The sequence below is a fragment of the Psychroflexus maritimus genome (assembly GCF_011089875.1).
GTDB lineage: Bacteria > Bacteroidota > Bacteroidia > Flavobacteriales > Flavobacteriaceae > Psychroflexus > Psychroflexus maritimus.
In genome coordinates this window covers 1-57,671 of the sequence record NZ_JAANAS010000001.1, presented here as the reverse complement: position 1 = coordinate 57,671, position 57,671 = coordinate 1, and the positions used below count along the sequence as shown (strand labels likewise).

General features: G+C 34.4%; 48 protein-coding genes, 4 tRNA genes and 1 pseudogene (1 of these 53 running past the window's edge). 27 read left to right on the top strand and 26 right to left on the bottom strand.

Translation table 11 applies throughout. The features are described from left to right. The 4 genes from G7034_RS00260 to G7034_RS00245 all read left to right on the top strand — a co-directional run. On the top strand, positions 1-1,066 hold the end of the coding sequence (locus G7034_RS00260) for a T9SS type A sorting domain-containing protein (protein WP_166398956.1). It extends 1,430 nt beyond the left edge of the window; the window shows 1,066 of its 2,496 coding nt (coding positions 1,431-2,496); its start codon lies beyond the left edge, outside the window; the stop codon is at positions 1,064-1,066. Further along, the gene (gene recR / locus G7034_RS00255) at positions 1,067-1,684 is read left to right on the top strand and encodes a recombination mediator RecR (protein WP_166398955.1); all 618 of its coding nucleotides are present in this window, start codon (positions 1,067-1,069) and stop codon (positions 1,682-1,684) included. It begins immediately after the preceding gene. 2 nt (positions 1,685-1,686) lie between these two features. Beyond that, positions 1,687-2,820: a glycosyltransferase family 2 protein gene (locus tag G7034_RS00250; RefSeq protein ID WP_166398954.1), complete on the top strand. Its 1,134-nt coding sequence runs from the start codon at positions 1,687-1,689 to the stop codon at positions 2,818-2,820. Positions 2,821-2,903: 83 nt separating this feature from the next. Further along, on the top strand, positions 2,904-4,235 hold the full coding sequence (locus G7034_RS00245; protein WP_166398953.1) for a dihydrolipoamide acetyltransferase family protein: 1,332 nt from the start codon (positions 2,904-2,906) through the stop codon (positions 4,233-4,235). A gap of 87 nt (positions 4,236-4,322) precedes the next feature. Here the strand turns inward: G7034_RS00245 and G7034_RS00240 are convergent, their stop codons facing one another. From G7034_RS00240 to proS, 5 genes are all read right to left on the bottom strand, one after another. Beyond that, on the bottom strand, positions 4,323-5,402 hold the full coding sequence (locus G7034_RS00240) for a porin (RefSeq protein ID WP_166398952.1): 1,080 nt from the start codon (positions 5,400-5,402) through the stop codon (positions 4,323-4,325). A gap of 271 nt (positions 5,403-5,673) precedes the next feature. After that, positions 5,674-5,925: a 30S ribosomal protein S20 gene (gene rpsT / locus G7034_RS00235; RefSeq protein WP_166398951.1), complete on the bottom strand. Its 252-nt coding sequence runs from the start codon at positions 5,923-5,925 to the stop codon at positions 5,674-5,676. Positions 5,926-5,944: 19 nt separating this feature from the next. After that, a tRNA-Glu gene (locus G7034_RS00230) sits at positions 5,945-6,016 on the bottom strand. 21 nt (positions 6,017-6,037) lie between these two features. Beyond that, a tRNA-Glu gene (locus G7034_RS00225) sits at positions 6,038-6,109 on the bottom strand. A 77-nt stretch (positions 6,110-6,186) separates the two neighbouring features. Next, positions 6,187-7,665, bottom strand: coding sequence for a proline--tRNA ligase (gene proS, locus G7034_RS00220; protein ID WP_166398950.1), 1,479 nt, complete (start codon positions 7,663-7,665; stop codon positions 6,187-6,189). A 154-nt stretch (positions 7,666-7,819) separates the two neighbouring features. Here proS and G7034_RS00215 point away from each other — a divergent pair, with 154 nt between their 5' ends. From G7034_RS00215 to G7034_RS00185, 7 genes are all read left to right on the top strand, one after another. Beyond that, the gene (locus G7034_RS00215; protein ID WP_187349841.1) at positions 7,820-9,004 is read left to right on the top strand and encodes a hypothetical protein; all 1,185 of its coding nucleotides are present in this window, start codon (positions 7,820-7,822) and stop codon (positions 9,002-9,004) included. Between the two features lie 112 nt (positions 9,005-9,116). Further along, on the top strand, positions 9,117-10,640 hold the full coding sequence (locus tag G7034_RS00210) for an OmpP1/FadL family transporter (protein WP_166398948.1): 1,524 nt from the start codon (positions 9,117-9,119) through the stop codon (positions 10,638-10,640). A 126-nt stretch (positions 10,641-10,766) separates the two neighbouring features. Next, positions 10,767-11,090, top strand: a complete 324-nt coding sequence (locus G7034_RS00205) for an ArsR/SmtB family transcription factor (RefSeq protein ID WP_166398947.1) — start codon at positions 10,767-10,769, stop codon at positions 11,088-11,090. A 16-nt stretch (positions 11,091-11,106) separates the two neighbouring features. Further along, positions 11,107-11,592 (top strand): DUF6428 family protein, encoded by a 486-nt coding sequence (locus tag G7034_RS00200; RefSeq protein ID WP_166398946.1) that lies wholly within the window; start codon positions 11,107-11,109, stop codon positions 11,590-11,592. Positions 11,593-11,613: 21 nt separating this feature from the next. Next, the gene (gene arsB / locus G7034_RS00195) at positions 11,614-12,624 is read left to right on the top strand and encodes an ACR3 family arsenite efflux transporter (protein ID WP_166398945.1); all 1,011 of its coding nucleotides are present in this window, start codon (positions 11,614-11,616) and stop codon (positions 12,622-12,624) included. Positions 12,625-12,631: 7 nt separating this feature from the next. Next, a complete protein-coding gene (locus G7034_RS00190) occupies positions 12,632-13,243 on the top strand; it encodes an arsenate reductase/protein-tyrosine-phosphatase family protein (protein ID WP_166398944.1) in 612 nt (203 codons plus the stop codon). Between the two features lie 67 nt (positions 13,244-13,310). Next, positions 13,311-13,874: a thioredoxin family protein gene (locus tag G7034_RS00185; protein ID WP_166398943.1), complete on the top strand. Its 564-nt coding sequence runs from the start codon at positions 13,311-13,313 to the stop codon at positions 13,872-13,874. Positions 13,875-14,089: 215 nt separating this feature from the next. Here the strand turns inward: G7034_RS00185 and G7034_RS00180 are convergent, their stop codons facing one another. Continuing rightward, the gene (locus tag G7034_RS00180; protein ID WP_166398942.1) at positions 14,090-15,466 is read right to left on the bottom strand and encodes a pyridoxal phosphate-dependent decarboxylase family protein; all 1,377 of its coding nucleotides are present in this window, start codon (positions 15,464-15,466) and stop codon (positions 14,090-14,092) included. A gap of 95 nt (positions 15,467-15,561) precedes the next feature. Between G7034_RS00180 and G7034_RS00175 the strand changes: the two genes are divergently transcribed. The 5 genes from G7034_RS00175 (at position 15,562) to G7034_RS11960 (ending at position 19,080) form a co-directional block, all read left to right on the top strand. Beyond that, the gene (locus tag G7034_RS00175) at positions 15,562-16,089 is read left to right on the top strand and encodes a cysteine dioxygenase (protein ID WP_166398941.1); all 528 of its coding nucleotides are present in this window, start codon (positions 15,562-15,564) and stop codon (positions 16,087-16,089) included. A 502-nt stretch (positions 16,090-16,591) separates the two neighbouring features. Beyond that, positions 16,592-17,425, top strand: a complete 834-nt coding sequence (locus tag G7034_RS00170) for a 1,4-dihydroxy-2-naphthoyl-CoA synthase (protein ID WP_166398940.1) — start codon at positions 16,592-16,594, stop codon at positions 17,423-17,425. Next, positions 17,425-18,153 (top strand): hypothetical protein, encoded by a 729-nt coding sequence (locus G7034_RS00165; protein WP_166398939.1) that lies wholly within the window; start codon positions 17,425-17,427, stop codon positions 18,151-18,153. Before G7034_RS00170 ends, G7034_RS00165 begins: the two co-directional genes overlap by 1 nt. Before the next feature lie 116 nt (positions 18,154-18,269). Continuing rightward, on the top strand, positions 18,270-18,863 hold the full coding sequence (locus G7034_RS00160; RefSeq protein WP_166398938.1) for an SPOR domain-containing protein: 594 nt from the start codon (positions 18,270-18,272) through the stop codon (positions 18,861-18,863). Between the two features lie 88 nt (positions 18,864-18,951). Then, on the top strand, positions 18,952-19,080 hold the full coding sequence (locus G7034_RS11960) for a hypothetical protein (protein WP_262886457.1): 129 nt from the start codon (positions 18,952-18,954) through the stop codon (positions 19,078-19,080). Between the two features lie 39 nt (positions 19,081-19,119). Here the strand turns inward: G7034_RS11960 and G7034_RS00155 are convergent. Then, positions 19,120-19,193: transfer RNA gene (locus tag G7034_RS00155), tRNA-Met, on the bottom strand. Between the two features lie 129 nt (positions 19,194-19,322). Here G7034_RS00155 and G7034_RS00150 point away from each other — a divergent pair. From G7034_RS00150 to G7034_RS00130, 5 genes are all read left to right on the top strand, one after another. Further along, entirely contained in the window at positions 19,323-19,712 is a 390-nt protein-coding gene (locus tag G7034_RS00150; protein ID WP_166398937.1) for an START-like domain-containing protein, read from the top strand. A gap of 10 nt (positions 19,713-19,722) precedes the next feature. Next, positions 19,723-20,568, top strand: a complete 846-nt coding sequence (locus G7034_RS00145; RefSeq protein WP_166398936.1) for an aminotransferase class IV — start codon at positions 19,723-19,725, stop codon at positions 20,566-20,568. A 90-nt stretch (positions 20,569-20,658) separates the two neighbouring features. Beyond that, positions 20,659-21,429 carry an XRE family transcriptional regulator gene (locus G7034_RS00140; RefSeq protein ID WP_166398935.1) on the top strand — a complete coding sequence of 257 codons (771 nt, stop codon included), beginning with the start codon at positions 20,659-20,661 and terminating at the stop codon, positions 21,427-21,429. A 69-nt stretch (positions 21,430-21,498) separates the two neighbouring features. After that, positions 21,499-22,152, top strand: coding sequence for a DUF2461 domain-containing protein (locus G7034_RS00135; protein WP_166398934.1), 654 nt, complete (start codon positions 21,499-21,501; stop codon positions 22,150-22,152). 8 nt (positions 22,153-22,160) lie between these two features. Then, the gene (locus G7034_RS00130) at positions 22,161-22,493 is read left to right on the top strand and encodes a DUF202 domain-containing protein (protein WP_166398933.1); all 333 of its coding nucleotides are present in this window, start codon (positions 22,161-22,163) and stop codon (positions 22,491-22,493) included. 10 nt (positions 22,494-22,503) lie between these two features. Here the strand turns inward: G7034_RS00130 and G7034_RS00125 are convergent, their stop codons facing one another. After that, positions 22,504-23,397 (bottom strand): hypothetical protein, encoded by an 894-nt coding sequence (locus G7034_RS00125; RefSeq protein WP_166398932.1) that lies wholly within the window; start codon positions 23,395-23,397, stop codon positions 22,504-22,506. A 143-nt stretch (positions 23,398-23,540) separates the two neighbouring features. On the opposite strand from G7034_RS00125, the gene G7034_RS00120 reads away from it, so the two are divergent. Further along, on the top strand, positions 23,541-24,809 hold the full coding sequence (locus G7034_RS00120) for an acetyl-CoA hydrolase/transferase family protein (RefSeq protein WP_166398931.1): 1,269 nt from the start codon (positions 23,541-23,543) through the stop codon (positions 24,807-24,809). A gap of 99 nt (positions 24,810-24,908) precedes the next feature. On the opposite strand, the gene gap is transcribed toward G7034_RS00120, so the two are convergent. From gap to mtaB, 6 genes are all read right to left on the bottom strand, one after another. After that, the gene (gene gap, locus G7034_RS00115; protein ID WP_166398930.1) at positions 24,909-25,913 is read right to left on the bottom strand and encodes a type I glyceraldehyde-3-phosphate dehydrogenase; all 1,005 of its coding nucleotides are present in this window, start codon (positions 25,911-25,913) and stop codon (positions 24,909-24,911) included. Between the two features lie 24 nt (positions 25,914-25,937). Further along, positions 25,938-26,831, bottom strand: coding sequence for a lipoyl synthase (gene lipA, locus G7034_RS00110; protein WP_166398929.1), 894 nt, complete (start codon positions 26,829-26,831; stop codon positions 25,938-25,940). Between the two features lie 123 nt (positions 26,832-26,954). Then, positions 26,955-28,208: an aminotransferase class I/II-fold pyridoxal phosphate-dependent enzyme gene (locus G7034_RS00105; RefSeq protein WP_166398928.1), complete on the bottom strand. Its 1,254-nt coding sequence runs from the start codon at positions 28,206-28,208 to the stop codon at positions 26,955-26,957. 71 nt (positions 28,209-28,279) lie between these two features. Next, positions 28,280-29,341 carry a PLP-dependent cysteine synthase family protein gene (locus G7034_RS00100; protein WP_166398927.1) on the bottom strand — a complete coding sequence of 354 codons (1,062 nt, stop codon included), beginning with the start codon at positions 29,339-29,341 and terminating at the stop codon, positions 28,280-28,282. A gap of 144 nt (positions 29,342-29,485) precedes the next feature. Beyond that, on the bottom strand, positions 29,486-31,621 hold the full coding sequence (locus G7034_RS00095) for a S9 family peptidase (protein WP_166398926.1): 2,136 nt from the start codon (positions 31,619-31,621) through the stop codon (positions 29,486-29,488). A 246-nt stretch (positions 31,622-31,867) separates the two neighbouring features. After that, positions 31,868-33,196, bottom strand: a complete 1,329-nt coding sequence (gene mtaB / locus G7034_RS00090; protein ID WP_166398925.1) for a tRNA (N(6)-L-threonylcarbamoyladenosine(37)-C(2))-methylthiotransferase MtaB — start codon at positions 33,194-33,196, stop codon at positions 31,868-31,870. An 89-nt stretch (positions 33,197-33,285) separates the two neighbouring features. Between mtaB and G7034_RS00085 the strand changes: the two genes are divergently transcribed. Then, a complete protein-coding gene (locus tag G7034_RS00085; protein ID WP_166398924.1) occupies positions 33,286-34,899 on the top strand; it encodes an ABC transporter substrate-binding protein in 1,614 nt (537 codons plus the stop codon). Here the strand turns inward: G7034_RS00085 and G7034_RS00080 are convergent. From G7034_RS00080 to G7034_RS00065, 4 genes are read right to left on the bottom strand one after another with little or no spacing between them, the layout of a single operon-like run. Then, positions 34,886-35,839 carry an AAA family ATPase gene (locus G7034_RS00080; protein ID WP_166398923.1) on the bottom strand — a complete coding sequence of 318 codons (954 nt, stop codon included), beginning with the start codon at positions 35,837-35,839 and terminating at the stop codon, positions 34,886-34,888. The two genes, G7034_RS00085 and G7034_RS00080, sit on opposite strands and share 14 nt — an antisense overlap. 6 nt (positions 35,840-35,845) lie before the next feature. After that, positions 35,846-37,288 carry a peptidylprolyl isomerase gene (locus tag G7034_RS00075; RefSeq protein WP_246166690.1) on the bottom strand — a complete coding sequence of 481 codons (1,443 nt, stop codon included), beginning with the start codon at positions 37,286-37,288 and terminating at the stop codon, positions 35,846-35,848. Further along, complete coding sequence (locus tag G7034_RS00070; RefSeq protein ID WP_166398921.1) at positions 37,266-38,120, bottom strand: peptidyl-prolyl cis-trans isomerase; 855 nt, start codon at positions 38,118-38,120, stop codon at positions 37,266-37,268. Before G7034_RS00070 ends, G7034_RS00075 begins: the two co-directional genes overlap by 23 nt. Continuing rightward, the gene (locus tag G7034_RS00065) at positions 38,113-40,059 is read right to left on the bottom strand and encodes a peptidylprolyl isomerase (RefSeq protein WP_166398920.1); all 1,947 of its coding nucleotides are present in this window, start codon (positions 40,057-40,059) and stop codon (positions 38,113-38,115) included. Before G7034_RS00065 ends, G7034_RS00070 begins: the two co-directional genes overlap by 8 nt. 112 nt (positions 40,060-40,171) lie before the next feature. Between G7034_RS00065 and G7034_RS00060 the strand changes: the two genes are divergently transcribed. Both G7034_RS00060 and G7034_RS00055 read left to right on the top strand, forming a co-directional pair. Then, on the top strand, positions 40,172-40,624 hold the full coding sequence (locus tag G7034_RS00060) for an SRPBCC family protein (protein ID WP_166398919.1): 453 nt from the start codon (positions 40,172-40,174) through the stop codon (positions 40,622-40,624). Positions 40,625-40,687: 63 nt separating this feature from the next. Next, positions 40,688-41,206: an OmpH family outer membrane protein gene (locus G7034_RS00055; protein ID WP_223177598.1), complete on the top strand. Its 519-nt coding sequence runs from the start codon at positions 40,688-40,690 to the stop codon at positions 41,204-41,206. Positions 41,207-41,292: 86 nt separating this feature from the next. Here G7034_RS00055 and G7034_RS00050 read toward each other — a convergent pair whose 3' ends face one another. The 6 genes from G7034_RS00050 to G7034_RS00025 form a co-directional block, all read right to left on the bottom strand. Further along, positions 41,293-41,895, bottom strand: coding sequence for a class I SAM-dependent methyltransferase (locus G7034_RS00050; RefSeq protein WP_166398917.1), 603 nt, complete (start codon positions 41,893-41,895; stop codon positions 41,293-41,295). A 546-nt stretch (positions 41,896-42,441) separates the two neighbouring features. Next, positions 42,442-42,514 (bottom strand) — tRNA-Lys (locus G7034_RS00045). 304 nt (positions 42,515-42,818) lie between these two features. After that, positions 42,819-45,653, bottom strand: coding sequence for an alpha-amylase family glycosyl hydrolase (locus G7034_RS00040; protein WP_166398916.1), 2,835 nt, complete (start codon positions 45,651-45,653; stop codon positions 42,819-42,821). 62 nt (positions 45,654-45,715) lie between these two features. Then, on the bottom strand, positions 45,716-46,984 hold the full coding sequence (locus tag G7034_RS00035; RefSeq protein WP_166398915.1) for a SusE domain-containing protein: 1,269 nt from the start codon (positions 46,982-46,984) through the stop codon (positions 45,716-45,718). Positions 46,985-46,997: 13 nt separating this feature from the next. Then, positions 46,998-48,626 carry a RagB/SusD family nutrient uptake outer membrane protein gene (locus G7034_RS00030; protein ID WP_246166689.1) on the bottom strand — a complete coding sequence of 543 codons (1,629 nt, stop codon included), beginning with the start codon at positions 48,624-48,626 and terminating at the stop codon, positions 46,998-47,000. Positions 48,627-48,629: 3 nt separating this feature from the next. Next, positions 48,630-51,569 carry a SusC/RagA family TonB-linked outer membrane protein gene (locus G7034_RS00025; RefSeq protein ID WP_166398914.1) on the bottom strand — a complete coding sequence of 980 codons (2,940 nt, stop codon included), beginning with the start codon at positions 51,567-51,569 and terminating at the stop codon, positions 48,630-48,632. 207 nt (positions 51,570-51,776) lie between these two features. Between G7034_RS00025 and G7034_RS00020 the strand changes: the two genes are divergently transcribed. After that, positions 51,777-52,829: a LacI family DNA-binding transcriptional regulator gene (locus tag G7034_RS00020; protein WP_166398913.1), complete on the top strand. Its 1,053-nt coding sequence runs from the start codon at positions 51,777-51,779 to the stop codon at positions 52,827-52,829. A 941-nt stretch (positions 52,830-53,770) separates the two neighbouring features. Here the strand turns inward: G7034_RS00020 and G7034_RS00015 are convergent. After that, positions 53,771-53,992 (bottom strand): annotated as a pseudogene (locus G7034_RS00015) (T9SS type A sorting domain-containing protein); the annotation flags it as partial. A 15-nt stretch (positions 53,993-54,007) separates the two neighbouring features. After that, positions 54,008-55,354 (bottom strand): tail fiber domain-containing protein, encoded by a 1,347-nt coding sequence (locus tag G7034_RS00010; protein WP_166398912.1) that lies wholly within the window; start codon positions 55,352-55,354, stop codon positions 54,008-54,010. Positions 55,355-55,488: 134 nt separating this feature from the next. Between G7034_RS00010 and G7034_RS00005 the strand changes: the two genes are divergently transcribed. Then, positions 55,489-57,671, top strand: a 2,183-nt coding sequence (locus G7034_RS00005; RefSeq protein WP_166398911.1) for a type II toxin-antitoxin system TacA family antitoxin, incomplete at its 3' end; no start/stop codon positions are given.

The following is a 57,671-nucleotide window of genomic DNA, read 5'->3' as shown; positions in this document are numbered from 1 at the left end:
AGATAATGGCACATCTATTTATAATGCAGTAACTGAAGAATGGATTGATTGGATAGGTGGCGATGGAATGGAAAGCTTTTATGATAAAGATAATCCAGAGATTGTTTATGGTACGGTACAATTTGGGGGGTTGCATAAATCAGAAAATAATGGACAAAGCCTTGCTCAAATAAATTCGCCAACTGGTTCTGGAAATTGGGTAACTCCATTTACACAACACCCCACCGAGGAAAATACAATCTTTGTAGGTTATAATCAAATTTTTAAATCCGAAAATGGAGGTTTAAGTTGGGATACTTACTCGCCTCCATTTGCTTCTAATCTTGATCATATAGAAATTGCTCAATCAAATCCAAATGTTGTTTTTGCATCATATGGAAATACGCTTGTTAAAACAACGGTTAATGGTCTTGGTTGGCTAACAGTAACCAATAGCCTTGGTTTTATTAATTCTATAGCTGTTCACCCGCAAAATCAGAATCAAGTGGCAGTTGCTACAAACGATAATTCAAAAGTTTTTGTTACTGAGGATGGAGGAGCTAACTGGGAGTCATTTCAATTCAATTTGCCTGATTTTCAGGCCCTGGATTTAACTTGGGATAATACAGATAAAAACGGATTGTACTTAGGAATGAATTATGGAGTGTACTACATAAATGACGAATTGAATGAATGGATTCCTTACAACACTAACTTACCCAATGTGATTATTAACGAATTAGAAATTAATTTTGAACAAAATAAAATATATGCAGGAACTTACGGACGAGGCTTATGGGTTAGTGATTTGTATGAAACTACTTTCTCTTCAGAAGAATTTGCCAAATTAGAGGAGTTTAAAATGTATCCTAATCCCACAACAAATAAAGTAAGCTTTTCTTTAGATTATGAGGGATTGTCTTATCTACAGGTTTATTCACAAACAGGAAAGCTTATTATAGATAAAAAATCATTAGACCTAACTACTGAATTTACTTTAGACGTAAGCAGCTTTAAATCGGGAGTATATTTTGTTAAGATTGATAATGCTGTAGGCACTAGTACCAAAAAACTAATTATAAATTAAGTGAATTTTTCTTCTAAAATTTTAGAAAATGCAGTTCAAGAAGTAGCTCTGCTGCCTGGAATAGGTAAGCGTACAGCTCTTCGTTTAGTTCTTCATTTATTAGATCAACCTTCAGAGCGAACTACAAATTTAGCGAGTGCTTTGGTAGATTTAAAAATGAAAATTAAATTTTGTAAGGAATGTCACAATATAAGTGATCAACCTATCTGCGAAATTTGTGCAGATGCTAAAAGAGACCAAAGCTTAATATGCATTGTAGAGGATGTAAGAGACGTTATGGCTATAGAAAATACGCAACAATTTTCTGGAGTTTATCATGTGCTTGGTGGAAAAATAAATCCGATGGAAGGAATAGGACCTTCAGACTTAACTATCGATTCATTGATTCATAAAGTGAATTCATCAGAGATAACAGAATTAATTTTTGCACTTAGTAGCACCATGGAAGGAGATACAACAAACTACTATATTTTTAAGCAGATAGAAAAATCATCAATTAAGGTTTCTACAATTGCCCGAGGTATAGCTGTAGGCGATGAGCTTGAATATGCAGATCAAATTAGTTTAGGCCGAAGTATTTTACAACGTGTTCCTTTTGAAAACTCATTAAAAAATTAATAGTGGAGCTATCTATAATCATATTAACTTTCAAAGTTCCGCACTATTTAAACTTATGTTTAGGCTCTGTAAGAGAATCAATAGAAGCAATAGATGCAGAAGTTATTGTGGTCAATAATGCAAAAGATAAAGCAACCTCTCAATTAGTTCAAAATGAATTTCCAGAATTTATATACTTACAAAATGATTCTAATTTAGGATTTTCTGCGGGTAATAACGTAGGTGTTAAGCGTGCTAAAGGCAGTTATATTTGCCTTTTAAATCCAGATACAATAGTAGGTAAAAATACATTTAAAAATTTGTTAGCTAAAGCAAAATCACTCACTAACCTTGGCGCATTAGGCCCCTATTTAATGAATGGAACAGGGCATTTCTTGCCAGAAAGTAAAAGAAATATTCCTACTCCACAAGTTGTTTTTTCTAAATTACTGGGAAAAAATAAAAGTTATTATCCAGAACATATAAAAACAAAAGATTTTAGTGAAGTTGAAATACTAGTTGGTGCCTTTATGTTGATGAGAAAAGATAGGTATTGGCAAGTTGGTGGACTAGATGAAACCTATTTTATGTATGGTGAAGATATTGATTTAAGCTATTCTTTTCTAAAACACAATTATAAAAACTACTATCTAGGAAGTGAAAAAGTAATTCATTTTAAAGGAGAAAGTACGGTTAAGAATAAGGTTTACGTTAATCGGTTTTATAATGCAATGTTGATTTTTTACAATAAACATTTCAATCAATCCCTGCTATTATCTAATTTAGCGAAAATGATGCTGATTTTCATTAAATTAGTAGCCATTTCTAGAGTAAATAAACATGTTGTTAAGCGGAAGCTAAAAATCAAAAATTTAGTATTTGTTAATTGTAACAAAGATATAATCAACGCATTTTCTACACATGTAAAATTTGAAAGCGCAAAAAAACACCAACTAAAGGCCGCTGCAGCACAACAATTCAAAGAAAAAGAAAGCCTTTTTATTCTTGATGCCAATCAACTTTCTTATCAGCAAATAATTAATTTAATAGTTGAAAATCATGATATTGGCTTATACTACAGAATACGTCCAAAAGGAGCTAATTACATTATTGGAAGCGATTCAAGTTATATACAAGGGGAAGTACTTGAGTTTTAACTTTTAAATATAATTAAGTAAAAGTAGGCTTAAATTTATTAAATTCGCAATCTGAATTAAAAAATAACCGCTAAGGTAAAGATATGGCAAAATTCGAATTAAAACTACCCAAAATGGGTGAGAGCGTTGCAGAAGCAACAATCACTAACTGGTTAAAGGAGGTTGGTGATGAAATTGAAGCTGATGAGCCAGTTTTAGAAATTGCTACTGATAAAGTTGATTCTGAAGTTCCTAGTGAAGTTGATGGAAAGCTTATTGAAAGGTTTTTTAATGTGGATGATGTAGTTAAAGTTGGTGAAGTCATTGCAATTATTGAAACCGACGCAGAGACCACTCAAGAGGAGAGTCAAAGTCAAACTGATTCTGATGCTGCAAATGAAGAGGTATTAGCTACTGCTGAAAAAGCCGCTGAATTTTTAGATCAGGCTAAATCAACTACAAAAAGCCAAGATTTTTCTGAAGCTAAACGTTTTTACTCACCTTTAGTTAAGAATATTGCAAAAGAAGAAGGCGTTACACTTCAAGAGTTAGAAAGCATTCAAGGCAGTGGTCTTGAAGGAAGAGTAACAAAAGATGATATGTTGTCTTATTTAGAAAATAGAGCTTCTGGAAAAATCTCATCAAGTGTAACTGATAAAGCTCAACCTGAGCAAGAAACTGCTACAAGTAAGCCTGTTGTTCCAACAACTCCTGTAAATGTGAATGCTGAAGATGAGATTATTGAAATGTCAAGAATGGGTAAATTGATTTCTCATCACATGGTGCAAAGTGTACAAACATCTGCTCATGTTCAATCTTTTATAGAAGCAGACGTTACAAAAATTTGGAATTGGAGAAAGAAAAATAAAGCTGCTTTTGAAAAGCGAGAGGGAGAAAAGCTAACATTTACTCCTATATTTATGGAAGCTGTGGCTAAAGCGATTAAAGATTTTCCAATGATTAATATTTCAGTAGATGGAGATCGAGTAATAAAGCGCAAACACATCAATTTAGGAATGGCGGCAGCTCTTCCTGACGGAAACCTCATTGTTCCTGTTATTAAAGATGCCGATCAGCTGAACTTACTTGGAATGGCAAAAAAAGTTAATGACTTAGCTGGACGTTCAAGAATAGGAAAACTTAAACCCGACGAAACTCAAGGAGGAACTTATACAGTAACCAATGTAGGTACTTTTGGAAGCATAATGGGAACACCAATTATCAACCAACCACAAGTAGCTATTTTAGCACTAGGCGCTATAAGAAAAGTTCCAGCAGTAATTGAAACTTCAGAAGGAGATTTCATAGGAATTAGATACAAAATGTTTTTATCACATTCTTATGACCACCGAGTGGTTAATGGTGCACTGGGCGGACAATTTGTTCAACGTGTAGCGCAATACTTAGAATCTTTTGACAATGAAAGGTCTATTTAAAAAACTATAGTACAGGTTGCTAGAGTTTAGTAATCAATTTAATTTAAAGGCTGTCTTAAGAAGGCAGCCTTTTTATATTGTTTCAATTTAAAGTTTAATCGCTAATGAGCTAGTTATAAAAAAGGAATCTTTAACCAATTCATTGTTTTGTTGAAAAAGTTCATTGTTACCTAGAAAATGTCTTGCTTCAATTCGCCATAAAATCAAGCTTGTGATTTGATAATCGAATGTAAGTGAGTACGAAGAAACTTGAAACCCAAAATTGTTTACTAAATCAGAAGCTATAATAACATTGTCTTGGTCATCAAAATATTCAACTCTTCCTGCAAGTTTACTTTTTTCATTTAATTGGTATTGGGCAATCAGGTTAGGGGAAAACCAATTGCTGTATTGGCTACTACCTTTTTCTTTCTGTTGCCAGCCTGAGTCTAAGCCAAATATAAATTTCCAATGCATATTGGGTTGGTAAATTGTATAAAAGTTATGGAAATATCTGTTTTTTTTGAATTCATCAGGAAAATCATTACCCACAAACGAGCTTGAATTAAAAGTCCATTGCTTATTTGGTTGATAGGTGATTTGATGACCAAAAGCTGGCGAAGAATTGCCTTCTACTCGTTGTATGCGTTGCCACCCATTAAGGTAGGACAAAGAGAAATCCCATAGTTTATTTGAAGAAGTATAACTTAATTTAACTCCAGCTAGATAATAAGGCGAATTTTCGGCCATAATGCTGCGTGATAATGTCAGGTTATTTGCACCAATAGCGCTCTCAAATCCAATATGAGAATCAAATATACCCGCATCTAACCACAATTGATGATTTTTTGTAAGTTTTACACCAGCGTTTGCTCTAAATATATTTTTCATAACATCAGGTTCGTCGGCTAAATTTACATTAGCATAGGTTCCTGTCATTAAAGCTAGATTTGCTCTTACCTCATCGCTAATATAACTGGCTTGTATAAATCCAATGTTTAAATTAACTTCATTATGACGATTAAAATTGTACAGAAAACCGGGTATCTCGTTAGATTTAGGTTGGTTAAAATCATAGTTATAGTAACTTTCTATATAGGTTGACAATTCAATCTTTTCAATCCAAGCTTGTCCTTGAACATAATTTGCTAAAAGAAGCGCATATAGGGTGTATATAATTTTCCTCATGTTTTCAAAAATAGAAAAATAAATTAAAATTAATCATTTTTTTATCAGCTTCAGTTTTCAAAATCCAAGGCAATTTAGAATTTTAAGTTTTTAAAATAACTTTTGGATAATTTGTTATTGGCAAACAAAAAAAAGCTATCCGAAGATAGCTTTAATTATTAACCAAAAAAACTTTAACTATGAAACACAAACTTTTCTACTAAGATTGTTTTATGGAAAAAAAATCCGCTTAGAATTTCATCCAAGCGGATAAATTATAAAATTTTTACAACTATAAACTAGCTACATGTTTAGCTAACTGCGATTTTAAATTGGCGGCTTTATTGTTGTGAATAATATTTTTTTTAGCCAACTTATCAACCATAGAAACCACCTTAGGAAGTTCGTTTGATGCTTCTTCTTTAGAAGCAATAGATTTTAACTTCTTGATAGCGTTTCTTGTAGTTTTGTGTTGATATTTGTTACGAAGTCTTTTTGCTTCGTTACTTCTAATTCTTTTTAATGCTGACTTATGATTTGCCATTTCAATTTTCTTTTTTTTGTAGTCCGTAGGGGAATCGAACCCCTGTTACCAGGATGAAAACCTGGCGTCCTAACCACTAGACGAACGGACCCTTGATTTTCTTCAATATTTGTAGTCCGTAGGGGAATCGAACCCCTGTTACCAGGATGAAAACCTGGCGTCCTAACCACTAGACGAACGGACCGTCTGCTTATTTGCGGTTGCAAAAATAGTTTATTTTGTCATTTATCCAAAATATTTGAATAAAAAAAAACAAAAAAATTAATAGGCTTTAGCAAAAAGCACTCTTCCTTCTGATTTTGAGTTAGTTAATACGCATTTTCCAGCTTCTTTCTCTTGCTTGTCTGGAATGCATCTTATGGTGGCTTTGGTAAGTTCTTTTATTTTTTGTTCGGTTTCTTCTGTACCGTCCCAATGAGCTGCTATAAAACCTCCTTTTTTTTCTAGAACTTCCTTAAATTCTTCAAAGGTATCTACTTTTGTAGTGTGTGATTCTTGGAAATCTAATGCTTTATTGTACAACGAATCTTGAATTTCATCCATTAAAGCAACAACACGGTCAACTACTTCGTTTCTTTGTATAAATTCTTTCGATAGATTGTCTCTTCTAGCTAGTTCTACTGTTCCTTTTTCTAAGTCTTTAGGTCCAATAGCAATTCTTGTGGGTACACCTTGTAATTCATATTGCGCAAATTTCCAACCCGGCTTATGTGTATCTCTATGGTCAAACTTTACGCGAATTCCTTTGTCTCTAAATTCTTTCATTAATTCTTCAGCTACCTCAGTGATTTGGTCAAGTTGTTCTTGTTTTCTGTAAATAGGTACAATAACAACTTGGTAAGGAGCAAGTTTTGGAGGTAAGACCAAGCCCTGGTCATCACTGTGGCTCATAATTAATGCACCCATTAAACGAGTAGATACCCCCCAACTTGTGGCCCAGACATATTCTTGTTTTCCTTCTTTAGAAGTATATTTAACATCAAATGCTTTAGCAAAGTTTTGCCCTAAAAAGTGCGAGGTTCCAGCTTGAAGTGCTTTTCCATCTTGCATTAAGGCTTCAATGCAATAGGTTTCAACAGCACCAGCAAAACGTTCACTTGGACTTTTCCTTCCTTTAATAACGGGTATGGCTAATACTTCTCTTGCAAATTCGGCATAAACTTCGTTCATTTTTTCGGCTTCTTCAATAGCTTCTGCTTTTGTAGCGTGAGCGGTATGCCCTTCTTGCCATAAAAATTCAGCCGTTCTTAAAAATAAGCGAGTGCGCATCTCCCAACGAACTACATTAGCCCACTGATTAACTAAAATAGGTAAATCTCTATAGGATTGAATCCAGTTCTTGTACGTGCTCCATATAATAGCTTCAGAAGTAGGCCTAACAATTAATTCTTCTTCTAACTTAGCCTCAGGATCAACAATTAATTTACCTTGGTTGTCTGGGTCATTTTTTAACCGATAATGGGTAACCACCGCACATTCTTTCGCAAAGCCTTCAGCATTTTTTTCTTCTGCTTCAAAAAGGTGCTTCGGAACAAATAATGGAAAATAAGCGTTTTCATGTCCGGTTTCTTTAAATCGTCTATCTAAATCGCTTTGCATTTTTTCCCATATAGCATAACCATAAGGTTTTATTACCATACTGCCTCGAACAGCAGAATTTTCAGCTAAATCGGCTTCCACTACTAGCTGATTATACCATTTTGAATAATCTTGAGATCTCGGCGTTAACTTTTTACTCATATTAGTTAATTTCTTATTTTGGCACAAAAATTGCTCTATATTAATTGATAATTAATTAGTTCGCAAAACTAAGTAAAATAACAATAAGTAAAACAATTTAAAACCACAAGTTATGTTATTCAACAATCTTAAAACAAATTTAAAAGCGCTCGGTATGGGCGTCGTTACCGTGGTTTTTATGTCTTCTTGTGGTTCTTATCACAATGTAGGAGCCAATGATGGTATATACGGTAGCAGGTCAACCCCTGCCAACGAACAGCAAATGGCTTCGAGTCAGCCAAGAGTTCAGCAATCTTCAGGTAGCACAACTACCAACACAGATTATTCTAATTATTTTGGTGAGCAAAGTCAGCAAATTTCTCAAGCTAGAGGGGTTGACAACGGCAACAATAACGTACAAGGAAGACCTGCGCAACAACAAGATGATTATTATTATGAAGATGAAGTATATTATGACGACTTAGGTGGTCAGGCTGCAGCTAATCCTGGTTGGGGGAGTGCTGGTTCTAACGTTACCGTCAATGTGATGGGTGGCGGCTTCTATGATCCATTTTGGGGTCCTGGTTGGGGTTACGGTGGTTTCTATGGCCCTAGATGGGGCTGGGGCGGTTTTTACGGTCCTGGTTGGGGCTGGGGCGGAGGCTTTGGTTTTGGCTGGGGCGGTGGCTTCTATGGCCCTGGTTGGGGCTGGGGAGGTGGTTACTACGGTCCTGGTTGGGGTGGTTACTATGGAGGAGGCTATTATGCTGGAGTTTATCATAGAACCTATAGAAATGGAAGAGCAGGTTTATCTGGACAACGTTACCGAAGTTCTGTTGCTTCTAATGGATATCGATCTGATGTTCGCTCAAATCAAGGCAGAAACGGAAGTCGTTCTCAAGGTGTGAGAAGTAATCAAAGTGTCCGTTCTAATAATAATGCAACACGTTCAAATAGAAATATACGAGGTACATCAACTACACGTCAAGCTGGGGTTAGAGGAACTTCTAGAAGTAGAAACCTAAGAGGAAATACTAGAGGCTCTACTGTAAGAGGAAATACACGTGGTTCTAATGTAAGAGGAGCTAATACAAGAGCAACACGAGGAAATGTTAGTCGTGTAAGAAACCCTAGAAGTGTAAATGCTAGAGCAACTTCGCGTGGCAATATAAATAGAAGCTCTGTCCGATCTACCAATAGAAGTAATGTTAGAAAGACAAATAAAAGTACACGTACTAGATCATCAATTAAAACTAGTTCACCGAGTAGAAGCTCAGGAAGTATGCGCTCTTCTGGAGGCGGTATGAGAAGTTCTGGAGGAATGCGCTCTGGTGGAGGTAGATCTGGAGGTAGAAGATAAATCTAATTTTAAAAAGGAAAACTAATGAAACACTTAGGTATAAAACTCTTCTTTATCTCACAAGATGACGAAAGTGTTACATTTGAAATTAATAAAAAATAGCTTGGAACAAATGAAAAATATAGCAATAAGTTTAAGTCTTGTGTTGGTAAGCTTTACGCTTACCGCACAAGATATTTTTGATGGACTAAGGTACTCTACGCAAGAATTATCTGGCACAGCTCGATTTGTTGGAATGGGAGGAGCTTTTGGCGCTTTAGGAAATGACCTATCTTCAATTAAAGTTAACCCTGCAGGCTCTGCCGTTTTTAATTCTAATGCAGCGTCATTTACTTTTGATTATAGAAGGAATAATGTAGATACGCAATTTGGAAATCCAAACTTAGAAGTAGGCGAAGCTTCTCGTTCAAGAAGTAGATTGGGAATGCCTCAAGTAGGGGGGGTCTTTGTTTTTGAAAGCAATGATCCTAATGCTGCAGTTCAAAAATTTACTTTTGGAATTAATTACGAGAGAACAGGTAACTTTAATCGAAACTTCAGAGCTTTTGGAACAACTACCGAAAGTATTGGAGATTATTTTGTAAATCGTGCTAATGGAATTGCAGTTAATAACTTATTCATCAATGATGGAGAGTCTTTAGATGGAGTATATCGATTTATGGGAAGTAATTTTGGCTTAGAAGGGCAGGAGGCTCTTCTAGGTTATCAAGGGTTTTTAATTAGCCCTGAAAGTGGAGCAAATAATGAAACCCAATACAATTCTAATATACAAGGGTCAAGTTACGGCAATGATATGATACAAAGAGAATCAGGAATTAACTCTGTTATTAACTTTAATCTTGGCTTACAAGTTAACGATCAGTTATACGTAGGAGCTAACTTAAATGCTCATGTTATAAATTTTGATCGATATACTTCTTATTTTGAAAGCGTCAATAACCCACAAGGAGAGGTGTTAGATTTGTTTTATGAAAACGATTTGCGTGTAAGAGGTAGTGGTTTTTCTATGCAATTAGGCGCAATTTATGTTGTAGAAGGTTTGCGATTAGGAGCATCATTAACTACACCTACTTGGTATAATATTGAAGAAGACCTTACCCAAGGCATTGATGTTTTAACAGAGAATGAAGGCAATATTGCACTTTTCCCAGATGTGATTAATTTTTTTCCTTCCTACTCCTTTAGAAGCCCAGGAAAAGCGACAGCAAGTATAGCTTATGTGTTTGGTCAGTCAGGCTTATTGAGTTTAGATTACACCTATCAAGATTTCGCAAATCAACGTTTTTCAAGTGGATTAGGCCTAAATGGGCAAATAAGCAATACCTTTCAATCTACGCATAACCTAAATATTGGCGGTGAATATGTCTATGATGTATGGAGTTTTAGAGGGGGTTACAATTACACTCAATCACCGCAATCACCGCAATCACAGTTTAAAGATGATTTCTTTTTTGGCGATTCTCACGGGTATTCAGCAGGCTTGGGTTATAAATTTGGGAATAATAATATTGATTTTGCTTACCGATTAACTAATTTTGACCGAGAAGAGCAGTTTGTTCAAACAGGTCTTTCAACTGCTGCATTTTCAGAAAACACAATTCATCAAGTTATGATGACTTATAGCTTCTTGTTTTAAATAAAAATATTGTTGTTGTTGTTTTAAGATGAGTGAAAAAAAGCCACAGATTTTTGCTGTGGCTTTTTTGATTATCCATTCATCGTAATTTTACGATAAATAGATAATTTTTACTACCTTTGCCGTGTGGGATTAGTGAAAGATAAATTATATCAACAAGAAGATGTGCAGTTAGCTACTTTAGCAAAAGCCTTAGCGCATCCAGCTCGGGTGGCTATTATCAAGTTTCTGCTAAAGCAAAAAGCTTGCGTGTGTAGAACAATTGTTGACGAAATAGGCTTAGCACAAGCCACGATTAGTCAACATTTAAAAGTGCTAAAAAATGCTGGTTTAATTCAAGGAACAGTTGAAGGCACTTCAGTTTGTTATTGCATTGATTATACTGCACTTCAACAACTCTTAGATTTGTTTGATGGCTTAGATTTGACTACTTCCGAACAATGTTGTTAATTCTTAAAAAAAAACTATGACGATTAAAGAAGTAAAACAAGCCTTAAAGCAAGTTGAGCATGTAGAATTTCAATTGGCTTCAGGAGAAAAAGTTCCTGCTCATTTTCACGTCACCGAAGTAGGAGAGGTGGCTAAACGATTTATTGATTGTGGGGGAACACTAAGAGACGAGAAAAAAGCTAATTTTCAATTGTGGACAGCTGATGATGTTGAACACCGACTTTCAGCTGAAAAACTCAACTCAATTATTGAGCTTTCTGAAGAAAAATTGCTACTAAGCGAACATTTACCTGTTGAGGTTGAATACCAATCAAATACCATTGGTAAGTATAATTTAGCTTTCCAAAACGGGAAATTTATACTTGAATCTACCTTAACCGATTGTTTAGCGAAAGACAAATGCGGAATTCCTGAAGAAAAACTGCCAAGAAGTAAAAAACCAAAAATGAAATTATCTGAATTTCAGCAAATGCAATGTGATCCCAATGCTGGGTGTTGCTAAATTCATATAAATAACGTATTTATGGGAACTTTTGAACGCTACTTAAGTTTGTGGGTTTTATTAGGAATTGTAGCTGGAATACTTATCGGAAATCTAGTAGGAGATTCCATAACTTTTTTAAGTGAATTAGAAATTGCCAAAGTCAATATTCCAGTAGCAATTTTAGTCTGGATGATGATTTACCCAATGATGGTGCAAATTGATTTTTCTTCATTAAAAAACATAGGTCAAAACGCCAAAGGGTTAAGTTTAACCTTAATTGTAAATTGGTTAATTAAGCCTTTTACCATGGCCTTTTTTGCTTGGTTGTTTTTAGACCAACTCTTTCATGCTTATTTAGAACCCGAATTAGCCCAAGAATATATAGCAGGAGCTATTATTTTAGGAGCTGCACCTTGTACGGCTATGGTATTTGTTTGGTCGTACTTAACTAAAGGAGATGCCAATTATACCTTGGTTCAAGTTTCTGTGAACGACTTGGTTTTGTTAGTGGCGTTTATTCCTATTGTTCGCTTTTTATTGGGTGTAACCAACATTGAAATCCCATACAACACGCTCCTGTCTTCAGTAGTTATTTTTGTGGTAATTCCCCTTGTAGCGGGGTATCTATCCAATAAATTATTAATTCAAACAAAAGGCAAAAAGTGGCTAGAAGAGGTTTTTCTTCCAAAGCTGAAACCAATTTCAATTATTGCTTTACTCACTACCTTGGTATTGTTGTTTGCTTTTCAAGGCAATCAAATCATTCAACAGCCATTTCATATTTTACTCATTGCCGTACCGCTTACTATACAGACTTATTTTATCTTTTTTATTGCTTGGTTTACTGGAAAGTGGATAGGTTTAAAGCATCAAATTTGTGCTCCGTCATCGCTTATTGGAGCAAGTAATTTTTTTGAATTAGCCGTAGCTGTTGCTATTGCTTTATTTGGATTGAATTCTGGTGCAGCCTTAGCAACTGTAGTTGGAATTTTAATAGAAGTCCCTGTGATGCTATCCTTGGTAGCTATTGCTAATCGTTGGAAATATTAGTTGATATATGTTATTAAAAAAAGAAATTCAATACCTTAAATCTTCTTTTGAAGTTATTTCTGAAGAACGAAAAAAAGTCCTTCAAGACTTGGTAAGAAGAATTCAGCAAATTAAGCAAGACGAAGTAAATCTTGTTTTTGTTTGTACGCATAATTCAAGGCGAAGTCATTTAGCGCAACTTTGGTGGCAAGTAGCTTCAGAGGAATATGATTTTTCTTTTCTGAAGACTTATTCCGCAGGAACAGAAACCACAAGAATTCATCCAAACACCCTGAAAGTTTTAATGAAACAAGGTTTTTCAGTAGAAAGTAGGTTTCTACAAGAAAACCTTTCAGAAGAAAACCCAAAGGTTGAGCTCTCTTACTTTGGAAATCGAAGTGTAAAATGTTTTTCCAAAACTATTTCAGATAATAGCCTCCCTGAACAATTTATTGCGATTATGACTTGTGGCCACGCCGAAGTAAATTGTCCGTTTATTCCTCAAGCTGAATTTAGATTCTCACTTACCTACGAAGATCCTAAAATTTCAGACGGTACTTCACAAATGGAACAAACCTACTTAGAAAGAAGTCGCCAAATAGGACGAGAGGCTTTTTATGCTTTGTCATTACTCAAGTAAGTAGAATTACGATTAAAATTTGTATTGCTCTTCATTTTAAAAATGTTTACCTTAGCACAAAAAAGAAATGGCATTAACACCATCTACTATGTTAGATTTGGGAACAAAAGCTCCCGATTTTCGTTTAAAAGACACCTTGACCAAAGATTACTTTAGTTTTGAAGATGTAAAAGGAAAAAAAGGCACAGTGGTCATGTTTATTTGTAATCATTGTCCGTATGTGAAACATGTGAACGATGAAATCATTCGCTTAGCTAACGACTACCGAATTTTAGGTTTCGGTTTTGTTGCTATTTCTAGTAATGATGTTGAAAATTATCCCGAAGACCACCCCGATAAAATGTGGGAATACGGCAGAAAATTGAATTATCCTTTCCCTTATTTATACGATGAAACACAAAAAGTAGCCAAAGCTTACAAAGCATCCTGCACTCCCGATTTTTATGTATTTGACAATGCCGATGAACTTTTTTACCGCGGTCAATTAGATGATTCAAGACCAAAAAATGGAATTAATGTTACGGGTAGAAACATCAGAGAAGCTTTAGATGCTCTAATGAATAATCAACAACCTCCAAAAAACCAAAAACCAAGTATGGGATGTGGTATTAAGTGGAAGAATTCAAAATAAATGTCCTTTCTTAAGCCTTTCGGCTTGGCGAAGAGTGAGAAGAGTGAATTAAAAAGCAAAGCCTAATAAAAATTGTGATTTGTCATTCCCTAAAAATTTCGGCTCACATAAATTTCCTAGACAAATTTTAAACGGAATCTTTTTGTCAACAAAGACATAACATTCTTTCTGCTATGCAAAGTTTGTAACTTCACAATCTATATCGCTCCTTCTCATCAAACTTGTTCTACAATCTCAAAATCTTCAACAAATTTTTCTAAAGTGGTAAAGAAATTCAAAATCTCTTCTTTAGAATTCGTGCTATTAATAGTGACCAAACGAATAAAAGTAGTTTCATCAAAAGTACCGTATCCCACCATTAATTTACCTTCTTCGTACATTTGGTTACACAAAATTCTTGGGTCAATGCCTTTGTAATTAAAGCATACCGAAATAGAATCTTCATAACTATATAAAGTATAATCAGGGTGGTTTTTGATGTAATCTCTAGCTACTTCAGCTAAGTAAAACTGCTGATCAACAATTTCTTCTAGGCCTTTTCTTCCTACCGATTTCCAAAGCGACCAAAACTTAAGTGCATCATTTCTTCTACCGCATTGTAAAGAAGTTTTTCCTAAGTTGAAATCATCGGTACCTGTTTGATACAAGTAATTAGCGTCACAAGCAAACGAATGTACCAAGTCTTCTTTATTCTGCGTAACAATAATGGAACAACTCAAAGGCGTGTTCAGCATTTTATGGGCGTTAAAACTGAAAGAATCAGATTTCTCAACACCTTGAATCAGATGTCTATACTTTTCACTGAATAAGACGGCTCCGCAGTAAGCCCCATCTACATGACTCCAGATTCCGTATTTTTTAGCAATTTCACATAATTCTTCTAAAGGGTCAAATGCTCCCATGACCGTTGTACCTGCCGTAATATTTAAAAAGAAAGGATGTAAACCTTCAGCTAAGTCGGTTTTTACTTGATTTTCAAAAGCTTCAGGTAGCATTCTGCCCCGTTTATCAACTTCAATGTGTCTAATTTGATCGGTTCCTATTCCTGCAAAAGTGGCATTTTTAGTGACGGAATAATGACATTCTTTAGAGGTATAAATTATCATTTTTTGCGAAACCCCCTCTTTTTTAATGTTTCGATTAAAAGCATCTCTTCCCATTAAAAGTCCCATGAAATTACTCATAGAACCACCAGGAGGAAAAGTACCGCCCGCTTTTGCAGGATTATAACCTACCAATTCAATTACTTTTTGCAAGATTTGTTTCTCAATTCCCACTTGTGGGCCACCAACTTTATAAGTGTACATGCTGGTGTTAAGCATAACAGCTAGTAATTCGCCAAGCGTGGCTTTTGCGTTTCTTCCTCCAAAAAGTTGATTAAAAAAAAGCTTTGTTGAAGTTCTTGGTGTGTGAAGTACAATTTGCTCTAAAAGTTCGCTGAATTGCTCTTCTGAGATGGGGTCTTCGTCTAGGTATAAATTGAATTCATCAAAAACATCCTCTTGATCAGTGGGTTTTACAACAGGTTGTTTTTCTTCTTTTTCGATTAATTTTTCTGCTAATTTCTTAAATAAGTTTAAGTCTTCTTGCATAACAATTATAGTAAATTTATATTTACGAAAATAAAGCTTTTTGATGGAAATCATTAGCTTTTTGATGAATATTCAGAATTAGAAAATCTAGTACTATGAATAAAATTACAAGCTTAGCTCAATTAATTGAAGAATTAGATCATTGCCAAGGTGATGATTATTATAAAATTGCTCATCGTTTATCTATTCCAAAAGAAGAATTTTATCCATTCGCTCAATTTACCTCAGAAAGTTACTCCCGAATTTGCTTAGACAAAAATAAGCAACACGAATTGCTTTTGCTTTGTTGGGAAAAAGGGCAAGAAACTGACATACATTCGCATGATGGAGAAGAGTGTTGGGTGTATTTAGCAGAAGGAAAAATAAGAGAAAAACGATTTTCAGGCACAGCGGAAGCACTTGAATTAATTGATGATGTTCAAATGAAAAAATCAGGTATTTCTTATATGAATGACGAAATGGGTTACCATTCACTTCACAACATAGAAGACGGAAAATCTATGACCCTGCACTTATATGTTGGGCCAATTAATAAATGCGAAGTTTTTTGCAATGAAGAAAAGGATTTTATAGAGAAAGAACTTTCTTACGATGAAGTTTTAGTAGGCGAAATAACAAATTAACCAATTTTTGATTATCGACAATCACGAACAAACATCGCCTGACTTGTTATTCCGTATAAAATTTTCATTTCAAAATTTTATACGGAATTTCTTTGTACTAAAGCTAAAAATACATTCTCTAATTAAAGACGTAATCAAAAATCTAAAACAAAAGATTTCCCGTCTCGTAACCTCGTGTGGAATGACAAAAGTGAGGATGATTAGTGTGGCAGATGATTAATCATAAATTTCAAACAGCTATTGCGATATGTTTTTAGAGTTTATTTTTTTGCGAACTACTCTTACTTCGCGCCTCTGCGTCTTTGCGAGAGTTAATCAATTTTATATGTATTTCTCTGCGTTCTTTGCGTCTTTGCGGTGATTATAAGAATCAAGTATTTCTCTGTGTCCTTTGCGCTTTTTACAGTAGTGTTTTCTTGATTAGACGAATACTAAACTCAAAAACTACCACAATTCAAAAGCTTTCGTATTTTTGTAGAAAAAGAACAGAAACCTATATACAATGAACTGGAAAAAAGTTAAAGATTACCAAGATATCACTTATCATAAAAGCAATGGCGTAGCAAGAATCGCTTTTAATCGACCGGAAGTAAGAAATGCATTTCGTCCGCAAACCGTACACGAGCTTTTTGAAGCTTTTCTAGATGCAAGAGAAGATCACAGCATAGGAGTAGTTTTACTTTCAGGTGAAGGTCCTTCGCCAAAAGATGGAAAATACGCTTTTTGTAGCGGAGGTGACCAAAATGCTCGCGGCCATCAAGGTTATGTAGATGATGAAGGAACTCCACGACTAAATGTGCTGGAAGTGCAACGCCTCATCAGATTTATGCCCAAGGTGGTTATAGCCGTTGTTCCTGGGTGGGCTGTAGGCGGAGGACATTCGCTTCACGTTGTTTGTGATTTGACTCTGGCGAGTAAAGAACACGCCATTTTTAAACAAACTGATGCCGATGTAACCAGCTTTGATGGAGGTTATGGTTCGGCTTATTTAGCCAAGATGGTCGGACAAAAAAGAGCTCGTGAAATCTTTTTCTTAGGAAGAAATTATTCAGCTCAAGAAGCCTTTGAAATGGGAATGGTAAATGCCGTAATTCTTCACGAAGAATTAGAAGCAACCGCTTATCAATGGGCACAAGAAATTTTAGAGAAATCGCCTACCTCCATAAAAATGCTCAAATTTGCTTTTAATGCTACTGACGATGGCATGGTAGGGCAACAGGTGTTTGCCGGAGAAGCTACTCGCTTAGCCTATATGACGGAGGAAGCCAAAGAAGGTAGAAATGCATTTCTTGAAAAACGAAAACCTGATTTTAGTAAAGTGAAATGGATTTCATAATGCGAAACAAGAGCTTACTTTTCTTACTTATAATTTTTATTACAGCCACAAGCTTGAGTTCTTGTGGCTTTACTTTTAAGACCATTTTAGGTTTGAAAAACCCTAAAGTACAAACAAATGAGGAGATTCAGAAAGCAACAGAAAAGCTGAATTTTAGTCCTGAAAATGAACTAGACTTTATGTATGTAAAACAAGAACAAGATTCAACTTATTATCACATTATGCTTAGTTCATTGGATGGTGACTTGTATTTTTTTGATGCCGATGGAAATAGAAAATGTTACGCAGGAGCTGAGTCGTGCGTCGCTTCTCAATTTGTGGATTTGAAAGAGGACTTCATAAAACAAGTTCACGATTGTGATTTGTCTGAAGCTGATTTTGGCTTCAAATTTACTCATTTATCTGATTTTATAAATGAAACTGAAGATTTATATGGTGAACCAATTAAACTAGAAAATTTGCCTGAAACTGACTATTATTTTGTTTACCATTGGTCTAAATTCGCTGGAAGAAATAAAGGGAAAAGAGAAGACTATGAATGGACAGTAGAGCGCTTAGATGAGTTGGGAATCAGCTATACCGTATTGAGAGTAAATACTGATTTACGAACTGATTGGGGGTTTAAAAAAGGGAAGAAAACCTCCTTGCGCATGAAAATTCAAAAAGATGAGGATGGGGGTAGGTCGGCTGAACTAAACTTAGGTAAATTGCCTAAAAAAAGCTTATAAGGAAGTCTTGCTTAGTTGTTGATTAACAGTTTTATAAAATGATAGTTTTTTAAATATTAAGTCTATTATTAATTAATTTTATCTAATTTTAGAACCTAATATTAAATCAATTATTTATGCCCGTTTTAACCGAAGAAGAATTAAACGAACTCAAAGCTAAAATAGCCACTTCTGAAGAAAGTTTAGCCAATAGCATTTCACAAAAAAACAAAGCTGAGAAGAAAGCTGAAGAATCTCAAAAGCAAAAAAGTGTTTTTATGATTTTGAGTATATTGTTTTTTGTGTTACTTATTGGAACTTATGCCTTGTTATACACGCAGCCAGAGTTGTTGCCAGTAGAAATAGGAACAAATATAGCTAGCGATGAGGTTGTAGTTCAAAAAGAAGAAATCAACACTTATCAAAATAGCATAACAAGTTTAGAACAAGAAATACAAAGTCTTAGATCGAGAGGCGTTCATCCTTTAGATTTACAGGAATTTTATGCAGTGCAATTAGGCGCCTTTAAGAAGTTTGATACAGAACTTTCTTCAGCTTCTTTTTCTATTGTTAGAAACGCGAGTTATGATGAGTTCAACCTCTATACCCTTGGTGTTTTTGAAACTAAAGAAGAAGCCGAAAAATTGAGAAATGTGGTAAGACAATTAAATTTTAGAGATGCTTTTGTGGGGCAGTATAAAAATGGTGAACGCATCAAGTCTAATTTTTAACAGACGTTGTTATTTGTGCTAAATTTTCTGTTTTAACGTAAATTTTTAAGCAAACTGCTAAGTTATTCGTAACTTAAAAGAAAAAGTTATGTTACAGAAAAAAGAAAATCGTGAAATTGTATTGGCAGATATGCATGATGACGGCGTGCACTTTGATCAAAAAAAGTTAGCTAAATTGAAAGCAAAGCAGAAAAAGGAAAAGCTTAACTCTAAGTAGGAAAGGAATTTAAAAAACCCGCTCTTTAGCGGGTTTTAGTAGCGTGAGCCAGAATTGAACTGGCGACCTCCGGGTTATGAATCCGACGCTCTAACCAACTGAGCTATCACGCCATTTTTGCGAGTGCAAATATAAGATTTGTATTTGATTTACCAAGTTTAAAAAAATAAAAAAAATCAATTTTTAATTAAGCTACTTCAAAATAAATATATATATTGCCTTTTAACTTAAATTCAACAACTATGAGTGAAAAGGTAAAATATGAACTTGAATTCCCTATTCAGGTTTCGCCTTCGTTGCTTTATCAATACATATCAACACCATCAGGCTTAAGCGAATGGTACGCAGATAATGTGAATTCTAGAGGTGAAATATTTACATTTATCTGGGAAGGAAGTGAAGAACAAGCTAAGTTACTTACTAAAAAATCGGATGATAAAATTAAATTACAATGGCTAGATGATGAGGATACTGCCTATTATTTTGAATTGCGTATTCAGGTAGATGCCATTACTAAAGATGTTTCTTTAATGATTACCGATTTTGCCGAAGATGAAGATGAGGTTGAGGAAGGAAAAATGCTTTGGGAAAATATGGTTAGTGAATTAAAACACATTTTAGGCTCTTCATAAATTTTACTATATGATTAACATCAATGGAACACTAGTTTCCAACGAAAAAGCTAATTTATCTTACATCAACAGAGGCTTTCAATATGGCGATGCACTTTTTGAAACTATAAGAGTAATCAATTCAAGCATTATGTTCTGGGAAGACCATTATTTTAGGTTGATGTCTTCCATGCGTATCTTAAGAATGGAAATACCTGCTAATTTTTCGCCTGAATTTTTAGAAGAAAAAATACTTGAACTCCTCCATCATAATGAACTTACTAAAAAAGCTTGCCGCGTAAAAATTAATGTTTACCGTGATTCAGTAGGAAAATATCATCCACTTTCTAATGATATAGGATACTTGATTTCTGCTGAAGAAATTGATAATCAGTTTTTTATTCTCAAAGAGGATAAATGTGAAGTAGAACTTTTTAAAGATCATTTGATGGTAGATGGCTTGCTTTCAACTTTAAAATCTAATAATAAATTGGTTCCTATTCTAGCTTCAATTTTTGCAAAAGAAAATGATTATGACAATTGCTTGATTCTAAATCAGAAAAAAATGGTGGTGGAAACCATTAATGGTAATTTATTTTTAGTCAAGGACAATAAAATAAAGACCCCTCCGCTAGCTGATGGATGCTTAAATGGTATAATTAGAAAACAACTTGTGGATATTATTGGTAAAACAGAAAACTATGAGTTAGTTGAGGAGTCCATTTCTCCATTTGAATTACAAAAAGCTGACGAATTATTTTATACCAATGCCATCCAAGGAATTGTAAGTATTACTAAATATCGAAAAAAAGAATACCTTAATACCATTGCTAAAATGCTAATTGGTAAGTTAAATGCTAAAGCTAGATTGATATAAATACACTTTATTGTTAAAAAAAAGGAATATATCCGATATAAAATGGATATATTCCTTTTTTTGTCTATATTTGATGGTAAATATGATTCTATGAAAAAAGATTTGCCCATAGAGGTTGTTCGTTTTAAGCAAGTTAGAGAGGACTTCAATTTTACCCAATCGGAATTTGCAGAAAAACTTGAAATTAATAATTCAACCGCCGATATTGAGCGTGGTAAAACCAAATTGGCGGGTTATGTAGTCAAAAATTTGGTTCGCGAATTTCATATTAATCCGCTTTGGTTATTTGGTGAAAGTCAGCAAAAACAAGTTGATTTATCCAATAAATTAGTTATGCCAAAGGTGATCACCGTTAATAATACAGAGCAAGACAATATTTTAATGGTCAATCAAAAGGCTTCAGCAGGTTATCCTAGTAATTTACAGCAGGAGTCGTGGTATGAACAATTACCAGCATTCGATTTACCTATTCCAGAATTCAGAAATGCCACCTACCGAGGTTTTCAAGTAGAAGGCGATTCTATGTTACCAAATTTTCAGCCTGGCGATTGGGTTTTGGCTAAAGCTGTTGAACACTTAAACGAAGCTAAATCCAATAAAATTTATGTTTTTGTTTTGCAGGATTCTGTCATGATTAAGCACTTTCAGCCACATGTAGAAACCACAAAAATTAGGTTAATATCTAGTAATTCAACCTATCCGCCTTATGAAGTTTTGATTAGTCAAATACAAGAAATGTGGGAGGTAAAATCGAAACTTACATTTAGTTTGGGTGAAAATTCAGAAAATTCTATGCTCAAAAAATTAGAACAATCTATGGAAGATTTAAAACAGCAATTGGCTAATTTTAATCGTGACTAGAATCATTTAAACTTGTGATAAAACAATTCACACTGATTGATAAAGTATTACTTTAGCTAAAAAATAACTATGAATTTTAAAGAATTATTTCAGTTTTTAGAAACGCTACAGAAAAACAATTCTAAAGATTGGATGGATGAAAACAGAGATTGGTATCATCAAGTTAGGGATGATTATAGATTATGGTTGGCAGAAATGGACTTATATTTAGCTGATGTTGATTCCGATTATTACCCTACTTCTCCAGCAAAAGCACTTAATCGTATTAACAATAATTTACTTTATCACCCTAATAAACCTACCTACAAAGATCATTTTGGGGCTGGTTTAGATAAAAAGCCAAAAACAAGCGACTTCTACATTCATTTAGGTGTGGAGGAATGTTTTTTGGCAGGTGGTTTCTGGCGACCAAAATCTGATTTCTTGAAATCGATTAGACAGGCGATAGATTATAATGGAGAGGTGTTGAATGAGCTTATTCAAGAAAAGAAGTTCAAAGAAATGTTTGGAGGATTAGAGGCGGATGAGAAACTGACCAATGCTCCAAAAGGCTTTAGTAAAGAACATCCGCATATTGATTTATTAAAAAATAAAAGTTTTGTTGCTTATAAAACCTTAACAAGAAATCAAATATTAGCTCCAAATTTTCAGGAAATAGTTAAAGAAACTTATTTAGCTATGCTTGATTTTAGGAGATATTTAAATAAAGCAGTAAGTGTATAATAACTAGTATGGGAAAAGTTGGAAAAAAAATACAAAGAGCAATTCAGGTAACCGATGAATTCACCAATGAAGAAAAGATTATTTTGCGTGATCATTTGGCTATGGAGCGCACAAAACTTGCCAATGAAAGGACTTTACTGTCTTATTTAAGAAGTGCCTTGTATTTATTTTTAGGAGGAGGTGCACTAGCAGGAATTGAACATCCAGAATTCGGAAATTTAAAACCTATTGGTTACATTTCTTTAGGAGTAAGTTTGTTGTTTATCATTATAGGAATTTATCGTTTTATTGTTTTAAAAAATCATTTAAAAGACTTTAAGTCCAATCCAAAGTCAATATAAATCTCAAGGTTTATTTTTTAATTTCTAATTTTGTGAACTGATGATAAATTAGCAGAATAAGTAAACCAAATACAACTGCAGTTACTATTAAAATCGGATTTAAAATACCATCTGCAGAGAAGGATAGTTTAATAATTACCGTAGAAATAATAAATCCAGAATTTCTAATTACACGACTAAATTGATTGGTTTGTAAAAATGAAAATAGTAGTAACAAAACGTCGGTTACAATTAAAATAGTGAAAAAGTCATCAAAGAATACAGCGTTAAACCCCTTGATGCTGTAACTTACCGATTCTGGTGATAAATTTGGATTAGTTATAAAGTCATAAATCGAAAAAATACCAAGTACTAAAATAACAGGAATTAGAAATACAGCAAAAAACTTTTTCATTTGTATATACTTTATCGTCTTTTGGCTCATTGACGATTTATTCTTATTTTTCTGGTCTAGCCTGTAGAACAGAAATATGCCAAAGAACAAGACCAAAGTAGCTAGAATGTCTAAGGTAAATTGTAAGTCACCTTGAATAGAAAACCATTCTTCAGAAAACTCAATTTGTGCTAGGTCGTAAAATATCTTCCTTATTAAAATTAAAGTAATAATTTCATATTGCTTTCCTATGTAATTGGTAATCGATTTTGGGAGATAGAAAACAAGCAAGTAAATTTCGTAAATCAATATTACCGAAAAAGGAGTGTAAAGTGCAGAAATAGGGTTGATTGTTAATTGGTCAAATCTTGTTGAATCAATTAGGTTGAAATCAATGATTCCAATCAAAATTAAATGAGCAATAAACAGTATGATTGCTAGATATACTACAACCTTCTCTATCTTCTCTTTTAAGTGATCCTTTAAAAATAAGTTAGTAGCTTTCTCTAATAATTTTTCTTTCGAATTCATTCTTCTAAATTATTTAAAATTAACCAATTACCTAGTTCATTAGCTTGTAAAATTTTGTTATTTTAATTTGAATAGCTGATATAAATCAGTCGGTTTTCTTCATTTCTTCCTTATTTTTGTTGGTTCATTTTAAATAGAATTTCATGAAATACGTTTCCGCAGAAGAAGCCATACAACAAGTAAAATCAGGTAATCGAATTTTTTTTCAGGGAGCCGCCATGACGCCCAAATTCTTGATTAATGAATTGTGTATTCATTACAAAGACTTTAAGGATGTTGAAATTGTGCAGATGCATACAGAAGGTGAGGCTAAATACGCAGAAAACCCCTACAACGAATCATTCAAGACAAATTCTTGCTTTGTTGGTGGAAATGTAAGAAAAGTTGTTAATTCGCATTATGGCGACTACATTCCCATTTTTTTAAGTGAAGTTCATTTGCTCTTTAAACGTGGAATTTTACCTTTAGACATTGCTTTTATTCAAGTTTCGCCACCTGATAAGCACGGTTTTTGTTCGTTAGGAACTTCCATTGATGTTACCTTAACGGCAGTAAAAGTTGCTAAAACAGTAATAGCGCAAGTCAATCCAAAAGTGCCCAGGTCTCACGGAGATGGAAATATCCATATCAATGAAATTGATTTTGGTGTACAGATAGAAACACCAATTCACAGTCATCAAGCCTTATCTCCTAATGAAGTTGAACAGCAAATAGGAGCAAATGTTGCCGAATTAGTTGAAGATGGAGCTACATTACAAATGGGTATTGGCGCTATCCCTAATGCTGTTTTAAGTAATTTGCATCATCATAAGGCGCTAGGAATTCATACAGAAATGTTTTCGGATGGAGTACTTCCATTGGTGGAAAAGGGAATAATTACAGGGGAAAACAAAGTCGTTAAAAACGGTAAAATAGTTACCTGTTTTGCCATGGGTTCTGAAAAATTATACGATTTTATAGACGACAACCCCATGGTTCATTTTAAAGAAGCCGCTTATACTAATGATACAGCTATTATTAGAAGAAACCCAAAAGTTACAGCCATTAATTCAGCAATAGAAATTGACTTAACTGGACAGGTTTGTGCAGATACTATTGGTAGGCTACAGTATTCTGGAGTAGGAGGGCAGATGGATTTTATACGTGGGGCTTCTCTTTCGGAAGGAGGAAAAGCCATCATAGCTATGCCGTCTATTACTCAAAAAGGAGTTTCAAAAATCACTCCATTCCTCAATGAAGGAGCTGGAGTAACAACCACTCGTGCGCATGTTCACTATGTAGCAACCGAGCAAGGTGTAGTCAATTTATACGGCAAGAATCTTAAACAACGGGCGCAAGCACTGATTTCAATAGCTCACCCAAATCACAGAGAAGCTCTAGAAAAAGAAGCTTTTGAGCGTTTTGGGAGGTAAGTTTTATTGAACTATTAATGCCTTTAATAGGAAAAATGAATGAGCTTGGTGTGTTGGTTTAATTGAATACAAAGCATATCTTAAAAGCACTTAGCTATCTTAGTTAAGTGCTTTCAATATCAAATCAATTAATCGGCTACTGTAACCACGTTCGTTATCGTACCATCCAATTAACTTAATTAAATTTCCGTCAATAACGGAAGTCATTTGCGCATCAAAAATACAGGAATGCGAATTACCAATAATATCTATAGATACTATAGGGTCTTCGGTGTATTCAATAATACCTTTGTATTTTTTTGAAGACGCTTGTTGAAATAATTGATTTACTTCTTTAATTGATGTTGATTTTTTTACGTTCAAGGTCATATCTGTTAATGAGCCGTTAGGTACGGGGACACGAATTCCACAGCCACCAATTACCTCGCTTAAATCAGGGAAAATTTTGGTCAAGGCTTTGGCTGCGCCAGTAGTTGTAGGAACAATGGATTGTGCTGCGGCACGTGCTCTTCGTAAATCACGATGCGGTTGGTCATGCAAACTTTGGTCGGAAGTGTAGGAATGTATGGTAGATATATAAGCTTGAGTAACCTCAAAATGCTCATGAATTAATTGCAACATTGGCGCCGCATTGTTGGTTGTACAACTAGCATTAGAAACTAAAATATCTTCAGTTTTAAGGCTATGGTCGTTAACTCCTAAAACAATCATTTTTACGTCATCGTCTTCAGGCGGAACACTTAAAATAACGCGTTTTACCCCTGTTTTTAAATGCAATTGAATGCTGTTTTTAGTTTTGAATTTTCCAGTACATTCAATGACTACGTCAACTTCAAATTCATGCCAAGGAATGTCTTCAATTTTAGCTTGATTAAGAAGTGGAAAATAAACTTTTTTTATTTCAAATCCATTTTTTTTAGGAGTAACTTGTTTACCAAAGCCACCATGAATGGAGTCGTATTTTACTAGATGCGCTAAGGTAGTAGGATCAGCTAAATCGTTAATAGCAACTACTTCAATTTGTGGGTGTAAGTAGGCCAAACGAAAAAGGCTTCGGCCAATGCGACCAAAGCCATTTATTCCAATTCTTATTTTTTTATTCATCTAAAATTACTGTATGAAGAAAAATTAGTTGATGTGTTTTTGAGCTTTGTATGAAGAACGTACAAGCGCCGAGCTTTCAACATGTCTAAATCCAAGTTCTAAACCAACTTCTTCGTATCGCTTAAATTGATCTGGAGTAATAAATTCTTTTACAGGTAAATGTGTTTTGCTAGGTTGTAAATATTGACCAATGGTAACCACATCACAATCAACCGAGCGAAGGTCTTTCAAGGTTTGGATAACTTCCTCTTCCTTTTCGCCTAGACCTAACATAATGCCTGATTTAGTTCTGTTAATTCCTTGTTTTTTCAAGTAATCTAAAACCCCTAAACTACGGTCGTATTTAGCTTGAATTCTAACCTCTCGGGTAAGTCTTCTTACGGTTTCCATATTGTGAGAAACTACTTCAGGTGCTACTTCTACAATACGATCAATGTGTCGTTCTATACCTTGAAAATCGGGAATTAAAGTTTCTAGGGTAGTAGTAGGGTTCATTCTTCTAATGGCTTTTACTGTTTCAGCCCAGATAATGGAACCCATATCTTTTAAATCGTCACGATCTACAGAAGTTACAACGGCGTGTTTAATCCCCATAATTTTGATGGAGCGCGCTACTTTTTCAGGTTCGTCCCATTCAACAGTTTCAGGTCTTCCGGTTTTAACACCACAAAAACCACAAGAACGGGTACAAACATTTCCAAGAATCATAAAGGTAGCCGTTCCTTCACCCCAGCATTCTCCCATATTAGGGCAACTTCCTGAGGTACAAATGGTATGTAAGTCGTATTTATCTACTAATTTTCTAAGATTTCTGTATTTCTCGCCTGTAGGTAGTTTTACCCGTAACCATTTTGGTTTACCTTTTCTGGTTTCGGGAGTTTTTGTTTTTACTTCAGGACTTAATGTAGCCGTTGCCATAACAAAATATTTTTTACAAAGATACTAAAAATGATTGGTGAGGCTTGAAGTTTTTAAATCTGTTATTTTGCTTTAATATCAATTTAACAGCAAAACAAGCTTTCTTTTTAATTTATTTCAATTTTATTTAGCAGCCATAACACGTTCAGCAATTTTTTTATAAATACCGTTATCTAGTTTACTTCGAATAGCAGAAAAGGCATCGATAGTTGTTGTTATGTCTTCCATGGTGTGAGATGCAGTAGGAATTAATCGAAGTAAAATTAATCCTTTCGGGATTACTGGATAAACAACAATGGAACAGAAAACGCCATAATTTTCCCGTAAGTCTTTCACTAAAGCCATAGCTTCAGGGATACTTCCTTTTAAGTAAACAGGGGTTACACAACTTTGTGTAGTTCCTAAATCAAATCCATTTTCTTTAAGTCCGTTTTGAAGCGCATTTACGTTTTCCCAAAGTTTTTGTTTTAATTGGGGTTTAGTTCTGATTAATTCTAGTCGTTTTAATGCCCCTTCCACTAAAGTCATTTGAAGTGATTTAGCAAACATTTGCGAACGCATATTATATTTCATGTAATCCATGATTTCTTTATCACCAGCTATAAAGGCTCCTGTACTTGCCATCGATTTAGCAAAAGTTGCAAAATAAACATCAATTTGATCTTGTACACCTTGCTCTTCACCAGCTCCAGCTCCTGTTTTTCCTAATGTTCCAAAGCCATGTGCATCATCAACAAGTAATCTAAAATTATATTTTTCTTTTAAAGCTACAATTTCTCTTAATTTACCTTGTTCACCACGCATACCAAAAACACCTTCTGAAATCAGAAGAATTCCGCCACCTGTTTGTTCAGCAATTTTTTCAGCACGTTCAAGATTAACTTTTATACTTTTAATGTCGTTATGTTTATAAGTAAATCTTTTACCTAAGTGTAATCTAACACCGTCAATGATGCAGGCATGCGCATCAACATCATAAACAATAACATCATTTTTTCCAACAAGTGCATCAATGGTTGATAAAATACCTTGATAGCCAAAGTTGAGTAGATACGCCGCTTCCTTGCTAACAAAATTAGCCAATTCATTTTGCAATTTTTCATGCAAGTTTGTATGTCCGCTCATCATTCTAGCGCCCATGGGGTAAGCGCTTCCCCATTTTTTTGCTGCTTCTGCATCTATTTTTCTAACTTCAGGATGGTTGGCTAATCCTAGATAATCATTAACACTCCAAGTAATTACTTCTTTTCCTTGGAATTTCATTCGATTGCCAATTTCACCTTCAAGTTTAGGGAATACAAAATAGCCTTCTGCTTGATCTGCCCATTTACCTAAAGGTCCTTTGTTCTTGTATATTTTTTCAAATAAATCTTTCATCTATTCCTTTTTTACAAACTTAAGCTACTAAGTGTAGAAGTTTTTCAATTTATTAAAAACCTTTACAAAACTTAGTTTTTGTTTAAGTTATTGATCGTTTTCTTAACGTTAGTATGTTTATCAGTTTCTTTTTTAGGTTCTGTAAAACCTTGTTCTTCCATCCATTGGTCGTTAAAAACTTTGCTCATGTATCTTGAGCCGTGGTCTGGAAAAATGACAACTACCTCATCTTCTGTATTAAACTCGTTTTCTTCAACAAGTTGCTTTACTCCTTGCATAGCTGCTCCACTGGTATAGCCAACAAACATGCCTTCTTTTTTAGCAAGATCTCTAGCTACATAAGCACTTTCTTCATCCGTAACTTTGATGTACTTGTCTATGATCTGAAAATCTGTGGCCGATGGAATTAAATTTTTACCTAAGCCTTCAATGCGGTAAGGAAATATTTCATCTTTATCTAATTGGCCTGTTTCATGGTATTTCTGAATAACTGAACCATAGGCGTCTATACCAATTACTTTGATGTTAGGGTTTTGTTCTTTTAAGTATCTTGCCGAACCAGATATTGTACCACCAGTTCCGCTACAGGCAATTAAATGAGTTATTTTTCCATTGGTTTGTTCCCAGATTTCTGGTCCTGTAGTTAAGTAGTGTGCATCAATATTTTGTTCATTAAAATATTGATTAATATACATTGAATTAGGAATTTGTTGGTGTAGCTTTTTGGCTACTTCATAATAAGAACGGGGATCATCTGCAGGAACATTAGAAGGGCATACATGAACTTCAGCCCCCATACTCCTTAACAAGCTTATTTTGTCTGGTGATGATTTTGAACTGACAGCCAAAATACATTTATAGCCTTTAATAACGCAAGTCATTGCAACGCTAAATCCAGTATTTCCTGAGGTGGTTTCAATGATGGTATCTCCAGGTTTTAACTTTCCTTCTTTTTCAGCTCGGTCTATAATATGAACTGCAATTCTATCCTTAGAAGAATGCCCTGGGTTATGCGCTTCGAATTTAGCATAATAATTGCCTGGAAAATCACTTGTAATTCTATTTAATCGAATCATTGGAGTTTCACCAATTAAATCAAGTAAATTTTCATGAATTGAGTCATTTTTTTGCATAGAAATATCTTTTTTGTTCTTTAAAAACAAGAACCGAGACGCAAATTTACAATTTTTTTTGAGTTAGCTTTTAAATTCTTCAAAAGCCTTTGCTTTTGCTCATAAAAATTGACTATAAATAACCTATAATCAGTTCATTAATTTTTATTCGTTTATGCCTTCTAAATGAAATAAAAAGATGTATTCCTTAGCCACTTCTTTGAGGGCTTCAAATCTTCCTGAAGCACCTCCGTGACCAGCTTTCATGTTTGTGTCTAAAAACAAAAGATGATCATCGGTTTTGAGTTCTCTTAATTTCGCTACCCATTTTGCAGGTTCCCAATACTGTACTTGAGAGTCGTGTAAACCTGTTGTGACTAACAAATTAGGGTAATTTTGAGCTTTTACTTGATCGTAAGGAGAATAGGAAAGCATATACTCATAGTATTCTTTTTCATTAGGGTTTCCCCATTCATCGTATTCACCTGTTGTAAGCGGAATGCTGTCGTCTAGCATAGTGGTTACTACATCTACAAAAGGAACTGCGGAAATAACTCCGTGGTATAATTCTGGCGAACTATTAATTACAGCACCCATGAGTAAACCTCCTGCAGAGCCACCCATAGCATACAAGTGTTCTGGCGAAGTGTATTTTTGGTCAATCAGGTAATGACTTACATCAATAAAATCGGTAAACGTGTTTTTCTTTTTCATCATTTTGCCATCTTCATACCATTGTCTTCCAAGATATTCACCACCTCTTATATGTGCAATTGCATAAATAAACCCGCGATCTAACAAACTTATTCTTGAGGTAGAAAAATAAGGGTCTATTGTGGCTCCGTAACTTCCGTAGGCGTACTGTAAAAGTGGATTTTTTCCGTTTCTTTTTACTCCTTTTTTATAGACCAAAGAAACCGGAATTTTAGTTCCATCTGAAGCTGTTGCCCAAACACGTTCTGAAATGTAATTGTCCTTATCAAAATTAGGATTTGGAACTTCTTGCTCTTTAAGTATTTTAGATGTTTTTTCTTGCATATCAAATTCAACTACCGAAGCGGGCTGAGTCAATGAGTTATAGGCAAACCTTAGTTTGTGCGTATCAAATTCTGGGTTGGTAGTGGTGTATGCCGTATAAGTTTCGCTTTCAGAAGGCAAGTAAAAATCATCTTTTTCATCCCAACGCATTACACGAATTCTGTTTAAGCCATTGTATCTTTCTGAAGTGACTAAATATTCATTAAATACATCTATACCCTCTAATAAGGTGTCTTCTTTATGTGGAATTACTTCTTGCCAATTTTTAACGGAAGTTTTTTCAATAGGAGTCTTCATCAACTTAAAATTGGTAGCTCCATCTAAATTAGTGGTAATGTAAAAATGATCTTTATAATGTTCAATATTGTATTCTACTCCTTGCTTTCTTTTAGCAAAAGGCTTGAAATTATCTTCAGGTTGATTGGCATTTAAAATTTGGTAATCATCTGTTGTTGTGCTGGTAGAACCAATAACAATAAATTCTTTAGATTTGGTTTTATAAACGTAGCTAATAAATGTTTCATCATCTTCTTGGAAAACCAATTTGTCCTCCTTAGGTTCACTACCTAATTGATGTTTAAACACCTGATTTGAGCGTAAAGTTTGATCATCTTTTCGGGTGTAAAAAATAGTTTTATTGTCATTTGCCCAAACCGAACCGCCTGTGGTTAATTCAATTTTTGTAGGTAAAATTTCGTTTACTTCTAAATCTTTGACTTGCAAGGTGTATTTTCTTCTTCCTACACGATCTACGCCAAAACTTGCGTATTTGTTATTTGGACTAATACTCAAACCTGAAAGGTTAAAGTATTCGTGGCCTTCGGCTAGCTCATTAACGTCAATAATGACTTCTTCTGCTGCTTCAATTTTTTCTTTCTTCCTAACGTAAATAGGGTAATCTTTACCTTCTTGGTATTTAACTTGGTACCAATATCCATTTAAAAAATAAGGAACAGATTCATCATTTTCTTTGACTCTTGACTTAAGTTCTTCAAATAAGTCTTTTTCAAATTTTTGATAAGGCTTCATGAATTCTTGATAGTATTCATTTTCTTTTTCCAGGTAATTAATAACTTCTGGATTTTCTCGCTCATTTAGCCAATAATATTGATCTGTACGTGTATGATTGTGAATAGTAAGTTCTTTTGCTATTTTTTTAGCTTTTGGTGGAGTTAAATCTGCCAATTTTTCTTTTTTTTCGTTTGTACAAGCAAATGCGAAGATAAGGCTTATACTGCAAACAATAATGTTAGTTCTATGCATCTTTATAAGTGTTTGTGGTAAAGATAGTTGAAGATTTTTAATTTTGTTCAGCTACTTGATTTTATTTTTGATGCGATGATGAAACTACTAGGCATTTCTATGTTGCCCAATAAAGATATTTCAGGGAATTTTCTATAAAAATCAAAATATAAATTAAAATTAATTAGCTTATAGACTAGAAAAAATAAACTTGTTATAGAAAGGAACGTATTTAATTTTAGTTCCCTAAAAAAAAGTAGCTTCTTGTTAAACCACTTCTTCAAAAGTATTGGTTTTAATTTTTACCAACCCATCTGCATCAATTTCTGTTAATTCAACTTCATTTAAGGTGTTGCATAAATTGGGGTTCCAAGGAAACTTTACTTTGACGTAGTTTTCTGTAAACCCGTGAATGTAGCCTTCTTTGTTTTCACTTTCAAAAAGTACAGTTTTTGTTTTTCCAAGCTGAGATTCGTAAAAAGCTCTCCTTTTTTTAGCTGATAAGCCCCGTAGCATTTTACTTCTTTTCTTTCTTACTTTATGAGGAATAACCCCTTGCATTTCTGCAGCCACAGTGTTTTCTCTTTCAGAAAAAGTAAATACATGCAAATAAGAAATAGGTAATTGGTTCAAGAAATTGTATGTCTCTAAGAAGAGCTCGTCAGTTTCACCAGGAAAACCAACAATAACGTCAACTCCAATACAAGCATCTGGCATTTTTTTCTTGATGCGTTCAACACGATTAATGTATAATTCTTTCATATACCTTCTTCGCATTTTTTTTAGTAATTCGTTGCTTCCACTTTGCAATGGAATATGAAAATGTGGAACAAATGAATTGCTTTGGGCAACAAAATCGATGGTTTCGTCCTTTAAAAGATTGGGTTCAATAGACGAAATTCTGAGGCGTTCAATGCCTTTAACTTCATCTAACGCTTTGACCATTTCTAGAAAAGTATGCTTATGTTGTTTGTTACCAAACTCTCCTTTTCCGTAGTCGCCAATATTAACACCAGTTAAAACAATTTCTTTGATATTTTGAGCAGCAATTTCTTCAGCATTTTTAAGCACATTTCCTAACTCATCACTTCTAGAAATTCCTCGAGCTAAAGGAATGGTACAATAGGTACATTTGTAATCGCATCCGTCTTGCACCTTTAAAAAAGCACGCGTTCGGTCGCCAATAGAGTAGGAGCCTACGTAAAAATCAGCTTCATTGATTTCGCAAGAATGCACTTCGCCAAAATCGTTTTTGCTTAAATCGTTGAGGTAATCGGTTACTTTAAACTTTTCTGTGGCGCCCAAGACCAAATCAACTCCATCAACGGCTGCTAATTCTTCCGGTTTTAGTTGCGCATAACAACCAATACCAATTATAAAAGCCTCTTTATTGAATTTTTGAGCTTGCTTTACAATGGTTTTAAAACGTTTGTCTGCATTATCTGTAACACTACAAGTATTAATTACAAAAATATCAGCCGGTTGATTAAACTCAACTCGCTCAAAACCTTCATCTTCAAAATTTCTAGCTATAGTTGAAGTTTCAGAGAAATTCAACTTACATCCAAGGGTATAAAAAGCAACTTTTTTATTCATTTCCAACACCAATCTTTTAAAATGCCTAAAGTTTATTTATATTAGCCTGCAAAGATACCAAATTAATTTTTGATACATAAAATCAAGTTTTGAAGTCAGCTCAATTTATTGTTTTTTCTCTAATTTTACTTGTTCTCTCATTTTCTTGTTCTCAAGGTGAGAATAAATATGCAGAAACCGAAGTATTTAGGTACAATGAACACGCTAATATAAGTTCATTAGATCCTGCTTTTGCTAAAGATCAACGCAATATTTGGGCTTGTCATCAGCTTTATAATACCTTAGTTGAATTAGATGAAGACTTGAATATTATTCCTAGTTTAGCTGAAGAATGGGAAGTTAGTGAAGACGGGTTGACTTACGATTTCTACTTACGTGAGGAGGTGTATTTTCATTCGCATTCAATTTTTGGTGAAGAAAAAACACGTGAATTAAATGCTGCTGATGTAGCTTATAGCTTAAACCGATTGAAGGATCCAAAAGTAGCTTCGCCAGGTAATTGGATTTTAAAAAATTTAGCTTCAATTGAAGTAATTGATACCTTCCATTTAAGGTTTCGACTAAGCAAAAAATTTCCCCCTTTTTTAGGGATTTTGAGTATGAAGTATGCTTCAATAGTTCCTGTTGAAACAGCTCAGGAATCTTTTTCGTTTAGAGAAAACCCTGTAGGAACCGGTCCATTTTACTTCAAACGATGGATTGAAAATGAAAAGTTAGTTTTTAGAAAAAATAAAACTTACTGGGAAAAAGACGAAAGAGGAAATCGGCTTCCATATTTAGAATCTGTAGCTATTACTTTTTTACCTGATAAACAAAGCGAATTTATGCAGTTTATTCAGGGAGAAATTGATTTGTTAAACGGTCTTCATCCTTCTTATAAAGATGAATTGCTCACTCTTGAAGGTAAATTGAAACCTCAATTTAAAAGTCGTTTTACCAAAACCAAAGCTCCTTTTTTAAATACAGAATATATTGGTTTTTATTTGCCTAAAGAAAATTCTGCAGCACAAAACAAAAATTTTAGGAAAGCCATTCATCATGGGTTTAATAGAAAAAGCATGATGAAATATTTGAGAAACAACATTGGAGTTCCTGCTTATGGAGGCATGGTTCCCCACTCTCTTCCAGGGCATTTTTCTCAAGAAAAAGAACGTTACAATTTGAAAAAAGCAAAAGCATATCTTGAAGCATACAAGAAAACTACAGGAGATTCTAATCCTAGTTTACATATAGCTACCAATGCTAGTTATGTAGATTTAATTGAATTTATTCAGCAAGAATTACAAAAAATTGGAATTCAAGTTCAAGTTGATGTGGTGCCTGCTTCAACTTTGCTTCAACAACGTTCTTCAGGGCAATTAGAGGCTTTTAGGGGCAGTTGGATAGCCGATTATCCTGATGCTGAAAATTACTTAGGTCTTTTTTATAGTCAAAATTTTTCTCCTAATGGTCCCAATTATACGCATTTTGAAAATGCAGAATTTGATGCATTGTTTGAATCGACTTACAAAATAAACAAGCCACTTGAAAGAAAAGCTCTGTATGAAAAGTTAGATTCAATAATTAGTGAAGAACTGCCCGTTATTCCTCTTTTTTACGATGAGGTAATTCGGTTTACCCCAAAAGAGGTAAGTGGTCTGCCTATTAATTCACTTAATTTACTAGAACTTCGAAGTGTAAAAAAAAAAATTAGAGTAAACTAGTAATAATTTCTTGGGTGCTTAAACCTTCTGCTTCAGCTTTGTAGTTTTTGATCACACGATGCTTGAGTATTCCTTGAGCCACTGCTTGAACGTCTTCAATATCGGGTGCGTACTTGCCGTTTAGTGCGGCATGTGTCTTTGCTGCTAAGATTAAATTTTGTGAAGCTCTTGGTCCCGCTCCCCAACCTACATATTCTTTAATTAAATCGCTAGCACTTGCTTCTTTTGGTCTTGTTTTTCCAACTATAGTAACGGCGTACTCTATTACGTTGTCGGTAACAGGAATTCTTCTAATAAGTTGTTGAAAATCGATAATTTCTTGTGCGTTGAACAAAGGATTAATCTGCGGATTTAGGTTTTGAGTGGTGGCTTTTACTACTTCAACTTCGTCTTTAAAGCTAGGATATTTCAGTTCTATGGCAAACATAAAACGGTCTAACTGAGCTTCAGGTAGGGGGTAGGTGCCTTCTTGTTCTATTGGGTTTTGGGTAGCTAACACAAAATAAGGTTGATCAAGCGCATAAGTTTTTCCTCCTATGGTAACCGACTTTTCCTGCATAGCTTCAAGAAGAGCTGCCTGAGTTTTTGGCGGCGTACGGTTGATTTCATCAGCAAGAACGATATTTGCAAAAACAGGCCCTTTTAAGAATTGAAAACGCTTGTTTTCGTCAAGAATTTCTGCTCCCACAATATCGCTCGGCATTAAATCTGGTGTAAACTGAATACGTTTAAAATTTAACCCAAGCGCCTGAGAAATAGTATTCACCATAAGTGTTTTTGCTAATCCTGGAACACCTATTAGTAAGGCATGACCACCTGAAAAAATTGAAATCAAAATTTGATTTACAACCTCGTTTTGGCCAACAATAACTTTAGCAATTTCCTCTTTGAGACTTTTGTGTTTTTGGACTAAGTGCTTAATTTTCTCTACGTCTGACATGTAATTTTAAATTTTTTCTTTCATCCAATCTGAAGCAAACTCGCAAGCTTTATATTCAGAATTGAATTTTATGTAAGTGTCTTTTGATTTATTTATCACCCATTTTTTTACTTCCTTTAGTTGTTTTTGTCGTAAAGCAAGTTCTTTTATCTTTGGATAATCATCTGAAAAATTAGCTTTATGTTCTGGAATTTTTTTGGTGACTTTATAAATTTTAAACGAAGTTTTCCCAGTTCTATCTTCGTCTCTAACCACTCTTGAAATTTCACCTTCTCTAAGTTTGTAAACACGTGTGTAAAGTTCAGTATCCATTTTTGCTAATTCAAAGCGTTTACTTCCATCTGCAGAATTAATTAACTGTCCACCGCTTTCTCTTGTTTCTGGCTCGTCTGAAAATTCTTTAGCAGCATCTTTAAAATCTAGCTCATCTTCTTCCAGCATTTTTTTGATTTTATCAGCTTTTTTTTCTGCTTCGCTCACTGCTTCCTGGGTAACTTCAGGATAGAGTAAAATATGTCTAACATCTACTTGCTGACCTCTAATTTTTTCAACCATAAGTATATGCCATCCAAATTCAGATTCAAAGGGTTTACTTATTTCGCCTTCATTTAGGCTAAAAGCAGCATCTTTAAATTCTTTTACAAACGAATCTCTTCGTGTTAGTGTATATAAACCACCTGATGACCTTGATGCTTTGTCTTCTGAATAAAAAGTAGCTTTGGTTACAAAACTAGCACCATTTTCAAGTACATCCTTGCGCATTTCATTGAGTCGGTCAACCACTTTATCAATTTGCTCTTGTGGTACTTTTGGCTGAATGACAATTTGCGCTACTTCAAGTTCATCTCCAAAAATGGGGACATCTTCGTCAGGGATGGATTTAAAGAATTTTCTTGTTTCTTCTGGGGTAACTTCTAAATCATCAACAACCTCAGATTTCATCATTTGAGCGAGATTTCTTTCAAGATTAATTTCGTATAATTTAGTTTTTAAATCGTCTTCGCTGCTTTGCCCATAAAACTCAATGATTTTATCTAAACTTCCAACTTGTTCAACCATTTGGCTTATCTGCTGTTCGGTTTCAGCCATAACTCGTTCTTCAGGAACTTCTAAGCTGTCTTGCACTGCGTGATGAGCAAAGAGTTTATTTTCCATCATGCGTTCTAAAATTCTACATGAAGTTCTTTCAGAGGCAGGAATACCCTGTTCTTTAGCATCAAGCTGAAATTTCATCAAATCACTCTCCGTAATCAGGTAATCACCTACAACAGCAGCAACACCATCAATTTTTTGCCTTACTTTACCATCTTCGGCAATGTCAAAAACTTTTCTTTCTTCTTCTTCACCTTTAATTAAGTTATCGTCATCATCAATTATTACCTGTGCGTTTAAACTAAAACAAGCTAAAAATATTAGCGTAACTAGGTTAATTAAACTTTTGATATTCATTGGTTTCAATTGCATATTCAAGTACTTCTTTATCTATTTTTTTTTCTAATTCTATTTTTTTCTTGTTTAAAAGAATTTGCTCTATTGTAGGTTTAACATAATTGATAGGCGCTTGTTCTTTTATTTTTTTTCGGTCTTCAATTTTTATGAAAAGGTAGCCCAAACTATCTTCAATAATAAGCTTATTTTGCAAAGCTAACTCATTTGGAGATATTCTTTTAGCTTTCTCATTAAATTGTTTTAACACATCAATTTCTTTAACCCATAAAGAGTCGTTTAGCGAATAATTTTTAAATTCTAAGCTTCGTTGTTCTAAGAAGATTTGATCTTCGGTTTGAAAACTAAAAAAAGCTTTTTTTATTTCATCTGTATTAAATAAATTACTTGATAATTCTATAAATCTTAACTTTAAGAGGTTTTCATTGAGTCTAAAAGTTTCTTTATGTGCTTCGTAATAGCTTTTTATTTCTTGCTCTTTTGGCTTGTATTCAGTTAGTCGGTTAGCCAGTAAGGCGTCTTTATAAGCCTTGATATATAACTCATATTTATAATTTTGAATAAGTTGATCAAATTTTTCTTGTTCTAGGCTAGGTAAATTAAATCTTGCCTTTTCCATCAAGATTTCTTTTAATGCCCATTCATCAATATATTTATTTACAAACAGCGTACTATCTGAAAGCTGGCCTAGTTTTTCTTTAGGTAAATCTTCTTCGTATAGGAAATTGCTACCTACTTTAGCCAGTGGCTTTTTTTCATTATTTCTTTCTAAGAATGTGCAGGACTGCAACAAAAGAAAGATTGTAGTTAAAACTATGTAGGTGTTTTTATTCAAATTCTTTTTTTAGTAATTCAAAAGTTTCTTCGTTTATTTTTACGCTGTATTTAGACTTCAATTCTTCCATCCATTCTTTCTCTAGTTTGTCTTGATAATCGGAAATGACTTGTCCTCTTATTTCGTCTAAATTTAAGGGTCTTTCAGGTTCAATTTCATCAACAAATAAAACGATGTATTTATTGTTCTGAAAATAATAGTCATTATATTTAGTTGCTATTTTAAAATGTTCAGGGAGTTCAAATTCAGTCACAGGTTTTGACTCAATTTTTTTCTGCAAGCTTCCCTGAAGCTGGTTTAAAGCAATATCTTCTGGTTTTCCGCGTCGATTCACTAATCTTAAAAACTTTTTTGCATGTTTCTTCTTTTCAAACGTGAAAGCCTTTCCACTTATTTTTTGAGGTGCAACATATTTTTTTGAATTTGCGGTGTAAAATAATTCAAGACCAGTTGTGTCTTCTTTGGCTTTATTCCAAAGCTCTCTTTCCATCAATTCAAAAATGAGTAAACCATTTTTATATTCGTTAATTTTTAATTCAAATTTGCGGTCTATTTTTGTGAGATTCGACTTGTGGTATTCAACTAATTTTGTGTAAATATATCGGTTAAATAACTCTTCTATTATTTCCTTAAATGGGCGTTTACCGGTAAACCCTGCTTGTTGTTTTTCTATATAAACTCCAAAATCTCTGTACGAATAAGCTGTATCCTCTATGCTTAAAATAGGTTTTGATAAACCTTCTGGGTTTTTATCTAAGGTCCATTTTGATTTATAAATGCGGTCATCAACTAATTCAGAAAAATAAGTAATAGCATCACGATTTATTACAACATTATAATGTTGCATGATGTTTTCTTTGATTCGTTCATTTAGTAGTTTAGCTCGGTTTGAGGTTTTGATTTTTCTTCTTAAACTTTCTTTAAGTTCGCTGTAAGTTTCTACCGGCGTATGGTCTATTTTTTTTATGATATGCCAACCAAATTCCGATTGAAAAGGGGAGGTATAATCGCCATCATTTTTTAGTTCAAATGCTTTTTCCTCAAAAATCTTAGAATTGATTTCGCCTACTTCAAAAGCGGGTAATCGACCTCCATTTTCTGCGGTATTTTTGTCTTCGCTAAAATGCTTTGCTAAGTCTTCAAAATCGTCACCATTTTTAAGGTTTTCGTAAATTTTAAAAATTTGCTTTTCGTTTTCTGCTGCCTCTTCTTTGTTATTGTTTCTAAGCATAATATGGGCAACACCTAGTTTTCCTATGCTTTTTCTTTCTCCTGTTTTTTTAATAATGTGGTAACCAAATTGCGTTTTAACTGGATTAGAAACTTCATTTGTGCTTAGTTTATAAGCGGCATCTTCAAAGGAATGAACCATTTTAAAAGCTTTAAACCAGCCCATGTCTCCTTGGTTATTTTTTACTGAGGGATCTTTAGAAAAGCGTTTTGCTAATTCTTCAAAGTTAGCTTCCTCAGCAATTAAAAGTTGTTGTATGTTTTTTGCTTTTTCGCGCGCTTCATTCCATTCTTCTTTAGAAGCATTGGGAGCTACATCAATTAAAATGTGGCTTACTCTTACTTCTTTTAGTAAACGCTCATAGGTTTCTTTAATCATTTCATCTGTAACCTCACCATTTGCAATGTAATTATCTGCAAATTGTTTAAAGTATCGATTAAACTCTTTGTTAAATTCTTCCTCTTTATCTAATCCCTGAGATTTAGCTTCCTTAAGTTTTAATTGAAAATTGATAAAGCGATCTAAGTAAGCTTCTATGCTTTCGTCATTAGTGTCATCTTCTAAAACCTTAAGGTTTTTTTGGTAGATGTAAATAAATTCATCGGCCATTACTTGTTCTTCTCCTATTTCTAATAAAATTTTATCGCTAAAATCCTGTGCAGAAATCAGGCTACTTACAAACAGCAAAAAATAAAATATCCTATTCATTAGTTGTTTTAATTTTTAGGTCTAGCAAATGTAATAATTTGAACCAGCTTTACAATGTTTAAGTTTACATAAAATTATTGTTTGCCAGGATTGAAGGCTTAAATTTGTTTTCATGAAATACACTACTGAAATAATAATTGACCTACCCTTAAGTAAAGTAATTGCTATTTTTGAGAATCCAGAATTACTACCAGATTGGCAAAGAGGCTTGAAATACAGCAAATTGATAAAAGGAGAGAACGGCGAGGTTGGAGCAAAACGCAAGCTGAAAGTTGATTTAGAAATTAAAACAATCATTATGATAGAAACCATAATCAAAAAAAAACTGCCTAATGAATGGCATGGAAAATATTCCGCCAACGGAATTGACAGCATACAAAAAAATTACTTTAAGGCAATTAATGAAAATCAAACCCATTGGAAAAATGAGAGCGAATTCAAATTTCATGGAGCTATGCGTATTATTAGTAAAATTATGCCTGGAATTTTTAAACAAAGAGGAGAACAAGTGATGACTGATTTTAAGGCTTTTGCCGAAAGAGAAGTGTCTCAAAGAAAAAAATAGTTTTACGCCATATAATTGTTGTTTTACAAAAAATACGTTTTATTTGCATATCAAAAAATAAGAATGATGAAAAAAGCACTTTTAATTTTAGGTCTTTTAATTGTAGGATTTGGACAGGCTCAAACTAAGGTAGGAACAATAAATACTGAATTTATTATGTCTCAAATGCCTGAGCTTGAAAGCGTAGATCAAGAAATGAAAGCTTACAGCAGAGAACTTGATAGTGAGTTGAGAAAACGTTTTGAAGAATATCAAGATTTAACTGAGAAATACCAAGCTGAAGAAAAGGACCTAAACGAGGTTGTGAAAAAATTTAGAATGAATGAAATTGCCGATTTGGAAGAGGATATTCAGAAGATGCAAGAAAATTCTCAACAGAAACTTAGAAAAAAACAAGAAGATTTATTACGTCCGCTTTACAACAAAATAGGAAATGCTCTTGAAGTAATTGTAGAAAAGGAGAATTATACACAGGTTTTTACTGAAAGTTCAAATCTAGTTTATGTACATCCTGATTATGATTTAACCAAGAAAGTAATGGAAATGCTAGAGCTTCCTACAGATATGCTGGATGAAGAATAATTTTTTATTACTAAACATATAACTAAAAGGCGAAAACTTGGTTTTCGCCTTTTTTATGTGCTTCCTGTCTTAAAATATTTTACATTTTATATTTTCTTTTGTGCTATAAAATTGCTTACGTAAGCTTTTCCTTGATGATATTTTCCTTCATCAAGAAGGGTTTCGGTTTCCTCTCCTAAAACTTGTCTAAGCTGTTTAAAATCAGACTTAAGCTGACTGAGCTCATACAGCCAATCTGAATTTTTAGGCCCCCCAGATTTGTAGCCTTTTGATAATTGATTAGGGTGAAAACCTTGTACGATTAGAATTCCACCAGGTTTTAAAAATTCAATTAATAAACTGTGAAATTTATTTCTTGTGGCTGAGGGTAGATGGGCAAACAGTAAAGCTATGGCATCAAATTTTGAGGACGAATTATAACTTAATGCATCACTCACAGTATAGTTAATTCTGAGTTTTTTTTGAGCTGCTTCTTTCAAACAGTTTTCTTTTGCCCTTTCAGAAAAATCAAAAGCTTCAACTTCCCATTTTTTTGAAGCCGCATAGATGGCATTTCTTCCTTCACCTTCTAAAGGCAAAAGTATTTTTCCTGGTTTTAATTGGTCAATTTGTTTTTTGAAAAACACATTTGGCCTAGCTCCGTAAGCAAATTCCTTTTCACTATACCTTTCATCCCAAAATTCTTTCATTTGTTTTTTGATACAAACTTAAAAACACTATTCTTCTCTATAAGTAACTTTCGTCACATCAATGAGAAAAAGCTCTGAAAGAGTTTAGTTGTATAATTCTATCGCCTTAAAACAAACGGCTGTGTAATTTAGATAGCGGGCTTCCCGTATAAGATTTCTACGGTCACTGCGTTTCCTTGAAATCTATCACGGGATAAACTTTTCGCCCATCAACTTCAGAGGTAAGAAAAGTGATCTGGCTGGGGCTTCCCGTATAAGATTTCTATGGTCACTGCGTTTCCTTGAAATCTATCACGGGATAAACTTCTCGCCCATCAACTTCAGAGGTAAGAAAAGTGATCTGGCTGGGGCTTCCCGTATAAGATTTCTACGGTCACTGCGTTTCCTTAAAATGTATCACGGGATAAACTTCTCGCCCATCAACTTCAGAGGTAAGAAAAGTGATCTGGCTGGGGCTTCCCGTATAAGATTTCTATGGTCACTGCGTTTCCTTGAAATCTATCACGGGATAAACTTTTCGCCCATCAACTTCAGAGGTAAGAAAAGTGATCTGGCTGGGGCTCGAACCCAGGACCCTCTCCTTAAAAGGGAGATGCTCTACCAACTGAGCTACCAGATCATTTTGAGTTGGCAAATATAATACTTTTTTGTAGCCTGCAAATCCTTTACTTAAAGAAAATTTAATGAATTTTAAGCAATTTTAATTCTTGTTGATTTTTTTTAAATTAATTGCCTCTGCATCAGTTAAAAGCATTTGAGTTTTTAATTTATTTACGGAGTTATTTTAGCGGCCTATTAGTTATTAACTTCTGTTTCTTTCTGAATATAGTTAAAGTGATTGCTATTGTTTAGTATAAATTAAAAATTAGGCTATTTCTCAAAAGAAATAGCCTAACAAAAATTAATTAAAAATGAAAAAATTACTACTCAATAATAAGTTTTTTACGATTAGTTTGATTTCCTTTTTTAATTTTCAGAAAATAGACTCCCGAGCTTAAATTAGAGATGTCAAATCTATGATTAGCGGTAAAGTTTCCTTGATAAGAATTTATTTTTCTACCTTCTATATTGAAGATTTCAACTTCTTCTACCGCTTCACTTATAGCAAAATAGTTATTAGCTGGATTTGGGTATAAGCTAAACAGAGTTGTTTCTTGCTCTTCAATTGAAAGTGTTCCTGCAGAATTATTGGCAAAAACAATAAATTCTCCTGCTTCTAAAGTAATCGACATATTAGTGTCGGTTACTTCAAATGGTGAATTTTCTAACACATTATACCATGTTCCAGTTTCTTGAAAGAAAGGTTGAGTAGTGATTTGATTTACCCCAAAGTTCCCCACAATAGTTACATACTTAATTTCATCTGAGGCTGCGTCATCGTTTATTAAGAATATTTTCTTTTCCACATCGTCTGCAGTTTCTAAAGTAAAATTAGTTGTTTTGAAAATTGGGTCTTGTTTTTTAAACTGAATCAATTTTTTCCAAGTATCGTAAACTTGCATGCGATTAGGGTTTTCGAGATAATCCCAAACAAGTGGTTTTTGAGCAGTTCTACAGTCATTACTTATACTTCCGTCAGGACAATGATTGATACTATAATCATAGCCTATTTCTCCAAATTGCCAGATCATTTTTGGTCCTGGAACGGTAAAGAAAAAAGCTCCAGTTAGTTCCAAACGTTCTAATGCTGTATTTAATTCGGTAATATCATAAGTTCCACTTCCATTTCCAAAACTCACATTTTTAAACATCTGTCTTTCTTCATCGTGGCTTTCCATATAGCCTAATATTGAGTGTGGGCTCCAGTTATCACTATTATTCCTTCCTTTGTAGCTTACTCGATTAAAGTTAGAATTGTCGTAGCCCATAGAAGCTTGACTATACTGAAAGTTCACATTTCCCCAAGTCAACATTCCATTTTCATTAGGATTGCCTCCATCAAATCTATGATTAATCAATACTTGCTCTTCACTATCCGGAGCAAAGTGTTCTAAAATTACGAAAGCTGTTTCATCATAAGCTCTAATTTCATTATACATTCTAGTAAGATTATCTATTCTTGGTTGGTCAAAACTTCCCCCGTCTCCGGGCGTCATTGTAAAACCTTTTGTGAAGTCAAAGCGAAATCCATCAATATTGTATTCCTCTAACCAGTACTTGTTCATCTTATCCAACCACTCATGGGTGTAAAGTTTGTTATGGTCCACTTTTTCAAAGAATGAAAATACAGGGTTAGGGTCAGTTTCTGCAAAAACAGGATTGTTTGATGTTGGAGTACCGTTAAAACATCCATTACAATCATTATACATTCTAAAGTACGGACTTTGTCCTGTGCCATGGTTATAAACCACATCTAAGATTACCGCCATTCCTCTAGCATGACATTCATCTACCAATTCTTTAAATTTTTCTGGAGTTCCATAGTATTTGTCGATAGACATGTGTAATGACGGATTATAGCCCCAAGAGTCATTATTGTCGAACTCACTAATAGGCATAAATTCAATGGCGTTTACTCCTAATTCTTCCAAGTAATCTAAACGATTAATCACATCTTGATAACTATGATTTTCGTCAAAGTCGCGAATCAATAATTCATAAACTACTAAATCTTCTTGATTTGGGCGTTCAAAATTTGGAATCTGCCAATCATATTCAGCCTGATTAAGCCTCACCCAGGTTAGGATGTTTTCAGTTTTATCTGTTGGAAATTCTGGTAAATAAGGAAAAACTCCTTCAGAACTAATGAAGGGATCATTAAATTCATTTAAGCTCAATCTAGAGTAGGGGTCGGGAACACGAAAACTATTTTCAATTACATACTCATAAAATAAATGATCTTCGTTGTGATTGGATAAATCAATGGTGATCCAGTGTCTATCTGTAGCTGGATCAAAATTCATCAAATACGTATTGTTGATGTTATAATCACTGTCAGCTAAATTACTAGCTACGTGAATAAACTCTTTACCAGGTGCATACAATACTAGAGTGATTTCATCTGGATTACCTGAATTATAATTAATTCCGTCTTCCATTCCTTCAGGAAGTGCTAAAATTTGAGGCTCAGGATCTAAAACAAGATTAAATGATTCAGATTTGGTGTCTGTGCCCCCTGTTTGTGTAGCTACTAATTCTACTAACATGTCTTCATTCACTGTAAAAGAATGCGAATAACTTGTTGTATTTGTTGAGGTATGAATTGAACTTCCATTGGCAAATAATTCAAAATCAGCATTAAGACTTGCCGTTGCGCTAACAGTGAAATTATCACCTTCAGAGACAATTACACTATTTTGTGTTGGATTAGTCAAGGTCATTTGAAATGAACCTACATTAACAAAAAAGTCATCACATCCAGGAGGTTCTTTCATTTCACCAGAACCGTCTGCAGTTCTAAATACCATTCCCATGCGGGTTGCATCAGATTGCTCTTGCGAAGTAAGGCTGTAATATTCGCTTGGCGTAATACTTATGCTAAATATTCCATTTCCTTGGCTGGTCATTTCGCCAATACCGTCGTCTTCCCCCCAATTTCCAACTACATTCATTCCCCAAGGGTTAGCTTCAGTTCCTATGCCTGAATGCATATACACCGTTGATGCGGTAGAGGGAATAGAATTACACTGACTCTGTGCTAAATCAATAGTAATTGTAATTTCATCATCTACATCAAAGGTAGTCGGTGTTACACTTAATTGTGCAAAACCTAATGTTGTGCCCATTAAAAAACTTAAGAGCAAACTTATTTTTTTCATCGTTATTTATTTTTAAATACAATAATGGCTGTTTGAGGTCAAACAGCCATTAGGTAAAATTATTATTCTAATGTAATTGTCTTATTTTCCATATCAACTGTAAGAAAATAAGTACCTGCGTCACCAATGAATTGGAAGTTATTGTCACCGTCTTCAGCATCTTGGAAGAGTGGGTCTATTGTAAAACTATCATCAGCAAAGTAGGGGAAGTTATAACTTGGCGAATCCCATTGTAAGTCGGCATCTTCAAAGAAACGGAAGTTACCATCGTTATCAGGGCTAAAGTTTACATTTCCTGAATATACGTTATCACCAGTACAAGGAAGTTGAACTGGAGAATCCCATCCCCATCCTGCATCAGGAACACCGGCGCCTACTAACCAAAGTTGGTCTAAATCACAATTTCCTTCAACTTGTTCTGGGCCAACAGTAATCGTTTGGTTTACAAAGTCAATTTCTAAGAAATAAACGCCTGTTTCTCCAGTAAATAAGAAGTTATTGTCTCCATCTTCTGCATCTTCAAATACGGGGTCAATGGTGAATCCTTCTTCCACAAAGTAAGGGAAGTTGTAGCTAGGCGAACTCCATTGTTCATCTGCATTTGTGAAGAATCTAAAGTTTCCGTCACCATCTGAATCAAACAATACATTTCCTGAATAAACATTATCACCTGTACACAAAAGTTGAACTGGAGAATCCCATCCCCAACCTGCGTCAGGCACACCCGCGCCAACAATCCACAATTGGTCAAATTCACAATCGCCTGAAGGTTCAGGGCTGTCATCTTCTTCAGTTTCTATAAGAATACGAACATTTAAGGTAGTAACTTCAGAAACAGCTTCAGGAGTATTTTCAGCATTATCTCCAAGGTCTGCTCTTACTCTAAAAAATAATTCCCCTTCATTATTAAACACAGGTTCTTCATTTTCGTCAAAAACGGGGTTTCCTTCTTCATCTTCTAATTGACTATTACTTAATCCTTTGTCATTAGCTAATGAAAGCATATCTCCAATACTTACCGAAGCATTGGTTTCAGTAGAAGTAGCTACTACTTCTAAATCATCATCTTCAAAAGTACCATTTTGAGAGGTTTCTAGCACATAATTTATTGCAGTTGGCGCACCAAAATCAGGTGTTGCCCATATAAATCGTTCTGCATTGTTGTTTGCTGTTTCTTCACTTAAAACGTATTCAGGTAAGAATTCGTTTAAGAAAGTAATTTGATCTACTTCTTCGTTGGTTTGAAAACGAAAGTTGTCATCATCGGTACAGGCTGTAAATCCAAAAGTTAGGATTAATCCTGCTATTAAAATTGAAATTTTATTTCTCATTGTTTTATGTTTTTTAATATCCTGGGTTTTGTGTTAAATTTTGGTTGGTTGATAAGCTTTGTGATGGAATTGGATACAAGTTTCTTATACTACTTGTAGGAAGTCCACTAGCTGCTCCACCTTTAAATTGCCAGATATACTGACCACCAGAAAACTTACCAAATCTAATTAAATCTTGTCTTCGGTGCGATTCCCAATGTAATTCTCTAGCTCTTTCATCAAGAATGAAGTCTAGATTTAAATCACCTTCACTTATAGTTTGTCCTCCTGCTCTTAGTCGCAATTCATTAATTAAGCCTACGGCTTCACCAATGCTACCGCCACCACCTCTTAGGTGAGCTTCGGCGTACATCAAATAAACATCAGCCAATCTAAACATAGGAAAGGCTACATTGCTGAAGGTATCTACCTCTGGATTAGAGCCATCACTATTTATATTGGTGTATTTTACTAAAACATAACCTTCACTTTGGTTACTCATGTTGGTTATTACCAACGGTCTATCCTCTCCAATAATGGTATTTCTAGCATCATTTTCAAATTCAGGCCCATCAAATTTCTCAACAAACTGAGGAGTTAACCGAATAGCTCCACCCCAACCAGGATTAAATAAGCCAAAATCGTTGCTGTTTCCTTCTACGCTTCCAACGCCACCGTTGGTCATTACTGTTGTAGGGCCAAATGATCTTGAGTTTTCAAAATTACTTGGAATACCAAAAATGATTTCATTAGTTGCTTCGTTAGTGCTGTTATCTCCTCTAAAGTTATTGTGATAATCATTAGCTAAAGAATAACCCGAACCTAATAGCATTTCAATGTAATCCATAGCCTCCGTGTAACGAGGAGTACCTGTGTAAACTTCGGCGTTTAAATACATTTTAGCTAGAACCATCATAGCGGTTCCTTGGTCTGCTCTTCCAAAATCTACATTTCTTGGTGCTGCCATATCGTCCATGATATCTAATAATTCTGCTTCAACAAATTCAAATATCTCTTGACGATTCATTTCTTCCCCACGAAAACTTCCTACAGGGATAGTTTCATCGTAGTAAGGAGCTTTACCAAACAAATCCATCAGATGGTAATAAGCAAGCGCTCTTAAAAATCTAGCCTCTGCTCTGTATTGAGCAATTTCTGGACGTTCTGCTTCAGGTACATTGCGTTGGTTTAATAAATCATCTGTTGATTGTCTTAAAAACTCGTTGGCAAAAGCAACTGAAACCATTGTTCTACTGAACATTCCTAAGAGAATTGGGTTAAGTGAGCTCCAGGTTTTACGTTGGATTTCTCTAATACCGGGGTCGTTTTCGTAAGACCAAATAGCTTCATCAGTACTAAAAGTTTGTAAATTCATTAAGCCTCGGCCATACTGACTTGTACCTGCATCTAGACCTGTAATGTTTGATGAGCCTGGGCCTTGTAAGCCTGTAAGTTGCAAGTTTCCATAGACTCCAGCAATGGCTTGTTCATAAGCACCGGGTTGACTATAAAAATCTTCATCCAAAAATGAATTCGGGTCATTTGGTGTGATATCCATGTCATCAACACAGCTTGTTAGTAGCACTAAAACCAAGCTTAAAATACTGAAGCTAAAAAGCTTATAATTTGTTTTTTTCATGACTTTAATTATTTTCTTATTCATAATTTAGAAGTTGATATTAGCCCCAAGCAAGAATGTTCGTGGTCTTGGGAAAATAGTGTTATCAATACCTCCTACAATCTCTGGGTCTAATCCGCTGTAATTGGTAATTACAAAGGCGTTTTGAACACCAGTCCAGATTCTAAAGTTATTTCCTTTACTCAATACATCTTTAAAGGTATAACCTAATTGAATGTTATCCATTCTTAAGAATGAAGCATCTTCAATATAAATATCAGACAAGATAACATTTTCTTGAACATTGAAATTAGTATTTAAAACCGATCTAGGAATGTTTCCTAACTGAGATTGATCTTGTAAAAAGTTATATTGAGCTCTTCCAGAATCAACGTTGTTGTAATTATAATTTCCAATGCTAGCTCTTAAGTTAAATGAAAAATCAAAGTTCTTGTACTCCATAGAAGACTGGAATCCCATAACTACGTCTGGCATCGGATTTCTATAGGCGTATCTATCATCATCGGTGATGATTCCATCGCCATTTAAATCAGCATAAGCACCTTCAATAGGCATACCATCTGCATCGTATATTTGGTTAAATACATAAAAGGCAGAAGGAGCATTTCCTACTTGATGTACTTGTGCGGTATTGCCTGTACCTCCCGCAATTCCACCTACTCTAATTTCTTCATCATTGGCTAAAGCTGTGATTTCTTGATCCATAAAAGTGACATTGTAGTTTACATTCCAGTTAAACTTGTCACTGTCTCCCTCATTATCAAACAATGTAGCCCCAATTTCTAACTCAAGTCCTTTGGTTTCTAAGGTTCCGTTATTTTGAGAAAAGGAATTAGCAAAGTTGGCGCCATCAGGCACTCCTGCATTAATGAATAAATCGTCGGTTTTTCTAAAGTAAGCATCTATACTACCGTATAAGCGATTATTAAAAAAACCATAATCAATACCTGCGTTATACATAGTAGAAGTTTCCCATTGGGCTCTTTCGTTTCTACTAGATGGTAAACCCGGTAATATTGGGGTTGTTCCAAACATATAAGCAGATCGATCAATTTCTCTTCCAATATTATAATTAGCCAAATAAATTCCTCTTCTACCTATCTCTTGCTGTCCTGTTTGACCAACACCTAATCTTAGTTTTAAGTTATCAAAAGTAGTTTGATTTTCCATGAAATTTTCTTCCATGATATTCCACGCAAAGGCTCCCGAAAAGAAGTCTCCCCATCTGTTTTCAGAGCTAAACCTAGAAGAACCATCTCTTCTATAAGTGGTAGTTAGGATGTATTTGTCATCATAGTTAAAAACTGCACGTCCAAAAAATGCGACCAATACTAAGTCTAAGTTAGCAAAGTCAAATCGTTCATTAAAAAGGGGGTCTCTTAAGTTAGGAATATTAAATCCGTCATCTTCAAAACGCTGATAAGAATATCCAAGAGTGAAATCTCCATTTAATTTACTAGTTAAATCTTTTTTGTAATTTAAATATCCATCTGCTAAGTAGTTTCTTCGGGTTGCATCAAAAATAGACTCAGAACCAACGCGTTCATTTTCAGAATTAAAACCACTTGCGCTCATCGGATCTAAAAGATTGCGACCTGAACTTTCACTAATATCTAAACCTAAGTTAACCACAGCTCTCATTTCGGGTAAAAAGTGAAAACGATAATCTAAATTCATATTACCATAATACCGATTTACCTCTGTTCTATTATCTCTTTGTAATAAGGAGGCTACAGGGTTTCTAACAGTTAACTCCGGAGTTGGTGTTCCATTATCATTTACAAAATGCTCAAAAAACCCACCAAATGGCGAATTAGGATCTCTAACAGGTTGTGTAGGGTCAAAACGAATAGCTGCACCTTCAACTCCATCTGCAAAGCGGTTTCTCTCTAAAGCTACATTCGCGTTTAAATTTACTCTTAAGTGATCTTGAAAAAAAGTAGGATTCATTGCTAAAGAGGCATTTGTTCGCTCAAAACTAGAGGTTAACCTTATCCCTTCTTGATCTAAATAACCCACAGATAAGCGTGTAGGAATTCGATCTAAAAGTGTACCTCTTATAGAGATGTTATGATCAGAAGATAAGGCGGTACTGTAAATTTCTTCTTGCCAATTGGTATTGGCGTCTCCTAACAAACTCACATCATCTGGCCTTCTTTCTGCAATTAGGCTCCTAAATTCATTAGCATTAAAGACATCAATCTGATTAAAAGGAGTATATACACCAGCTACATAATTATAATCTACTTGAAACTGTTTAGTTCCTTTCTTCGTTTCAATAATAATTACCCCCGCAGAAGCACGATTACCATAAATCGCAGTAGCAGAAGCATCTTTTAATACACTAAATGATTCGATATCATTAGGATTTAATGACGATAATAGAGACCTAGCTCCACCCGGAGCATTAAATTCAAGCGGAAGGCCATCTAAAACAATTAATGGATCATTGTTTGCACCTAAAGAACCGCCTCCTCTAATTCTAATTTGAGCGGGAGCACCTGGCGCACCACCAAAATTGTTGATGTTAACCCCTGCAGCTCTACCTTGCAGTAAATCGTTAGGACTAACAATATTACCTTTGGTCATCTCTTCTCTACTAATGGAAGAAACAGACCCTGTAATATCTTTTTTTCTAGAAGTACCATAACCAACAAGTACAACTTCTTCTAATACATTCTCATCAGGCTCTAGATTAACATCTACTGTGGTTTGACCATCCATCTCTACCTGAACTGTTTTGTAACCCAAATACTTAAATAACAGCACATCGCCATTATTTACATCGATTGAGTAATTACCGTCAAAATCTGTTGTTGTTCCGCGTGTGGTGTTTTGCACAAGAATTTCAACACCAGGTACAGGGATGTTATTATCATCCGTTACTGTACCCGAAATTGTATTTTGTCCTAAAACAAACATCGGGAAACATAAAAACAACAAATACAATTGTTTAAGTGTTTGCATAAATTTTAAATTAACGTTATCATTAAGTTATACTTCTACTTCCGATGTTAAAAGTATGTAAAGCCATTCAAATATATAAATCTCAACAAATACTAAAACGTTTTCGTGTGGATAAGTTTTTTATTTTAACAATTATTCAAGCTATATTTTACTAACAAGCCAATAATATTCCGTAAAATTTATATATTCGAAGTCTAATTTACACTAATGAAACAAAAACCTACGCTAAAAGTCATTGCTAAAGAACTAGATGTATCTGTTTCTACGGTATCTAAAGCTCTTAAAGACAGTAAAGAAATTGGAGCAAAAACCAAAGAACGCGTTAAAGCTTTTGCTAAACTTTACAATTATAGACCTAATAATATAGCGCTTAGTCTTAAAAACCGAAAAACCAAGACCATTGGCGTCATCATTCCAGAAATAGTGCATCATTTTTTCACCACGGTTATTTCTGGTATAGAAAAATATGCCAATGAACAAGGCTATAATGTAATTGTAGGACTTTCTAACGAGTCATTCGACAAAGAAGTGATTAACTTAGATATGTTAGCCAACGGAAGTATAGATGGATTTATCATTTCCGTAGCCAAAGAAACCTTAGCTAAAGAAGATTTTCATCACATCACCGAAACCATAGACCAAGGTGTACCTATCGTCATGTTTGATCGAGTAGTGGACGAAATCCTTTGCGATAAAGTTATTGTTGATGATGTAGCCACTTCCAAAAAAGCCGTTCAGCAACTCATTTCAAATGGCTGTAAAAAAATCGGTATCATTAGCACCAAAGATTACGTAAGCGTAGGTAGGTTGCGCACCCGTGGTTATTTGGAAGCCCTTAATCATAACCATATTCCAAAAAATGACGACCTCATTCTTAAAATAGACGATAAGTTAAATTCAAACGATAATTTAGAGCAACTCGAAGCACAAATCGCTACTTTTTTTAAGCAAAACAAACAACTTGATGGCATATTTGCTGTCAACGAGCTCTACGCCATCACCGCCATGAAAGTCGCCCGCAAAAACGGCATTCAAATTCCAGAACAACTTCAGGTAATTGGCTTTACAGACGGAGTTTTATCTAAGCACGCCTATCCGCCATTAACCACCATTAGTCAACACGGCTTTGAAATGGGGGAGGACTGCGCCAGATTACTCATAGAGCGCTTAGAAAAGCAAGACGAAGAAGACGAAACCTATCAAACCGTGGTAGTTAAAACCGATTTAGTACTACGCGAAACCACAAAGTCAAAGTCTTAAATTATACCAATTTGGCTATTAAATGTCGTTTATAAAGCGAAATTGCTTTTTTCATATATAACGCTGTGAATAATTTGCATCCCGTACGTACGGGACGGAAATTGTGAACAAGGAAATATATGGAAAAATGAATGAGCTAAATAGCGTCATTTGATGGTTAAATAGGTATTAGTTATTATTTGGGCGTTCCCTTTCTTTTTTTTGATAAAAGAAAGGTCGGGCTGTCCGTTCCAATCTGCTTTAGTAAAGCTAAGATTTTTAGAATTTTTCAAGAGCTTCCTGCCGGTCGCTTTTCAAAATAAAAAAATCTAATGCCATTTATTATTTGTAATGTAACAGAAAGGAAAAAAGGGTGTTTTATTACGGTAATTTCAATTGATAAATGGTATATAGCTCTCCAAAAGCAGGATTTCCACTCCCATCCCTAACGCAAACAAACTTCCTAACAAAAAACATGAATAGAATTCCAATGCTTCAGATTCCACATCTCGCTATCGCTCTAACGGAATAACAAACCCCTATTATTAACTTGTCATTCCGGAAAATTCCCCAACAGCCTTGTAAACCTGTCACACCGCAAAAAATTTCCAATACCCTCATTAACCTGTCATACCGCAAAAATTTCCCCATCCTCATTGAACTGTCATTCCGGAAAATTTCCTAGAAATTTATCCGGAATCTCCCCGTAATGAAAATCTATGTCAATTCAAAAATAATCCCGTATTTTATTGGTAGAGGCGTTTTATCCAAACACCTCTACCAATAAAACAATCCAAACGCCTCTACAATGAAAAATCTAAAACATAAAATCCCAAGTCTTCCTATCTTTTATACGGAAAGATAAAAGGAATAGTGTATTGTCTTGATAAAAATATTTTTAAAAAACAATGCGAAGCTTTGTGCCTCGCATTTAAAAGTAAATTTACTCAATATTATAAATTTTATTTGACAATCATTTTCTTAGTAATAATCTCGTTGTTATCGCTAATTAAACTATATAAGTAAATACCGGGCTGAAACTCATCCGAAGTAATTTCAATTTTACCTGTTTTTTCTCTTAATTTAAATTCTTTCAGCAATTTTCCTGTCATATTAAATACCATGATAGAGGCATTTCTTTCATCATCAGGAATGCTGTATTCAATTGAAGTTCTACCTTGAAAAGGATTAGGATAATTCTACTCTAATTGATAAGCTAATTTTCTAAGACGCTCCATTTCTTCTGCTTCTAAACGGTCACTGAAAACCACATAACTTTCATTGGTTTCTTTTAAGCGATCAACCTCCTCAGCTAATTCTTGAATAGCGCCTGTTAAAACAGCAATTAAACCCAAATAATTAACTGATTTGTATTCAAGATATTCTTTAACTTCTTCTTCCTCATTAAAAACTGGTTTACTAATCTCTTTGATAAGTTCTGGAAAAACCTCTTCTAACTCTTGGGCAATAAATCCAAATTGCTTTCCTTCTGCAAGATTAATCTTTTTTGAACTAATATAATTGTAGGTTTTGGGCTGTAGCTTCATTAAATCTTCTAAAGCAAATTCTAATTGATTCACACCTTCTTTTAGTTTTTGATCTGACGGCGCAAAAAAACCAGCTGTTGTAGTAATGTTACCATCAAAAAATCCCGCAAAATCCCCTGGATTATTTGAAACCCCACTTGTGTTACTTACCCGACCAAAAATACCATAATTATTATCAGCACCAGATGCAGATCCCGAAATTCCAAAATTCGTAATACCTTCACCTACAGAACTTGATTGAAATCCAAATCTAAAATTTGCTTGACCTTCTACTCTAGCTCTGTAACCAATATTTTCAGAGGAATTTGCATTAACTGATACGTCATAACCTATGTTTCTTTGTCCTTTAATTCCTTCTGGAATAGTAGCATTATAACATGTATTTATAATGTTAGTATTGTTTTGAAAAACATCGACACCAATACTTCCACTTTCGTTAATAATATTTAATGCTTTAGCAAAACTAGAATTATTAATTCCTACTTTAGCATCAGTAAATGAAGATAAGTTTTGTTCTGCAAAAACCGTCCCACCATCATTGCGCATAGTTGCTACTAAATCAGAATTGGTAGACATAAAATCATCTGCCACCCTAAACTCTAAATTTCCTAAATCTTGTCCAGTTCCAATCCATTGAATCCTAGGATTGGTGTCGTTAACATCCTGATAACCAAAGGTTAATGCTTTTTGTGGCAATTGAAAACGTAAGCCATACACTTCTTGTGTTCCAGTGTTTAACCTTCCAATAGAAAACCACCTGTTATTAAAATTAAAAAGATCATTTGCTACTGTACTACCATCAATAATTGAATCTAGTTGAGTTATTAAACCAGCCTGAAATCTAAATTTTTCTTGTCCATTAAACTGGGAACCAGGTTCATTTGAGTCTATTGGATTATTAATAGGATTAATAACTGGGTTTGTTGATTGGTTAAATTGCTGCCCATAACTTAATGCGCTTAGCATTAAGAAAACTGTAAGTAATTGTAAATGTTTCATAGTTAAATGTTTTTAAGTTAGATTTTAAATTTACAAACATAAATCATTCATAATCAATTACCTGTTTTTTTTTTTAACTATATATTAACTTTTTAGGGTCTAAGACATTTATCAATATGTTTAAATTTGATAATATGAAAATTAACATATATATATGCTATTTATTTACCTTTTTGTTTTTTTTGAGTTATGGAATTAATGCTCAAGTACCAACAGATATTCCGCTGGAACTACGTGCTCAATTCAACGGACAATTTGATTACAAAATTATTGGTAATACACTGAATGAATTTGACAATTGGCAAAATCCGCCACCACCATGTCAAATGCTAACCGAGTCTTCGGCTAATTTAGACTTAGATCCTGACCAAGAAGTTGTTGCAGCTTATCTGTATTGGTCTGGAATTGGGGATGGGCTTTTTGATCCTGAAGTTCAACTAAATGGACAAACTTTATTTGCTGATGAAATAAGTGTTGTAGATCCAGAAGAAACAAATTTTGTTTTTTGGTTTGGTTCTTTCAAAAATATTACTGAGATAGTACAACAATGGGGCAATAGTTTATATACCTTTTCTGAACTTAATTTAAATCCAATTTTAAATAACTATTGCTCAACAGCTCAATATTACTCTGGTTGGTCAATAATTGTAGTTTATGAAGACAATACTTTACCCACACAACAAGTCAATATATATGATGGTTTAGCATCTGTTTATGGTTTCGGTATCAATGCAACAACAATTATAAATATTGATAACCTTAATGTTGTTAGTACAGATAATGCCCGTATGGGGTTTTTAGCTTGGAATGGAAGTCCTAATTTATTTTTAAATGAAAGCATTTCATTTAATGGAAACCAATTGAGCAATCCACCTTTAAATCCTGTTGATAATCCATTTAATGGTACAAATTCTTATACTGGAGCTACTGATTTATGGAATATGGATTTAGATTTTTTTGACGTTTCTGAATTTATTGAAGTAGGTGATACAGAAGCAACAATTACTTTTAGCTCTACATTTACACGCCTCATCCAAAACGTAGTCACTGTTTTCCGCTCCGAGCTCCCAGACGCTACCGTAGAGCTAGTTGATTTTTCTGGAGTAGGTGAGTGCGACGAGCGGGATTTTACGGTAGAGACAACAGTAGGTAACTTCGACGCCAGCGATGTGCTGCCTATCAATACGCCCATTTCTTTTTTTGTGTTAGATGAAGATGGCGAGGAAGTTTTTTTAGACACTTTCTTCACCCAAGCTGAAATTGCTATAGACGATTCAGAAACTCAATTTCTAAGCATCACCATTCCTGATGAAATCCCCGAAAACACCACACTAATAGCCAAAGTCAATACTTTGGAAGACGGCAGTAATCCTATTAATGAAAGTAACATCCTCAACAACGATTTTGAGCAGGAGCTTTTCCTGCCTACCTCCCCAGCACCCCTCACCACCCAAAACCTCTCCCAATGTACCAACTTATCAGAATCTTTTTTCAACTTAGAAGTAGCCCTAGAAGATGCTGAAGACACCGATGATGAAGCAACTTTCCACCTTAGCCAAGAAGATGCTGAGGAAGGTGAAAATTCCATTGAAAACCCAGCAGATTACAACCCCACCGAACTCATAGAAAGCCTCTGGGTAAGAATTTTCGACGGCAATTGTTTTGCCGTCAATTCATTTGAAATTCAAACCCTTCCGCCTCCTGAAATCAACGCTCCTGAAGCCCTTTCTGAATGTGATTTCTCTGAAGAACAACTCGGATTTACAGAATTTGATTTAACTACTAAAATCGATGAAATCACCGACGGAAATCCAAATTACGAAGTAGAATTCTTCACCACCCAAGTTGAAGCAGAAGATTTAACTATCGAAAACGGATTAACCAGTCCCTACACCAACGAAAATGCCTTTTCACAAACACTTTTTGTACGAGTTACCGATATTACCAACGGCTGTGCATCCTTTACCGAATTGGAACTGGAAGCTGATTTACTGCCTCTCATTGCCGAAGCGGAAGATATGACTGCAGTAGAAGCTTGTGATGTTGACCTAATCGGTGAATTTACCTTTGATTTAACAACTCAAACACTAATTATTTTAAATGGTCTCGAAGTAATTGAACATGAACTGCAGTTTTACACTTCACAAACCGATGCGGAAAATAACGAAAATGAGATCATTAATCCGGAAGCGTTTACCTCTAGTGGGCAAGAAATTTTTGTCCGAGTAACCGAAACAGAAACAAGTTGCTTCTCTTTCACCTCTTTTGAACTTATTGTTAATGAAATTCCTCCGCTTCAAAGTGGAGACCCCAACTT

Coding starts and splice junctions, on each gene's coding strand:
- G7034_RS00245 (WP_166398953.1), top strand. CDS start 2,904: ATGGCAAAATTCGAATTAAAACTACCCAAAATGGGTGAGAGCGTTGCA.
- G7034_RS00240 (WP_166398952.1), bottom strand. CDS start 5,402: ATGAGGAAAATTATATACACCCTATATGCGCTTCTTTTAGCAAATTAT.
- rpsT (WP_166398951.1), bottom strand. CDS start 5,925: ATGGCAAATCATAAGTCAGCATTAAAAAGAATTAGAAGTAACGAAGCA.
- proS (WP_166398950.1), bottom strand. CDS start 7,665: ATGAGTAAAAAGTTAACGCCGAGATCTCAAGATTATTCAAAATGGTAT.
- G7034_RS00215 (WP_187349841.1), top strand. CDS start 7,820: ATGGGCGTCGTTACCGTGGTTTTTATGTCTTCTTGTGGTTCTTATCAC.
- G7034_RS00210 (WP_166398948.1), top strand. CDS start 9,117: ATGAAAAATATAGCAATAAGTTTAAGTCTTGTGTTGGTAAGCTTTACG.
- G7034_RS00200 (WP_166398946.1), top strand. CDS start 11,107: ATGACGATTAAAGAAGTAAAACAAGCCTTAAAGCAAGTTGAGCATGTA.
- arsB (WP_166398945.1), top strand. CDS start 11,614: ATGGGAACTTTTGAACGCTACTTAAGTTTGTGGGTTTTATTAGGAATT.
- G7034_RS00190 (WP_166398944.1), top strand. CDS start 12,632: ATGTTATTAAAAAAAGAAATTCAATACCTTAAATCTTCTTTTGAAGTT.
- G7034_RS00185 (WP_166398943.1), top strand. CDS start 13,311: ATGGCATTAACACCATCTACTATGTTAGATTTGGGAACAAAAGCTCCC.
- G7034_RS00180 (WP_166398942.1), bottom strand. CDS start 15,466: ATGCAAGAAGACTTAAACTTATTTAAGAAATTAGCAGAAAAATTAATC.
- G7034_RS00175 (WP_166398941.1), top strand. CDS start 15,562: ATGAATAAAATTACAAGCTTAGCTCAATTAATTGAAGAATTAGATCAT.
- G7034_RS00170 (WP_166398940.1), top strand. CDS start 16,592: ATGAACTGGAAAAAAGTTAAAGATTACCAAGATATCACTTATCATAAA.
- G7034_RS00165 (WP_166398939.1), top strand. CDS start 17,425: ATGCGAAACAAGAGCTTACTTTTCTTACTTATAATTTTTATTACAGCC.
- G7034_RS00160 (WP_166398938.1), top strand. CDS start 18,270: ATGCCCGTTTTAACCGAAGAAGAATTAAACGAACTCAAAGCTAAAATA.
- G7034_RS11960 (WP_262886457.1), top strand. CDS start 18,952: ATGTTACAGAAAAAAGAAAATCGTGAAATTGTATTGGCAGATATGCAT.
- G7034_RS00150 (WP_166398937.1), top strand. CDS start 19,323: ATGAGTGAAAAGGTAAAATATGAACTTGAATTCCCTATTCAGGTTTCG.
- G7034_RS00145 (WP_166398936.1), top strand. CDS start 19,723: ATGATTAACATCAATGGAACACTAGTTTCCAACGAAAAAGCTAATTTA.
- G7034_RS00140 (WP_166398935.1), top strand. CDS start 20,659: ATGAAAAAAGATTTGCCCATAGAGGTTGTTCGTTTTAAGCAAGTTAGA.
- G7034_RS00135 (WP_166398934.1), top strand. CDS start 21,499: ATGAATTTTAAAGAATTATTTCAGTTTTTAGAAACGCTACAGAAAAAC.
- G7034_RS00130 (WP_166398933.1), top strand. CDS start 22,161: ATGGGAAAAGTTGGAAAAAAAATACAAAGAGCAATTCAGGTAACCGAT.
- G7034_RS00125 (WP_166398932.1), bottom strand. CDS start 23,397: ATGAATTCGAAAGAAAAATTATTAGAGAAAGCTACTAACTTATTTTTA.
- G7034_RS00120 (WP_166398931.1), top strand. CDS start 23,541: ATGAAATACGTTTCCGCAGAAGAAGCCATACAACAAGTAAAATCAGGT.
- gap (WP_166398930.1), bottom strand. CDS start 25,913: ATGAATAAAAAAATAAGAATTGGAATAAATGGCTTTGGTCGCATTGGC.
- lipA (WP_166398929.1), bottom strand. CDS start 26,831: ATGGCAACGGCTACATTAAGTCCTGAAGTAAAAACAAAAACTCCCGAA.
- G7034_RS00105 (WP_166398928.1), bottom strand. CDS start 28,208: ATGAAAGATTTATTTGAAAAAATATACAAGAACAAAGGACCTTTAGGT.
- G7034_RS00100 (WP_166398927.1), bottom strand. CDS start 29,341: ATGCAAAAAAATGACTCAATTCATGAAAATTTACTTGATTTAATTGGT.
- G7034_RS00095 (WP_166398926.1), bottom strand. CDS start 31,621: ATGCATAGAACTAACATTATTGTTTGCAGTATAAGCCTTATCTTCGCA.
- mtaB (WP_166398925.1), bottom strand. CDS start 33,196: ATGAATAAAAAAGTTGCTTTTTATACCCTTGGATGTAAGTTGAATTTC.
- G7034_RS00080 (WP_166398923.1), bottom strand. CDS start 35,839: ATGTCAGACGTAGAGAAAATTAAGCACTTAGTCCAAAAACACAAAAGT.
- G7034_RS00075 (WP_246166690.1), bottom strand. CDS start 37,288: ATGAATATCAAAAGTTTAATTAACCTAGTTACGCTAATATTTTTAGCT.
- G7034_RS00065 (WP_166398920.1), bottom strand. CDS start 40,059: ATGAATAGGATATTTTATTTTTTGCTGTTTGTAAGTAGCCTGATTTCT.
- G7034_RS00060 (WP_166398919.1), top strand. CDS start 40,172: ATGAAATACACTACTGAAATAATAATTGACCTACCCTTAAGTAAAGTA.
- G7034_RS00055 (WP_223177598.1), top strand. CDS start 40,688: ATGATGAAAAAAGCACTTTTAATTTTAGGTCTTTTAATTGTAGGATTT.
- G7034_RS00050 (WP_166398917.1), bottom strand. CDS start 41,895: ATGAAAGAATTTTGGGATGAAAGGTATAGTGAAAAGGAATTTGCTTAC.
- G7034_RS00040 (WP_166398916.1), bottom strand. CDS start 45,653: ATGAAAAAAATAAGTTTGCTCTTAAGTTTTTTAATGGGCACAACATTA.
- G7034_RS00035 (WP_166398915.1), bottom strand. CDS start 46,984: ATGAGAAATAAAATTTCAATTTTAATAGCAGGATTAATCCTAACTTTT.
- G7034_RS00030 (WP_246166689.1), bottom strand. CDS start 48,626: ATGAATAAGAAAATAATTAAAGTCATGAAAAAAACAAATTATAAGCTT.
- G7034_RS00025 (WP_166398914.1), bottom strand. CDS start 51,569: ATGCAAACACTTAAACAATTGTATTTGTTGTTTTTATGTTTCCCGATG.
- G7034_RS00020 (WP_166398913.1), top strand. CDS start 51,777: ATGAAACAAAAACCTACGCTAAAAGTCATTGCTAAAGAACTAGATGTA.
- G7034_RS00010 (WP_166398912.1), bottom strand. CDS start 55,354: ATGAAACATTTACAATTACTTACAGTTTTCTTAATGCTAAGCGCATTA.